This is a genomic window from Qipengyuania marincola, from assembly GCF_029688625.1.
GTDB lineage: Bacteria > Pseudomonadota > Alphaproteobacteria > Sphingomonadales > Sphingomonadaceae > Qipengyuania.
The window spans coordinates 386,488-440,610 of sequence record NZ_JARULC010000003.1; the positions used below are offsets into that span (position 1 = coordinate 386,488).

Annotated in this window: 58 protein-coding genes and 1 tRNA gene (1 of these 59 only partly in view); 35 read left to right on the top strand and 24 right to left on the bottom strand. The window is 64.2% G+C overall.

The genetic code is table 11. The features are described from left to right. Nucleotides 1-271 precede the first annotated feature (271 nt). Together P8Q88_RS11810 and P8Q88_RS11815 are read left to right on the top strand one after the other, a co-directional pair. Complete coding sequence (locus tag P8Q88_RS11810) at nt 272-484, top strand: cold-shock protein (protein WP_278324033.1); 213 nt, start codon at nt 272-274, stop codon at nt 482-484. A gap of 78 nt (nt 485-562) precedes the next feature. Beyond that, a complete protein-coding gene (locus P8Q88_RS11815) occupies nt 563-778 on the top strand; it encodes a hypothetical protein (protein ID WP_278324034.1) in 216 nt (71 codons plus the stop codon). Between the two features lie 24 nt (nt 779-802). Here P8Q88_RS11815 and P8Q88_RS11820 read toward each other — a convergent pair whose 3' ends face one another. After that, nucleotides 803-1,951 carry a site-specific DNA-methyltransferase gene (locus tag P8Q88_RS11820; protein ID WP_278324035.1) on the bottom strand — a complete coding sequence of 383 codons (1,149 nt, stop codon included), beginning with the start codon at nt 1,949-1,951 and terminating at the stop codon, nt 803-805. A 278-nt stretch (nt 1,952-2,229) separates the two neighbouring features. Between P8Q88_RS11820 and P8Q88_RS11825 the strand changes: the two genes are divergently transcribed. Continuing rightward, nucleotides 2,230-3,210, top strand: a complete 981-nt coding sequence (locus tag P8Q88_RS11825; protein WP_278324036.1) for a PAS domain-containing protein — start codon at nt 2,230-2,232, stop codon at nt 3,208-3,210. A 6-nt stretch (nt 3,211-3,216) separates the two neighbouring features. Here P8Q88_RS11825 and P8Q88_RS11830 read toward each other — a convergent pair whose 3' ends face one another. Together P8Q88_RS11830 and rnhB are read right to left on the bottom strand one after the other, a co-directional pair. Then, nucleotides 3,217-4,137 (bottom strand): oxidoreductase, encoded by a 921-nt coding sequence (locus tag P8Q88_RS11830; RefSeq protein WP_278324037.1) that lies wholly within the window; start codon nt 4,135-4,137, stop codon nt 3,217-3,219. After that, nucleotides 4,134-4,787, bottom strand: a complete 654-nt coding sequence (rnhB, locus tag P8Q88_RS11835; RefSeq protein ID WP_278324038.1) for a ribonuclease HII — start codon at nt 4,785-4,787, stop codon at nt 4,134-4,136. Before rnhB ends, P8Q88_RS11830 begins: the two co-directional genes overlap by 4 nt. On the opposite strand from rnhB, the gene P8Q88_RS11840 reads away from it, so the two are divergent. From P8Q88_RS11840 to P8Q88_RS11865, 6 genes are all read left to right on the top strand, one after another. Further along, entirely contained in the window at nt 4,786-5,970 is a 1,185-nt protein-coding gene (locus P8Q88_RS11840) for a PQQ-dependent sugar dehydrogenase (protein ID WP_278324039.1), read from the top strand. The genes rnhB and P8Q88_RS11840 overlap by 2 nt on opposite strands. A 64-nt stretch (nt 5,971-6,034) precedes the next feature. Next, nucleotides 6,035-6,556 carry a GNAT family N-acetyltransferase gene (locus tag P8Q88_RS11845; protein WP_278324040.1) on the top strand — a complete coding sequence of 174 codons (522 nt, stop codon included), beginning with the start codon at nt 6,035-6,037 and terminating at the stop codon, nt 6,554-6,556. Between the two features lie 204 nt (nt 6,557-6,760). Next, entirely contained in the window at nt 6,761-7,309 is a 549-nt protein-coding gene (locus P8Q88_RS11850; RefSeq protein ID WP_278324041.1) for a DUF1285 domain-containing protein, read from the top strand. After that, on the top strand, nt 7,306-7,911 hold the full coding sequence (locus P8Q88_RS11855) for a CoA pyrophosphatase (RefSeq protein WP_278324042.1): 606 nt from the start codon (nt 7,306-7,308) through the stop codon (nt 7,909-7,911). Before P8Q88_RS11850 ends, P8Q88_RS11855 begins: the two co-directional genes overlap by 4 nt. Next, nucleotides 7,904-9,109 carry a CCA tRNA nucleotidyltransferase gene (locus tag P8Q88_RS11860; RefSeq protein ID WP_278324043.1) on the top strand — a complete coding sequence of 402 codons (1,206 nt, stop codon included), beginning with the start codon at nt 7,904-7,906 and terminating at the stop codon, nt 9,107-9,109. Before P8Q88_RS11855 ends, P8Q88_RS11860 begins: the two co-directional genes overlap by 8 nt. Before the next feature lie 200 nt (nt 9,110-9,309). Further along, nucleotides 9,310-9,843 (top strand): hypothetical protein, encoded by a 534-nt coding sequence (locus tag P8Q88_RS11865; protein WP_278324044.1) that lies wholly within the window; start codon nt 9,310-9,312, stop codon nt 9,841-9,843. 69 nt (nt 9,844-9,912) lie between these two features. On the opposite strand, the gene P8Q88_RS11870 is transcribed toward P8Q88_RS11865, so the two are convergent. After that, the gene (locus P8Q88_RS11870; protein WP_278324045.1) at nt 9,913-10,695 is read right to left on the bottom strand and encodes a hypothetical protein; all 783 of its coding nucleotides are present in this window, start codon (nt 10,693-10,695) and stop codon (nt 9,913-9,915) included. A 39-nt stretch (nt 10,696-10,734) separates the two neighbouring features. Then, nucleotides 10,735-13,023 carry a DNA topoisomerase IV subunit A gene (gene parC, locus P8Q88_RS11875; RefSeq protein ID WP_278324046.1) on the bottom strand — a complete coding sequence of 763 codons (2,289 nt, stop codon included), beginning with the start codon at nt 13,021-13,023 and terminating at the stop codon, nt 10,735-10,737. 98 nt (nt 13,024-13,121) lie between these two features. Here parC and P8Q88_RS11880 point away from each other — a divergent pair, with 98 nt between their 5' ends. Together P8Q88_RS11880 and P8Q88_RS11885 are read left to right on the top strand one after the other, a co-directional pair. Beyond that, nucleotides 13,122-13,679 carry a type 1 glutamine amidotransferase domain-containing protein gene (locus P8Q88_RS11880; RefSeq protein ID WP_278324047.1) on the top strand — a complete coding sequence of 186 codons (558 nt, stop codon included), beginning with the start codon at nt 13,122-13,124 and terminating at the stop codon, nt 13,677-13,679. A 146-nt stretch (nt 13,680-13,825) separates the two neighbouring features. Then, on the top strand, nt 13,826-15,520 hold the full coding sequence (locus P8Q88_RS11885; RefSeq protein WP_278324048.1) for a mechanosensitive ion channel family protein: 1,695 nt from the start codon (nt 13,826-13,828) through the stop codon (nt 15,518-15,520). Here P8Q88_RS11885 and P8Q88_RS11890 read toward each other — a convergent pair. Genes P8Q88_RS11890 through P8Q88_RS11900 form a run of 3 tightly spaced genes read right to left on the bottom strand, consistent with a single transcriptional unit; the run spans nt 15,517 to nt 17,965 of the window. Further along, a complete protein-coding gene (locus P8Q88_RS11890) occupies nt 15,517-15,846 on the bottom strand; it encodes a 2Fe-2S iron-sulfur cluster-binding protein (protein ID WP_278324049.1) in 330 nt (109 codons plus the stop codon). The two genes, P8Q88_RS11885 and P8Q88_RS11890, sit on opposite strands and share 4 nt — an antisense overlap. Continuing rightward, a complete protein-coding gene (locus P8Q88_RS11895; RefSeq protein WP_278324050.1) occupies nt 15,843-16,937 on the bottom strand; it encodes a cysteine desulfurase family protein in 1,095 nt (364 codons plus the stop codon). The genes P8Q88_RS11890 and P8Q88_RS11895 overlap by 4 nt, the downstream gene beginning before the upstream one ends. Then, nucleotides 16,934-17,965: a cysteine desulfurase family protein gene (locus P8Q88_RS11900; RefSeq protein WP_278324486.1), complete on the bottom strand. Its 1,032-nt coding sequence runs from the start codon at nt 17,963-17,965 to the stop codon at nt 16,934-16,936. The genes P8Q88_RS11895 and P8Q88_RS11900 overlap by 4 nt, the downstream gene beginning before the upstream one ends. Before the next feature lie 110 nt (nt 17,966-18,075). Here P8Q88_RS11900 and P8Q88_RS11905 point away from each other — a divergent pair, with 110 nt between their 5' ends. Together P8Q88_RS11905 and P8Q88_RS11910 are read left to right on the top strand one after the other, a co-directional pair. Then, a complete protein-coding gene (locus P8Q88_RS11905; RefSeq protein WP_278324051.1) occupies nt 18,076-18,732 on the top strand; it encodes an alpha/beta hydrolase in 657 nt (218 codons plus the stop codon). A gap of 185 nt (nt 18,733-18,917) precedes the next feature. After that, nucleotides 18,918-19,598: an energy transducer TonB gene (locus tag P8Q88_RS11910; RefSeq protein WP_278324052.1), complete on the top strand. Its 681-nt coding sequence runs from the start codon at nt 18,918-18,920 to the stop codon at nt 19,596-19,598. A gap of 6 nt (nt 19,599-19,604) precedes the next feature. Here P8Q88_RS11910 and P8Q88_RS11915 read toward each other — a convergent pair whose 3' ends face one another. After that, nucleotides 19,605-19,814, bottom strand: coding sequence for a hypothetical protein (locus P8Q88_RS11915; protein WP_278324053.1), 210 nt, complete (start codon nt 19,812-19,814; stop codon nt 19,605-19,607). Nucleotides 19,815-19,906: 92 nt separating this feature from the next. Between P8Q88_RS11915 and P8Q88_RS11920 the strand changes: the two genes are divergently transcribed. From P8Q88_RS11920 to P8Q88_RS11930, 3 genes are all read left to right on the top strand, one after another. After that, a complete protein-coding gene (locus P8Q88_RS11920; RefSeq protein WP_278324054.1) occupies nt 19,907-20,308 on the top strand; it encodes a DUF3597 domain-containing protein in 402 nt (133 codons plus the stop codon). Between the two features lie 67 nt (nt 20,309-20,375). Next, a complete protein-coding gene (locus P8Q88_RS11925) occupies nt 20,376-22,223 on the top strand; it encodes a DUF885 domain-containing protein (RefSeq protein ID WP_278324055.1) in 1,848 nt (615 codons plus the stop codon). Between the two features lie 80 nt (nt 22,224-22,303). After that, nucleotides 22,304-23,845: a DUF1570 domain-containing protein gene (locus tag P8Q88_RS11930; RefSeq protein ID WP_278324056.1), complete on the top strand. Its 1,542-nt coding sequence runs from the start codon at nt 22,304-22,306 to the stop codon at nt 23,843-23,845. Nucleotides 23,846-23,916: 71 nt separating this feature from the next. On the opposite strand, the gene P8Q88_RS11935 is transcribed toward P8Q88_RS11930, so the two are convergent. The 3 genes from P8Q88_RS11935 to P8Q88_RS11945 form a co-directional block, all read right to left on the bottom strand. Continuing rightward, entirely contained in the window at nt 23,917-24,747 is an 831-nt protein-coding gene (locus P8Q88_RS11935; RefSeq protein WP_278324057.1) for a glutaminyl-peptide cyclotransferase, read from the bottom strand. 49 nt (nt 24,748-24,796) lie between these two features. Beyond that, entirely contained in the window at nt 24,797-25,117 is a 321-nt protein-coding gene (locus P8Q88_RS11940) for a hypothetical protein (protein WP_278324058.1), read from the bottom strand. A gap of 157 nt (nt 25,118-25,274) precedes the next feature. Then, nucleotides 25,275-26,864 carry a phosphoenolpyruvate carboxykinase gene (locus P8Q88_RS11945; RefSeq protein ID WP_278324059.1) on the bottom strand — a complete coding sequence of 530 codons (1,590 nt, stop codon included), beginning with the start codon at nt 26,862-26,864 and terminating at the stop codon, nt 25,275-25,277. A gap of 183 nt (nt 26,865-27,047) precedes the next feature. Between P8Q88_RS11945 and P8Q88_RS11950 the strand changes: the two genes are divergently transcribed. The 7 genes from P8Q88_RS11950 to P8Q88_RS11980 all read left to right on the top strand — a co-directional run bounded on the left by P8Q88_RS11950 (nt 27,048) and on the right by P8Q88_RS11980 (nt 32,341). Further along, nucleotides 27,048-27,803 (top strand): response regulator transcription factor, encoded by a 756-nt coding sequence (locus P8Q88_RS11950; RefSeq protein WP_278324061.1) that lies wholly within the window; start codon nt 27,048-27,050, stop codon nt 27,801-27,803. Further along, the gene (locus tag P8Q88_RS11955; protein ID WP_278324062.1) at nt 27,796-29,379 is read left to right on the top strand and encodes a sensor histidine kinase; all 1,584 of its coding nucleotides are present in this window, start codon (nt 27,796-27,798) and stop codon (nt 29,377-29,379) included. The genes P8Q88_RS11950 and P8Q88_RS11955 overlap by 8 nt, the downstream gene beginning before the upstream one ends. Then, nucleotides 29,376-29,837: an HPr kinase/phosphorylase gene (locus P8Q88_RS11960; protein ID WP_278324063.1), complete on the top strand. Its 462-nt coding sequence runs from the start codon at nt 29,376-29,378 to the stop codon at nt 29,835-29,837. The genes P8Q88_RS11955 and P8Q88_RS11960 overlap by 4 nt, the downstream gene beginning before the upstream one ends. Next, nucleotides 29,834-30,736: an RNase adapter RapZ gene (rapZ, locus tag P8Q88_RS11965; protein WP_278324064.1), complete on the top strand. Its 903-nt coding sequence runs from the start codon at nt 29,834-29,836 to the stop codon at nt 30,734-30,736. Before P8Q88_RS11960 ends, rapZ begins: the two co-directional genes overlap by 4 nt. A gap of 74 nt (nt 30,737-30,810) precedes the next feature. Then, nucleotides 30,811-31,236, top strand: coding sequence for a PTS sugar transporter subunit IIA (locus P8Q88_RS11970; RefSeq protein WP_278324065.1), 426 nt, complete (start codon nt 30,811-30,813; stop codon nt 31,234-31,236). After that, a complete protein-coding gene (locus P8Q88_RS11975) occupies nt 31,233-31,511 on the top strand; it encodes an HPr family phosphocarrier protein (RefSeq protein WP_278324066.1) in 279 nt (92 codons plus the stop codon). Before P8Q88_RS11970 ends, P8Q88_RS11975 begins: the two co-directional genes overlap by 4 nt. Before the next feature lie 2 nt (nt 31,512-31,513). Beyond that, on the top strand, nt 31,514-32,341 hold the full coding sequence (locus P8Q88_RS11980) for a TrmH family RNA methyltransferase (RefSeq protein WP_278324067.1): 828 nt from the start codon (nt 31,514-31,516) through the stop codon (nt 32,339-32,341). Between the two features lie 16 nt (nt 32,342-32,357). On the opposite strand, the gene P8Q88_RS11985 is transcribed toward P8Q88_RS11980, so the two are convergent. Further along, complete coding sequence (locus tag P8Q88_RS11985; protein WP_278324068.1) at nt 32,358-33,773, bottom strand: PAS domain-containing HWE histidine kinase family protein; 1,416 nt, start codon at nt 33,771-33,773, stop codon at nt 32,358-32,360. A gap of 81 nt (nt 33,774-33,854) precedes the next feature. Beyond that, the gene (locus P8Q88_RS11990; RefSeq protein ID WP_278324069.1) at nt 33,855-35,306 is read right to left on the bottom strand and encodes a DNA recombination protein RmuC; all 1,452 of its coding nucleotides are present in this window, start codon (nt 35,304-35,306) and stop codon (nt 33,855-33,857) included. A 100-nt stretch (nt 35,307-35,406) separates the two neighbouring features. Here P8Q88_RS11990 and P8Q88_RS11995 point away from each other — a divergent pair, with 100 nt between their 5' ends. Then, nucleotides 35,407-35,805: a four-helix bundle copper-binding protein gene (locus tag P8Q88_RS11995; protein WP_278324070.1), complete on the top strand. Its 399-nt coding sequence runs from the start codon at nt 35,407-35,409 to the stop codon at nt 35,803-35,805. Between the two features lie 277 nt (nt 35,806-36,082). Here the strand turns inward: P8Q88_RS11995 and P8Q88_RS12000 are convergent, their stop codons facing one another. Together P8Q88_RS12000 and recR are read right to left on the bottom strand one after the other, a co-directional pair. Further along, nucleotides 36,083-36,649, bottom strand: a complete 567-nt coding sequence (locus tag P8Q88_RS12000) for a peptide deformylase (protein WP_278324071.1) — start codon at nt 36,647-36,649, stop codon at nt 36,083-36,085. Nucleotides 36,650-36,736: 87 nt separating this feature from the next. Beyond that, nucleotides 36,737-37,330 carry a recombination mediator RecR gene (gene recR, locus P8Q88_RS12005; protein ID WP_278324487.1) on the bottom strand — a complete coding sequence of 198 codons (594 nt, stop codon included), beginning with the start codon at nt 37,328-37,330 and terminating at the stop codon, nt 36,737-36,739. Nucleotides 37,331-37,382: 52 nt separating this feature from the next. Between recR and fmt the strand changes: the two genes are divergently transcribed. The 3 genes from fmt to P8Q88_RS12020 all read left to right on the top strand — a co-directional run bounded on the left by fmt (nt 37,383) and on the right by P8Q88_RS12020 (nt 40,231). Further along, nucleotides 37,383-38,291: a methionyl-tRNA formyltransferase gene (gene fmt, locus P8Q88_RS12010; RefSeq protein ID WP_278324072.1), complete on the top strand. Its 909-nt coding sequence runs from the start codon at nt 37,383-37,385 to the stop codon at nt 38,289-38,291. After that, complete coding sequence (gene truA, locus P8Q88_RS12015; protein ID WP_278324073.1) at nt 38,288-39,037, top strand: tRNA pseudouridine(38-40) synthase TruA; 750 nt, start codon at nt 38,288-38,290, stop codon at nt 39,035-39,037. Before fmt ends, truA begins: the two co-directional genes overlap by 4 nt. 81 nt (nt 39,038-39,118) lie before the next feature. Then, nucleotides 39,119-40,231 (top strand): zinc-binding dehydrogenase, encoded by a 1,113-nt coding sequence (locus P8Q88_RS12020; protein WP_278324074.1) that lies wholly within the window; start codon nt 39,119-39,121, stop codon nt 40,229-40,231. Nucleotides 40,232-40,361: 130 nt separating this feature from the next. Here the strand turns inward: P8Q88_RS12020 and P8Q88_RS12025 are convergent, their stop codons facing one another. Further along, on the bottom strand, nt 40,362-41,339 hold the full coding sequence (locus P8Q88_RS12025) for an asparaginase (RefSeq protein ID WP_278324075.1): 978 nt from the start codon (nt 41,337-41,339) through the stop codon (nt 40,362-40,364). A gap of 98 nt (nt 41,340-41,437) precedes the next feature. Between P8Q88_RS12025 and P8Q88_RS12030 the strand changes: the two genes are divergently transcribed. Next, nucleotides 41,438-41,513: transfer RNA gene (locus tag P8Q88_RS12030), tRNA-Val, on the top strand. A 22-nt stretch (nt 41,514-41,535) separates the two neighbouring features. Here P8Q88_RS12030 and P8Q88_RS12035 read toward each other — a convergent pair. Then, nucleotides 41,536-41,949 (bottom strand): TlpA family protein disulfide reductase, encoded by a 414-nt coding sequence (locus P8Q88_RS12035; protein ID WP_347569013.1) that lies wholly within the window; start codon nt 41,947-41,949, stop codon nt 41,536-41,538. A gap of 160 nt (nt 41,950-42,109) precedes the next feature. Here P8Q88_RS12035 and argH point away from each other — a divergent pair, with 160 nt between their 5' ends. The 4 genes from argH to P8Q88_RS12055 all read left to right on the top strand — a co-directional run bounded on the left by argH (nt 42,110) and on the right by P8Q88_RS12055 (nt 45,816). Continuing rightward, nucleotides 42,110-43,486 carry an argininosuccinate lyase gene (argH, locus tag P8Q88_RS12040; protein WP_278324488.1) on the top strand — a complete coding sequence of 459 codons (1,377 nt, stop codon included), beginning with the start codon at nt 42,110-42,112 and terminating at the stop codon, nt 43,484-43,486. Further along, nucleotides 43,487-43,723, top strand: coding sequence for a lipoprotein (locus P8Q88_RS12045; RefSeq protein ID WP_278324077.1), 237 nt, complete (start codon nt 43,487-43,489; stop codon nt 43,721-43,723). A gap of 63 nt (nt 43,724-43,786) precedes the next feature. Continuing rightward, nucleotides 43,787-45,049 (top strand): diaminopimelate decarboxylase, encoded by a 1,263-nt coding sequence (gene lysA, locus P8Q88_RS12050; protein ID WP_278324078.1) that lies wholly within the window; start codon nt 43,787-43,789, stop codon nt 45,047-45,049. After that, entirely contained in the window at nt 45,049-45,816 is a 768-nt protein-coding gene (locus P8Q88_RS12055) for a precorrin-2 dehydrogenase/sirohydrochlorin ferrochelatase family protein (RefSeq protein ID WP_278324079.1), read from the top strand. The genes lysA and P8Q88_RS12055 overlap by 1 nt, the downstream gene beginning before the upstream one ends. On the opposite strand, the gene P8Q88_RS12060 is transcribed toward P8Q88_RS12055, so the two are convergent. The 3 genes from P8Q88_RS12060 to P8Q88_RS12070 form a co-directional block, all read right to left on the bottom strand. After that, nucleotides 45,813-46,790 (bottom strand): helix-turn-helix domain-containing protein, encoded by a 978-nt coding sequence (locus tag P8Q88_RS12060; RefSeq protein WP_278324080.1) that lies wholly within the window; start codon nt 46,788-46,790, stop codon nt 45,813-45,815. The genes P8Q88_RS12055 and P8Q88_RS12060 overlap by 4 nt on opposite strands. 62 nt (nt 46,791-46,852) lie before the next feature. Next, entirely contained in the window at nt 46,853-47,356 is a 504-nt protein-coding gene (locus P8Q88_RS12065) for a L,D-transpeptidase family protein (RefSeq protein ID WP_278324081.1), read from the bottom strand. A 39-nt stretch (nt 47,357-47,395) separates the two neighbouring features. Next, complete coding sequence (locus P8Q88_RS12070) at nt 47,396-48,685, bottom strand: adenylosuccinate synthase (protein ID WP_278324082.1); 1,290 nt, start codon at nt 48,683-48,685, stop codon at nt 47,396-47,398. A 125-nt stretch (nt 48,686-48,810) separates the two neighbouring features. Here P8Q88_RS12070 and P8Q88_RS12075 point away from each other — a divergent pair, with 125 nt between their 5' ends. The 3 genes from P8Q88_RS12075 to P8Q88_RS12085 are packed head-to-tail and all read left to right on the top strand — an operon-like array spanning nt 48,811 to nt 51,237. Beyond that, the gene (locus P8Q88_RS12075; protein WP_278324083.1) at nt 48,811-49,629 is read left to right on the top strand and encodes an aldo/keto reductase; all 819 of its coding nucleotides are present in this window, start codon (nt 48,811-48,813) and stop codon (nt 49,627-49,629) included. Nucleotides 49,630-49,685: 56 nt separating this feature from the next. Continuing rightward, a complete protein-coding gene (trhO, locus tag P8Q88_RS12080) occupies nt 49,686-50,633 on the top strand; it encodes an oxygen-dependent tRNA uridine(34) hydroxylase TrhO (RefSeq protein ID WP_278324084.1) in 948 nt (315 codons plus the stop codon). Further along, nucleotides 50,626-51,237: a glutathione S-transferase gene (locus tag P8Q88_RS12085; protein WP_278324085.1), complete on the top strand. Its 612-nt coding sequence runs from the start codon at nt 50,626-50,628 to the stop codon at nt 51,235-51,237. The genes trhO and P8Q88_RS12085 overlap by 8 nt, the downstream gene beginning before the upstream one ends. Here the strand turns inward: P8Q88_RS12085 and P8Q88_RS12090 are convergent. From P8Q88_RS12090 to P8Q88_RS12100, 3 genes are all read right to left on the bottom strand, one after another. Beyond that, nucleotides 51,234-52,346, bottom strand: a complete 1,113-nt coding sequence (locus P8Q88_RS12090) for an ATP phosphoribosyltransferase regulatory subunit (protein ID WP_278324086.1) — start codon at nt 52,344-52,346, stop codon at nt 51,234-51,236. The two genes, P8Q88_RS12085 and P8Q88_RS12090, sit on opposite strands and share 4 nt — an antisense overlap. A 27-nt stretch (nt 52,347-52,373) precedes the next feature. Then, nucleotides 52,374-53,969: a phosphoglycerate dehydrogenase gene (serA, locus tag P8Q88_RS12095; RefSeq protein WP_278324087.1), complete on the bottom strand. Its 1,596-nt coding sequence runs from the start codon at nt 53,967-53,969 to the stop codon at nt 52,374-52,376. A gap of 139 nt (nt 53,970-54,108) precedes the next feature. Continuing rightward, on the bottom strand, nt 54,109-54,123 hold the end of the coding sequence (locus P8Q88_RS12100) for a phosphoserine transaminase (protein ID WP_278324088.1). The gene runs 1,143 nt beyond the window's last position; the window shows 15 of its 1,158 coding nt (coding positions 1,144-1,158); its start codon lies off the right edge, out of view; the stop codon is at nt 54,109-54,111.

A 54,123-nucleotide genomic window follows, 5' to 3' on the forward strand; every position in this document is an offset into this window, starting at 1 on the left:
TGGTACGCTGCAATGGCCGGCTGGTAGCAGACCAGCGCCAATCTGTCCCGAATTCTTTTCCTGAAGGATCGTTAGGTGTTTGCCACCAGGCATGGTAGGAGGCCTTGCTGACGTCGAAATTTGCGACGGACTTCGGATTTTGACGACCGCCGCTTGCCTTCACTGGCCCCGGCGCAAACCAGACAACGACTTCCTTTCATCGGACGATTTGATGCACGACCGCACCGCATGTCGCGGCGCGGCAACCCATGCGTTCTCGAAAGGAACACACATGAGCAAGACCGGAACCGTAAAATTCTTCAACGCCGACAAGGGCTATGGCTTCATCCAGCCCGACGATGGCTCGGATGACAGCTTCGTCCACATCAGCGCAGTGCAGGCCGCCGGCATGCAGACGCTCGATAAGGAACAGCGTCTCAACTACGAAGTCGAGACCGGTCGCAATGGCAAGGCCAGCGCGGTCAACCTGTCGGCAGCAGACTAAACCAGCCCAGAACCCCTGCGCGCCGGTTGATGCCGGCGCGCAGGATCCCTCCCCTGTTTGTCAGAGAGCATCGACCCCATGAAGCAGACCTTTGAATTCTACGATGCTCGCGCACGCGAAGCTGCAACGCATGCGGAGGAGGCTACGCTCGACAATGTGAAGGCACTCAATCTCCGGGCGGAAAAGACATGGCGCCTATTGGCCGAGCAAGCCAAGCAAGTCGTCATCCATCGCGCGAAGGTGCTGAAGGAGCGCGAGGCCAGGGAGGCAGGAGAAGCCAGCGACCTGCGCTGACGCAAGTCCCTCGCTCCTCGCGAATTAATCCTCCACTGCCAGCAGGTACAGCTGCCGCGCGGCGTCGATCGGTTTCACCTCGCCGCCGTTTTCATAGTGCCAGAAGGTCCAGCCATTGCAGCTCGGCGCGCCCTGCAGGTCCTTGCCGAGGCCGTGAATGCTGCCGGTCTGCTTGCCGCACGCCAGCGATCCGTCCGCGCGGACCGTTGCCGTCCAGCGACGCTTCTTGTCGAACACTTCGGTGCCCGGCTTGAGATAGCCGTTCTCGACCAGCGCGCCGAAGGCAACCTTGGGTGCGCTGCGGCCCGCCTGCATGGTGGTGAGCGCGCTTTCGTCCAGCGGAAGTTCCTTGGCGATCCGCTTCAGCGCAGCATCGCGGTAGACGCCTTCGCGCTCGCAGCCGATCCACTGGCGGCCGAGCCGCTTGGCGACCGCGCCGGTGGTTCCGGTGCCGAAGAAGGGATCGAGCACCACGTCGCCTTTCTCCGTGGTGGAGAGGAGCACGCGATAGAGCAGGCTTTCGGGCTTCTGCGTCGGGTGAACCTTGTGGCCGCCCTCCTTCAGCCGCTCCGCCCCGTTGCAGATCGGAAGCACCCAGTCGCTGCGCATCTGGAGTTCGTCATTGAGCGTCTTCATCGCGCGGTAGTTGAAGTGGTATTTCGCCTTCTCGCCTTGCGAACACCACAGCAGCGTCTCATGCGCATTGGTGAAGCGGGTGCCGCGGAAGTTGGGCATGGGGTTGGACTTGCGCCAGACGATGTCGTTGAGGATCCAGAAGCCCAGATCCTGTAGGATCGCGCCAACGCGGTAGATGTTGTGATAGCTGCCGATCACCCACAGCCCGCCATCGGGCTTGAGGATGCGCTTAGCCTCCACCAGCCACGCCCGCGTGAAATCGTCATAGGCCTTGAAGGTATCGAACTTGTCCCAGTCGTCGGTCACAGCATCGACATGGCTGCCATCGGGCCGGTTGAGGTCGCCGCCGAGCTGGAGATTGTAGGGCGGATCGGCGAATATGAGATCGATCGAAGCCGTCGGCAGGCGACGCATCGCCTCCACGCAGTCGCCATCGAGGATCTGGCCGAGCGGCAATTCCCCCGGCGTCTCCAGTGGCAGTTTCACCGCATTTTCGATGCGCTCGGCGCGCAATTTCGCGGTCTCGATGACCCCCATTCGTCCGTCCCCTATGCGTAGTTATCCACAGGGTGAGTCCAAACCGATTCCGCGTCAAGCAGCTTAAAGGTTGCCTATCGGAACCTGCCCATCGAACAGGCAGAAGAACGAAAGGGGACCAACACAAGATGTTGAGTCCCCCGGTTCATGCGGGACTCGACATGAAGGGGTGTGTCGCAAAGGACTCGCTCCATCGGAGAACGGCGAAATTTGCTTGTGGTGCGGTAACGGGTTAGGAACAGTCTGGACTTCGTAAGGGGCGCACCTTGCTACAAACTATGGAAAAGCGGGGCAGCGTCTCCGAGCACTTGCGGATGGCGGTCGCCGTCGGCAACATCGGCTTGTGGGAGCTGGACACGAAGACCGGCGATGCCTGGCGCAATGCCAAGCATGACGAATTGTTCGGCTACGCCCAGCCCCTGCCAAGCTGGACCTATGACGATTTTCTCCGCCACGTGGTGGCGGAAGATCGCGAAGAGGTCGACGAAGCCTATGGCAAGGCCTTGAAAGAACAGCGCGAATGGGCGTTCGAGTGTCGCATCCAGCGCACCGACGGCATGATCCGTCGGATTGCCGCGCATGGTCGCCCGCTTCCGGCAACGGATGGCCAGAACGAACGGCTGATCGGGCATGTCATCGACATCACCGAAACCAAACGCGGTGAAGAACACCTGCGACTGGTGACGGCCGAACTCAATCACCGGTTGATGAATATCATCAGCACGATGCACGGTCTGATCGGAATGGCGGGCCGCGGCGGAGGTGATCCCCGGGATATTGCGGAAAGCTTGCAGCAGCGTCTCGCCGCGCTCGGGCGCAGTCACAATCTCACCTTCCGGGACCGGCGAGCCATGGTGCCGATCCGGCAGGCGCTGCGCGTTGAACGCGATGCAATGCCGGGTGTCGCCAGCCAGGTCATCCTGGAAATCGACGAACGCATGCGCATCGCCGCCCCGCTCGCCGAGAGGCTCATCCTCGTGATCCACGAGCTGGGAACCAACGCGCTGAAATATGGCGCGCTGACTGTCCCCGAAGGCCGCGTCTGCCTCGAGAGCCGCGTCAACGAGGAGGGTGATGTCGAGATAATCTGGCGCGAGGTGAACGGGCCGCAAGCGCACGAGCCCGATAGCGAGGGTTTCGGCAGCAAGCTTATCCGCACCGCTCTCAGCGCCGACGCCAAGGTGGAGCAGACGTTCCCTGAGACAGGCGCGGTCTGCCGAATTATCTTTCCGGCAAAGGCCGTTCAGACCACCGAATGAGGAACCTCAGGCTGCCGCGGGCTTGAGTTCCGGATCGACGCCCGTCAGCTCGATCGATTTCGCCCACAGGCGCGCCGCCAGCAGCGGATCGCGCGCGGTCTTGGTTGCATAGGCCTTGCCCGACGTGCGGCCGCTCATCTCCCTGAGACCCCATGAGCCGTAATAGTCCCCGCCTTCTGCTTGCGGATCGGTCGCTGCCTGCAATGCCGGAACGGCTCCGTTTTCAGCGGTGTTAAGCAGGAAGCCGATCACCGGCGAGAAGATCGAGCCGACCATGCCGAGGTGGCGCTGGATTTCGGTCTGGGCGACGCCCGGATGGCAGGCGAGCGAGGCAACCGGCGAGCTTGCAGCACGCAGCCGCCGGTCGAGCTCGAAGGCGAACAGCAGGTTCGCGAGCTTGCTCTGGGCATAGAACTGGAAGCGCGAATAGCCTTTCGAAGCGTCAAGATTGTCGAAGTCGAGCTTCGCGCCCTTATGCGCGATCGAGGCCTGGCTGACGACGCGCGCGCCGCCGTCTTCCGCCAGCTTGTCGAGCAACAGGCTGGTCAGCGCAAAATGGCCGAGATGGTTGACCGCAAACTGTTGCTCCGCCCCGCCGATCGCATGGCCCAGCGGCGGAATCATTATGCCGGCATTGTTGATCAGCAGGTCGATCTTCGGTTCCTTCTTCGCGAGGTTGGCCGCCTCGCGGATCGAAGCCATGTTCGAGAGGTCGAGCGGGAGAAAATCGAGGTCGGCCTGTTCCGGCCCGCTGGCGATGTCCTTGATCGCGGCGGTCGCCTTGTCGGCATCGCGACAAGCGAGGATCACGCGTGCACCCTTGCGCGCCAGCCCGCGGGCGATCTCAAGCCCGATACCGGTGTTGGCGCCGGTGACGATGGCGGTCTTGCCGCTCTGGTCGGGTACGTCGGAATAGGCAAAGCTCACGCGAACATCTCCATCTGCGATACTGGGGCGAAGCTGCGGCGGTGCAGCGGCGTAGGCCCATATGTTCGCAATGCTTCGAGATGCTCGGCCGTTCCGTAGCCCATGTTGCGCTCCCACCCGTAATGCGGGTGCGCCGTGGCCGCATCGCGCATGATCCGATCGCGATGTTCCTTGGCGATGATGGAGGCGGCGGAGATGCAGGCCTGCTTGCCGTCGCCGCCCACGATCGCGCGCACCTGCGGCCAGCGCCACTCTTCGCGCCGACCATGGGGAGTCATATTGCCGTCGATGAGGATCTCGAGCGGCTCTGCCTTCAGCGCCTCGACCAGCCGCGCTGTGGCGAGTGCCATCGCGAGCATGGTGGCCTGAAAGATATTGAGCCGGTCGATCTCGGCAGGCTCGATCACCGCAATACCCCAGGCGCAATTCGCGAGGATATCCGGCTCCAGCATCGCGCGGCGCCTGGCCGACAGCTTCTTGGAATCGTCGAGACCGGATGGCGGATCGCAGCACAGCACACAGGCGGCTGCAACGACCGGCCCCGCAAGCGGGCCGCGCCCCGCCTCGTCAACGCCAATCACCAGCGGCGCGGCACCAAGTCTGCGTTCGGGTGTTGCACTCAAGACAGAAACGGGAGTTTTGCCGATCATGAAGACGCCTTCGATCCTTTTCGCCACCCTATCGCCCCTCGCCCTGCTCGCAAGCTGCGGCAACGCCTATTCCACCGATGGCGGCGAAACGGCGTCGACCCCGTCACCGACCACGGCGGGCGAATTCGACGGTGATTTCGCCATTACCGAGCATGGGGAATTTAACGAACCCTGGGCGTCGGCATTCATCCCTGGCACGTCGATGCTGTTCATTACCGAGAAGCCGGGCACGGCGAAGATTTACGACACGAACGCCGATCGCCTCATCACAGTCAGCGGTCTGCCTGAGGTCGATTACGGCGGACAGGGCGGCCTTGGCGATGTGGCTTTCCTCCCCTCCGAAAGCGCCGGAACTGTCGGCACGCGCACGATCTATCTCAGTTGGGCTGAGGCTGGCGAAGGCGACACGCGCGGCGCGGTGGTCGGGCGTGGCCAGCTTAATTGCGCCAATGCGACCACGTGCTCTGTCAGCAATCTCGATGTCATCTGGCGCCAGGCCCCCAAAGTGACCGGTCGCGGCCACTATTCCCACCGGATCGTCTTCAGCCCGGACGAGCGATACATGTTCGTTTCCAGTGGCGAGCGGCAAAAGCAGGACCCTGCCCAGAATACCGAGAACACGCTGGGCACCATCGTGCGCCTCAATCTCGACGGCACGGCAGCGGCCGGCAATCCCTTCGCCGACCAGGGCAGCCCGACCGACCAGATCTGGACCTACGGCAATCGCAACATCCTGAGCCTGGATTTCGACAGCGCGGGCCGCTTGTGGGAGATCGAACACGGTCCCGCCGGTGGCGACGAACTCAACCTCGTCCAGCGCGGGGCGAATTACGGTTGGCCGACACGCTCGAACGGTGACAATTACGATGGATCGGATATCCCCGACCACACGCCGGATGACGGCTTCACCAAGCCCGTGATCAGCTGGACGCCCGTGATCGCACCGGGCAACATGGTATTCTACGATGGCGACCTGTTCGAAGGTATGGACGGTGACCTGATCGTGGCCGGCCTGAAGACGCAGGCGCTGATCCGAATCGCCTTCGATGGCGAGCAGGCGCGCGAAGTCGCCCGCTATGACATGGGCAACCGTATTCGCCAGGTCGTCTACGGACCCGATGGCGCGCTGTGGGTGCTTGAAGATGGCGAAGGCGGTCGCCTGCTCGAACTGCGTCCTTCCTGACTTCTGTGGTCCTAAGCCAAACTTGATCGACTTGGGAGCAAGGCACGCCTAAGCGCCGCGCCCCATGGCGACTCTCCTTCCCCTGTCCGCGATCGACCAGGCTTTGGTCGAAGATCTGCTCGACGCTGCTTTCGGCGAGGGCCGCCACGCGCGCACTGCCTACCGTATCCGTGAGGGTGTCGACTGGCTCGACGGCCTGAGCTTCGCAGCGCTCGACGACGAGGACTATCTCGCCGGCACGATCCAGTTGTGGCCGGTCGCGCTGACCGACCCGCAGGGCCGCCCACATCCGCTGATCATGGTCGGCCCTGTGGCCGTCATGCCGGGGCGTCAGGGCGAGGGTTTCGGGAAGGCATTGATGGCGGCGAGCCTCGGTGCCATCGATGCCGGGTTCGAGGACGGTGCCGCCCCGCTCCCGCAAGTGATGATCGGCGATCCGGACTATTACGATCGCTGGGGCTTCGTGGCGGATCACACCGGCGGCTGGCACTGCCCCGGCCCTTACGAGCCGCACCGGTTGTTGGCGAGGACCGGTAATCCCGCAATCCTGCCGGACAAGGGCATGCTTGGGCCGTGGGGCGGGTAGTTTTTGTTTGGTGCGCTATCGACATCCGTCGATAGCTTGCGGCTGTGCCATCCCGCTCCCCCACCTGGCCACCCATAGAATACCGTGCCGTGGGTGGCCAGGTGGGGGAGCGGGATGGCACAGAACGGTCAGGACGGACGTCCTGACCGCACGCAACCAAAACCTACATTGAGTCCCGCGTCACCTTCTGCCACGACATCGCCAATGCCCTACACCCCGCCACCCGAAATCGCCGGAATGTCGCTTGCCGAAATCGCGCAGGCAATGGCGGATCGCAGGCTGCCGCCGGTCGAGCAATGGTCGCCCGAAAATACCGATGACAGCCGCATGCGCATCGCTGCCGACGGAACTTGGTATTACGATGGATCGCCAGTCAGACGCCCCGGCATGGTGCGCGCCTTCGCCGGGCTGCTGAACCGCGAGGATGACGGCAGCTACTGGTTGGTCGTGCCGTATCAGAAATTGTCGATCGAGGTCGAAGACGCGTGCTTCATCGCCACCGACGTTTCGCGCAAGGATGGCGATCTGGTGTTTCGCACGAATACCGACGACATCGTCGTGGCAGGGCCCGACAATCCCATTCGCGCGGCCGGCGACGCGGACAAGCCCGCGCTTTATGTCCATGTGCGGCGCGGCTGCGAGGCGCGGCTTAATCGCTCGACCTACGAGCAGCTGGCACAGATTGCGCTCGAAGAAGGCGAGGATTTTACCGTGACCAGCGGCGGCCGGACATTTTCGCTCATTCCAGCATGAGCGGCATCTTCGATCGATTGAAACAGCTGTTCGACCACGGGCATGCCCGCGACGTCGGCGAACTGATGTCCGATGCGCGCTTTGCCGATCTGGACCGCACCGCCGATGCCGCCGTGCTGATTGCCGTGACCGAGCGCGCAAACCCCACCGTGCTGCTCACCCAGCGACCGCGAACCATGCGCGACCATCCCGGGCAGGTCGCCTTTCCCGGCGGCAAGCTGGACGACGGGGAGGACGCGGTCGAGGCTGCCTTGCGCGAGGCATGGGAGGAACTCGCCATCCCGCGCGAGCACGTGCGCCTGATCGGTACGACCGACCGCTACCAGACCGGCACCGGCTTCGACATCACCCCCGTGCTTGCAACGGTGCCGCACGATCTGCCCATCCGTCCCGATCCGCGCGAAGTCGAAAGCTGGTTCGAATGCCCGCTCGACAAGCTGATGGATGCCTCGCAATGGGAGCGCAACGAAGTATTCTGGAAAGGCGCGATGCGCGAATATCTCGAGATGGATCACGAGGGCTATCGCATCTGGGGCGTGACTGCGGCGATATGCTGGAACCTGTCGCGCCGGATCGCGTGGCTGGACAGGCATGATGGCTGACCAGCTGCCCGCCAGCGAATGGACGCAGCGCGAAGACCTGGCGCTTCTCGTCGCGGCTCTCGGCGCCGACGACATGCGCTGGGTCGGCGGCTGCGTGCGCGATACGCTGTTGGGGATCGAGCCGGCGGACATCGACTGCGCAACCGTCCATCGCCCCGGCACGGTTATCGACAAATGCCGCGCGGCGGGAATCCGCACCGTACCGACCGGCATCGACCATGGCACGATCACCGCGCTTCTCGATGGCGGCCCGGTAGAGGTCACCACCCTGCGGCGCGACGTATCCACCGATGGGCGCCGCGCGACCGTGGCCTTCGCCGACGAATGGCGCGAGGATGCGGCACGGCGCGACTTCACCATCAACGCGCTCTATGCCCATCCCGAAACGCTGGAGCTGGAGGATTATTTCGGCGGGCTCGCCGATCTGGAAGCGCGGCGGGTGCGCTTCATCGGCGATGCGCGGGAGCGTATTCGCGAGGATCATTTGCGCATCCTGCGCTATTTCCGCTTCCAGGCCCGCTTCGGAGATGCGCTCGACGATGAAGCGATTGCGGCCTGCCAGGAGCTCGCCGGGACGCTGAAAGGGCTCAGTCGCGAACGTGTGGCGATGGAATTGCTCGCGATCCTTGCCCTCCCCGACCCCGTGCCGACCGTGCAACTGATGGAGCGGCTCGGCGTGCTCGCGGTGATCCTGCCGGAAGCGCGCCGTAACGAGATGGTCTGCCTCATTGCCCTCGTCGCATCGGAAAAGGCGCAGGGCCATTCACCGGACGCGATCAGGCGGCTCGCCGCCCTGCTGCCGCCGATCCCCACAATTGCCGAAGCCGTGGCGGCGCGGCTTCGGCTATCGAAGATGCAGCGCGCGCGGCTGGTCTGCGCGGCCGAGCGCAAGCCGGCAGATTGCGACGCCCCGCACGCCCTCGCCTATCGCGAAGGCAGCGAATGCGCCATCGATCGCCTGCTTCTCGCTGGTGCCGAGACGGCCGCGGTGCGGGAGTGGGCCATTCCCGAACTCCCGCTCAAGGGCGGAGAGATCGTGGCGCGAGGCGTTGGCAAGGGGCCCGAGGTCGCGCGCATCCTGCGCGCCGTGGAAAGCCGCTGGATCGACGAGCACTTCCCCGATCGCGCGCGAGTGGAAACACTGCTCGCCGAAGAACTCGGCCAGCGTTCCGCGAGTGACGACGAGGCTTCAGCTTAGCTTAAGCTGCACTGCAACATAAAGGGCCTACATTTGCCTCTTCGGGCATGATGTGCCAAAGCGTGACCGCGCTCCACTGGGGCCCAGCGAATTGTGCACCCGCGAAGGGTTGCTCTCGCTTTTCCATTATTAGCGGTTCCCCTGTGCTTATGCGCCTGGGAAACTGCATCTGTCGAAGAACAAGTCTTGGAGTTCAATTTATGAAGTTTGCGAAGCTGGCCGTTGCTGCCGTCGCTCTTGCCGCCACCCCCGCCCTCGCCAACGACCAGGTCGTTGCCGGTGCCACCGTCTATGGCCCGCAGGGCGGCGAAGTCGGGACCATCGTGGCCGTCGAAAACGGCCAGGCCGTGCTCGACACCGGCAAGCACAAGGTTCCGCTGGCAGTCAACATGTACGGCCAGGGCGAAACCGGCCCGACCATCACTGTGACCAAGGACCAGATCAACGGCATGATCGACGCTCAGCTGGCGGAAGCCGCCGCGAAGCGTGACGCCGCGCTGGTCGTCGGTGCCGAAGCCATGGCCGCAGACCACGCGCCGCTCGGCACCATCCTCGAAGTCGAAGGCGACAATGTCGTCATCGCTCGCGGTGGCGACGAGGCCGACAAGGTCACGCTGCTGCGCACGCACTTCGACGCGACCGATCACGGCCTGATGGCCCGCCTGACCAATGCGCAGATCGACGCGGCCATGTCGCAGGCTGCTGCACCGACCACCGGCGACGCCGGCGAGTAAGCCCCTTTCGGGATCGAAAAGCGGAAGGCCGGGAGCGCGACGGGCGCTCCCGGCCTTTTTCGTGCGCGATCAAATAATCGTGGTTCTCAGCATGGACAGCTTCAGGGGCGCACCGTCGCGGGCTTCCCATTCGAGCTTCCAGGTCTGGGCGCTGTCACGGTCGGGGAAGCGCGCCTCGATCAGAAAGGGCTCGCCCTCGCCAACCGGGCGGATGCTGCACAGTCGGGTGCGGCCTTCGATCGGCCCGCAATCTTTCCCTAGACCCCGGACGTTCAGCATCGTCAGATCCTGCGGGTCGAAGGCCGCGAGCGTTCCCAGCGCGTCGTCGCATGCCCCCGCGTCGGTTCGGCACTCGAGCTGGTCCGGGCCGATGCCGCCGAACTTCGCGGTATCGATAATTTCGGCAAGCGTGCGAAGGCCGTAAAGCTGCCGGTCGGGGTAGCGCTCGTTGCGCGGCACCATGCCGGTCGCCGCGACACAGCGATCGCCGCCCACCACGGCGCGTGGCGCGACAAGGTCCTGTGCCGGCCTGCGTTCGGCAATCCGGCTTTTGCCGCCTGGAAGGTCTTCCAGCAGGAAGCGATAGGTCGCGCGCCGACAGGTTCCATCGTTCCCGTCGCGAACCGGGCCCGTGTACACCGCATCGAACGTGCCTGGTAGCGCGAGGTGGCCGGTCCAGATCCTGCCGCTTTCGATGGTTCGCGCCACGTCCGCCGGAAGGAACAGGCCAACCTGATCGAGGGGGTCGCTCGCAATGAGCACATCCCTTGAAGGCAAAGGCTGCTCTGCCTCGCCAGCTTGCGCTGGTGCAGGCATGATTGCGACGCCAAGGGCAGCAAGTAACAGGCGCATGGCGCAAGCCTCTACCGCCGCGATCGACAAATCAAGCCCTTAGCCGAAACGATTGTCGCGCGGGAAACCCTGTGGCGGCAATCGCCCTGCCCCGCCGCGGGCGACCTTCCACTGCCACATCTCCGGCTCGGTCCGCGTGCGGCCTTCCTTGCCGCCCATCGTCCAGCTCAGGCCGTCCTCCAGCTTGAAGGTCGTCGCGTCGGACAAGCCGCCATCACGATAGTTTTGCAGCTTGACGCCCTGGCCCTTGGCGAGATCGGGCAGTTCTTCGAGGTTGAATACGACGAGTTTGCGATTGTCGCCGACCACGGCGACGTGATCGTGCTCCGCGGCGATCGGCCGCGCGACGGCGAGTTTCGCATCGCCCTTGAGATTGACGACCTGCCGCCCTTTTCGCGTTTCGGCGAGCAGATCGTCAGTGGTGGCCGCAAAGCCCTTGCCCGTGGTCGCCGCCAGCAGCAGTCGCTGCTTCGGCTTGTGGACGACCACCGCGATGATGTTCGCGCTGGTATCGATGTCGAGCGTGTTGCGCACAGGTTCGCCGAAACCGCGTGCGCCCGGCAATTTGTCAGCACCCAGCGTGAAGAAGCGGCCATCATCCGCCGCCAGCAACAGCTTGTCGGTCGTCTGCGCATGCAGAACGAAGGCCGGCCCGTCGCCTTCCTTGAACTTGAAATCCTGCTCCAGATCGACATGGCCCTTGGCGGCGCGGATCCAGCCCTTTTGCGAGAGGATGACCGTCACCGGCTCCTTTTCGATCATGGCATCCATGCTGAATTCGACTGCTGGTGCCGCTTCCGCGATGGTCGTGCGGCGGCGGCCGAGATCGGTGTCCTCCGCATATTCCTTGCGCAGCGCATTGAGGTCGCGCTTCAAGCGCGTGCGCTGGCGGGCGGGCGAACCGAGGAGCTTTTCCAGTTCCTCCTGCTCTTTCAGCAACTCGTCGCGCTCTTCGCGCAGCTGCATTTCCTCCAGCTTGCGCAAGGACCGCAGGCGCATGTTGAGGATCGCCTCGGCCTGCCGGTCGGTGAGCTTGAACTCCTCCATCATCACGGCCTTGGGCTCATCCTCGGTGCGGATGATCTCGATCACGCGGTCGAGATTGAGGAAGGCGATGATATAGCCTTCGACCAGCTCCAGCCGCTTGGCAATCTGGTCGAGCCGGTGGCGGCTGCGGCGCTGAAGGATGTCGATCTGGCTGGCGATCCAGTTGTCCAGCAGCTCCTTCAGCCCCATCACCATCGGCGTACGCGTGCGGTCGAGCACGTTGAGGTTTAGGCCGAAGCGCGTCTCCAGATCGGTCAGCTTGTAAAGGCTTTCCTTGAGCAGCTCGGGATCGACATTGCGGCTGCGCGGCACGAGCACGAGGCGGATGTTCTCGTCGCTTTCGTCGCGCACGTCCTCAAGGATCGGCAGCTTCTTGTCGGCGATCAATTGCGCGATCTGCTCGATCAGCTTGCCCTTCTGCACCTGGTAGGGGATCTCGCTGACGACCAGCTGCCATTGCCCGCCGCCGAGCCGCTCTATGCCCGCGTCCCGATCCTCGGCCTTGTCCGCTTCGGCTGAATGGAACCGCCCGCGCACCCTGAAGGACCCGCGACCGGTCTCATAGGCGTGGCTGATCGTCTCGGCGCTCTCCGGCACGACGCCGCCGGTGGCGAAATCCGGCCCCTTGAACAGCTCCATGAGCCGCGCATGCTCGACATGCGGATTGTCGATCACCTCCAGCGTCGCATCGACGATCTCGGCAACGTTATGTGACGGGATGTTGGTCGCCATGCCGACTGCGATCCCGCTGGCGCCATTGGCGAGCAGATTGGGGAAAAGGCCCGGCATGATCTCCGGCTCTTCTTCTTCGTTATTGTAGGTCGGGATGAAGTCGACCGTGCCTGCGTCGAGGCCTTCCATCAGGCGCATCGCCGTCTTGGTCAGGCGCGCTTCGGTATAGCGATAGGCCGCGGCGTTATCGCCGTCGATATTGCCGAAGTTTCCCTGTCCTTCGACCAACGGATAGCGCAGGGCGAAATCCTGCGCGAGGCGGACCATCGCATCGTAAGCCGCGGTGTCGCCGTGCGGGTGGTATTTGCCGATCACCTCGCCGACCACGCGGGCCGATTTCTTGAAGCCGCTTGCCGGGTCGAGCTTCAATTGCCGCATGGTCCACAGCAAGCGCCGGTGAACCGGCTTCAACCCGTCGCGCAGATCGGGCAGCGAGCGCGCGGTGATCGTGCTCAGCGCATAGACGAGATAGCGTTCCGACAGCGCGGAATCGAACGGCGCGTCGACGATTGCGTCGAAAGGGTCTTTTTCGTCTTCGAGAGTGGCCATGTCGCTCGCCCTACCACTGCCACGGCTCGCCTGTCACCGCGGAACGATGGGTCATCCCCATACGTTGCACGAGCAATAGCAAATCAAGGAGAACTGCCATGACCAAGCGCGTTATGATCCTCGCCACCGACGGTTTCGAACAGTCGGAACTCATGAAGCCGAAAGCCAATCTCGAGAAGGCCGGGATAGAGACCACGATCGTCAGCCTCGAAAGCGGCGAGATCAAGGGCTGGGACCAGAAGGATTGGGGCGAAAGCGTCAAGGTCGACAAGACTGTCGATGAGGTCTCGGACTGTTCGGGCTTCGATGCCCTGCTGCTACCGGGTGGCCAGATGAACCCCGACATTCTGCGCATGAACGACCGCGCCATCGCCATCGTTCGTGAATTCGGGATGGCCGACAAGCCCATCGCTGCAATCTGCCACGCGCCGTGGTTGCTGGCCGAAGCGGATCTTATCAAGGGCAAGACCGTGACGGGTTGGCCGTCGATCCGCACCGACTTGAAGAATGCCGGTGCGAGCGTCGTCGACCAGGAAGTGGCCGTTGACGGCAATCTCATCACCAGCCGCAATCCCGACGATATTCCCGCGTTCAGCCAGGCACTGATGGAAATGCTCGGTGAGCACGTGAAGCAGGAAGAGCTCGAAACAGCCTGATCCGATTACTCAGGAGTGAAACAGGCCTCGCCGCGTCATCGCGGTGGGGCCTTTTGTTTATGCAAATATAACCGAAACAAGGCGAAAGCGCCTGCCAACAGGCAGCTTGTCGGACCCATCGCGTTTGCTCGCGCATTGGGTGAGGCATGGGACCAGCACTCGGATTTCTCGTCGCCCGCATCCTTTTCGTCGTCGCGCTAATCGCCATGGTGCCTCCGGCGCTGGCGCAGGGGCGCAGCGTGGCAGAGGACAGCGAACCCTACGTCTATGAAGTCGAGAGCCTGCAGAATGCGACCGGCGCCGAAACGCCGCTCGACCTCGATACGCCGATGGGGCTCATGGAAAGCTTTCTCGCGGCCGGTGAAGCGGGCGACTGGGAGAGCGCATCCGCTGCGCTCGACCTTGCCAATGTCGACGGCGGGGACCCGGACAGGCTTTCCGCCCAGCTCTACGATCTTGTCCACCGCTCGATCCCGATCAGCTGGACCAGCCTGCCCGATCGGCCCGACGCGGTCGACACCGCCACCACGAGCGAAGATCCCATGGCAGGAGTCGCGCGCCGGTCCATCACCATCGGGCGACTGGCACTACCGGACCGACTGATCCCGATCCGCATCGCGCGCGTCCAGGCCCCCGATGGCGAACCGGTCTGGGTGTTCAGCCGCCAGACCGTCGCCAATGTGCCCGCGCTTTACGAGGTCTACGGCCCGACTGCTTTCGAAAAGGCCCTGCCCGCATCGCTGCGCAAACAGGCGTTCTGGACGCTCGCCTGGTGGGAAGTGATTGCCCTGCCCCTGATCCTGCTGGCAGGTGTCCTGGCCGCCGCGCTGACCTATCTGGCCATCCGCCGCTGGCGCGCCTCGATCGAGGACGGAACCAAGTTGCACGGGGTCGTCACCGCAATCCACATGCCGGCCACACTGCTCGCCTTTGCCGGAACGATCGCGCTGGTCCGGGCGACCTTCTTCAAGCTGTCGGGGCCGGTGCGCGACCTGCTCGACCCGCTGCAGCTCACGTTGATCGTGGCGGCGATCATTGGGATCGCCCTCTCGGTCATCGAGGCTCTGTTCGACTTCGTGACGAGCGAGCGTACCGAGGAATTGGAAGCGCCCGACAATCACGAGGACCGCAATTTCTACACCAAGCTCAGCGCGATGCGAAGGATCGTCACCGTCCTGCTGCTGCTCGGAGGGATCGGGTTCCTGCTGGTCGCCAGCAATCTGTCGAGCACGCTCGGTTTCTCGATCATGGCATCCGCGGGCGTGCTGGGCCTGGTATTGGTCTTCGCCGCGCGAAAGGCGCTGGGCGACATCATGGCGAGCGTGCAGATCGCCTTCGCGCAGACCGCACGGATCGGCGATGCGGTGCATTATGATGGCCAATGGTGCTATGTCGAAAAGATCGGCTTCACCCATTTGCGCCTGCGCACCTGGGACGAACGCCGCGTCATCGCTCCGGTCAGCGACTTCACCAGCAACAGCTTCGAAAACTGGACCAAGCAGGATTCCAGCCTGATGATGCATGTAGATCTGGAATTCGACAATCGCGCCGATATCGACCGCCTGCGCGGCCCATTCCGCGAGTTCGTCGATCGCGACGAGGGCGTGATCGATGGCGAGGATGCGGCCTGCAATGTCATCGACCAGAACGCCAAGGCTATGGTCGTGCGGTTCTTGGTGCGGGCGCGCGATCCCAAGTCAGGGTGGCGCATGCATTGCCGGTTGCGCGAGCACATGCTGGCCGCTGCGACGAAACTCGATGCCGCGACCGGCGACGAGCCGATGCCGGTCTATTTCGCCCGGGAGCGCGAAGTTCAGGTGACCGAGGGCGCGGCTGCCTAGAACCGCCGCATGTCGTGGCTCTCGGCGGGAATCGAGACCGCCAACCCGTCGAGCGCTTCGGTCAGGTCGATCTGGCAGGAGAGGCGGCTGGTGCGTGCAACACCCGCCGCGAGGTCGAGCATGTCCTCTTCCTCCTCGCTCGCTTCCTCGAGCCGGTCGAACCATTCGGGCGCGACGATCACATGGCAGGTGGAGCAGGCCATCTGGCCTTCGCACGTCCCTTCCAGGGGCAGTCCGGCGGCCTGCGCGACACGTAAGAGATTGTCTCCGGACTCGCATTCGGCGGAAACGGTATCGCCCGCGGAAGTCGTGAATTCGACCCTCACAGGGCGCCCTGCGCTTTCGCCGCGGCGTTGATCTTTTCTGCCGCCTGCTCGATCTCGTCCATGGTGGTGTAGCGCCCGAAGCCGAGGCGGATGGACGCCTTCGCGAGCTTTTTCGGGAGGCCGATCGCTTCGAGCACATGACTGGTGCGCCCCGAGCCACTGGCGCAGGCGGAGCCGGCGGAGAACATCACGTCGCGCACGTCGCTCATCAACCGGTTTACATCCAGCCCGCCGCCATTCGGCCCGCGCGGGCGAATGTTGAGATTGCCGTGCCAGCGCGCCTCTGCGCTGCCGTTCAGCTCCCAATTCTCGAACAGTTCGCTGGCACGCTTCCAGAGCTTCTGCACATGCTCGGCGTCCTGCTCCATCCGGTCCTTTGCCTCCTGCGCCGCGGCGCCCATGCCTGCGATCAGCGCCGCGCTGAGTGTGCCAGACCGCATGCCGAATTCCTGCCCGCCACCCGTCTGCACCTCGTCCAGTGACAGCCCCTCGCGCACCCACAGCGCGCCGACGCCCTTCGGACCGTGAAATTTGTGCGCGCTAATGGCGATCATGTCCGCGCCGGTTAGCTCGATCCGGCCATAGGCTTGCACTGCGTCGCAGAAATAGAGCGCGTTGTTCTCCTTCGCCTTGCGGTGCCATTCGATGGTCGGTTGGATCGTGCCGATCTCGTTGTTCACCTGCATCAGACAAACTAGCCGAGTGTCGCTCGGCAAATCCTGCTTGGTGTTGCACTGCCCGTTCCTGGCGACATTGAGTACATGGCACTTGCCCGCATCCTGTGCGGTGTCGAGCACGGCGGCATGTTCGATCGCGGAAACCGATACGGCTCCACCCTTGCCGCTTCCGCGAATGGCGAGATTGATCGCCTCGGTCGCGCCGCCGGTGAAGATCACCTTGCCGCCGGCCGGGAACAGCGCCGCCACCTGCTCGCGCGCGAATTCGACGGCGGCTTTTGCCTGCCGCCCCATGCGGTGCGGGCTGTGCGGATTGCCGAAGCCGGTCCCGCCCGGCCCGTCGAGCCAGCGCAGCATCGCGTCGCGCGCCTCGGGCGCGAGCGGGGTGGTGGCCTGGTAATCGAGATAGATCATGCGTTTGCCATCTCAAGCCACACCTCGCAGAAGCGTTCCACCTCGGCGCGCGTCGTGTTCCAGCCGAGCGACACGCGGATCGTATTTGCGGCGATCTCCGGCTCGACCTGCATCGCCTCCAGCACGCGGCTGGTTTTCATCGTGCCGCTGGAGCAGGCGCTGCCCTGCGAGACCGCAATGCCCGCCATGTCGAAGCGCATGACCTGCGCGGTCGCGCTTATTTTCGGCATGGCGATGGCGCGAATGTAGGGCGTGGGGTCGGAGAGTGGGAGGGTATGGCCGAGGCTATTGAGCGGTTCGAACACGGCCGGACCGACATAAGGATCGGTAGCTGCCTCCAGCGCAGCCGCCATCCCCAGCGCGCCGGGCACGTTCTCAGTCCCACGCCGGTAGCCGCGCTCGTGGCCGCCGCTCGGCTCCAGCATTGCGTAGTCCCGCAGGAGCAGCGCGCCGATCCCGATCGGGCCACCGAACTTGTGCGCCGAGATGATCGCCATGTCGCAGCGCGGAAGTTCGAATTTACCGGCGCTCTGGGCGCAATCGGCGAGCAACAGGCCATTCGCGGACTGCACGATCCCGCCAATCGCGTCGAGATCCTGCCGGTTGCCTGTTTCGGAATTGACATGCTGCACAGCGACAAGCGGTCGCTCACGCTGGACGGCCTCCATCAGGACTTCGAGATCGAGCGCCCCCTCGGCTCTTACCGGCAGGCGCTCCGCATCGGGCGCGGCCTGCAGGATGCAGTCGTGTTCGACAGCCGAAACCAGCCGCGCGCCCGCCTTCGCCTCGCGCAGCGCCAGCGCTGCCGCCTCGCTCGCGCCGCTGGTGAAGATCACCTCCCCGTCCCAGTCGAGCGCCGTCTTGATCCGCTCTCGCGCGTCCTCAAGCAGGCTCCGCGCCTTGCGCCCTTCCGCATGCGGCGAACTCGGATTGGCCCATAGCCGCAAGCCCTCCTCCATCGCTACTTGCGCTTCGGGGCGCAGCGGCGAGGTGGCGGCATGATCGAGGTAGATGCGTTCGGGAATGATACGGGCTCGAAATTATTGCGAAATCGGTGGCAGACCCTATATAGCCCGCGACCTCGCATGCGCCACCCGTGGCCGCGCGATACAGCACTAGTCCGACAGGTACCTCTTCCATGCCGACCGTCATCTTCCCCGGCCCCGAAGGCCGTCTCGAAGGCCGTTTCTCGCCCGCCCCGCGCCCGCGTGCGCCGGTGGCGATGATCCTGCATCCGCACCCGCAGGGCGGCGGCACGATGAACGAGCAGATGACGCAGCGGCTTTACAAGACCTTCGTCAATCGCGGCTTCGCCACGCTGCGCTTCAATTTCCGCGGCGTCGGCCGCAGCCAGGGCAGCTTCGACAACGGGATCGGAGAGCTCTCTGATGCCGCGAGCGCGCTCGACTGGGTGCAGCAGGTCCATCCCGAAGCTCAGGTAACCTGGGTCGCCGGCGTCAGCTTCGGTGCGCTGATCGGCATGCAGTTGCTGATGCGCCGCCCCGAGATCCGCGGCTGGATCAGCATTGGCGCGCCTGCCAGCATGTACGATTTCTCCTTCCTCGCTCCGTGCCCTGCCAGTGGGATCTTCATCCACGGCGCGCAGGATACGGTGGTGCAGCCGCAGGCGGTAACCAAGCTGGTCGAGAAGCTGCGTACGCAAAAGCACATCACTGTGCATCACGAGGAAATTCCGCGCGCCAACCACTTCTTCGAAAACGAGCAGGAAGAGCTGATGAAGTCGGTCGACAACTACCTCGACTTCCGCCTCGACCCCGCCTGCCCGATCAAGTGACGTCCTGAAATTGCACGCCGATCCAACTCGGCGCGCAGGTCATCTCCCATAGATTTCGTCGGTCTGGCGGCATGCAGATTCGCGTCAGCTATCTGCGAGAATTTGACAATGTTTTGTTATGTTGTAACATTGCGCATACGAGGAGTCGCAAACTGAGCCTCCCGCTTTTGGAAGAGGAGCAACCCATGTCCTACGTCTCGCAATCGAGTGGCCCGAATTACGGCAGTATCGCCGCGGTGGTCGGCATTCATGCAGCGATCGGTGCGCTGCTGGTCACGGGCCTGACCGTCAGTGGGGCACTACCGGATATCATCAACAAGATCGACGCGCGCAACATTCCCGACACGCCGCCGCCACCGCCCCCTCCCCCGCCGCCAGAAAACACGGAAACACCCAAGGAGAGCACCAGCCTGCCAGTCTTCACGCCGGTGCCCAAACTCGACATCAAGCCGACCCCACCGGTGATCGACACGACCGATCTGATCCCGCCGCCAATACCAAGTCCGCGGCCCGGCCGGGGCGACATCGTGCTGCCCAAGCCGGCACCGCCGTCGCCGCAGCCAAGCTTCGATCCGGTCGCCGCGCAACCGAAGAACAATCCGGCCAGCTGGCTCTCGAACAACGATTATCGGCCCAGCTGGACCCGCAAGGAACTGACAGGCCTCGCAAGGTTCCGGCTCGAGATCGCGAGCAACGGGCGCGTTACCGGCTGCACCATCACCGGCTCCACCGGGCATCCCGAACTGGACGAGGCGACCTGCAAGCTGGTCACGCGCCGCGCCCGCTTCGAACCGGCGCGCGGTGGCAATGGCGATGCGGTGGCCGGCAGCTACACCGGCTCGGTCCTGTGGCAATTGCCGGAGTAGCGGCTGTTAGCGAGCGCCCTGTTCGAGCTTGTCGAGCGGGGCCTCGCCACCGGCATCTGGCAAGGTCCAGATCGCGACGTTGGCCAGCGCAACGACGGCCAGCAACACCATCAGCAGGGCGTTCTTCGCATTGCCCGTGCGGCGCCAGAGAAACCAGGCACCGATGACCAACAGGATCGCGGCGAGAACGGTCAGCGAAAGCACGGCATCGAGCATTCCGCCTCAATAGCCACTCCGCCTGCCGCTGCAAGCCTGCCCGCCGGAACACCGGACTTCCGGCTCCGTTGCGAAAGGGAAGGAGACGGTAGATGAGCATTTTCGGCAAGATCAAGGACGCCATTTTCGGCGACAAGGACGAGAAGGCCACCGCGCCCAAGTCGACACCTGCGAACCGTCCCGCCACGCAGGCACCGCGCCCCACGGCCCAGAACGCACCGCCGGCCAAGCCACAGGCAAGGCCGGTGGTCGATGTCGAGAACCATCTCGACGCCATGCCAGGCGCCGATCGCCTGAATTGGCGCACTTCGATCGTCGACCTGATGAAGTTGCTGGGCATCGATTCCGATTACGAAAGCCGCAAGGCGCTGGCGCAGGAAATGGGGCGCAACGACTATTCCGGTTCGGCAGAGGACAACGTCTGGCTGCATCGCCGCGTGATGAGCGAGGTCGCTGCCAATGGCGGCAAGGTGCCCGCCGACATGCGCGACTAGGCATGAAGGGGATGCCGGGCATTTCAGGCATTTGACACGCGCGGGCGCGCGGCGCACACCGCCGCGCATGAACGCACCTAGCTTTGACATCACCCGTCGCCAGGCCCTCGCCGGGCTTGGCGCGACCACCGCCCTTACTCTTGCCGGCTGCGCGTCGATCCCGCGTGAGGAGGGCCTGGTCCAGGCCAAGCAGATCGGCGCAGACACGCTGCTCGAAGTCGTGGCCTACAACCTGCTCGAACACGAACCGGAGCGCGCGACCGGGCTCGGCGTGGATACGGCACGCTATGCCTATCTTCGCAGCCGGCTGGAAGACCAGTCGCCCGAGGGACAACAGGCCTTCGCCGCAACGCTGAAGCAGGACCTCGAGCGCGTTCGAGCCGTGCCGCGCGAAGGTCTCGACAGCGATACGGTGACCAATCTCGACGTCGTTCAAAGTGCCTATGAGCTTGCGCTTGACGGCTTTGCCCTGCCCTATGGCGATACGCCGGTCGGCAATTGGCGGACCGCGCCCTATGTGGTGATCCAGAATGTAGGCGAATATCTCGCCCTGCCGCGCTTCATGCAGTCGTCCCACAATGTGAGCGATGGCGATGATGCTGACGCCTATATCGAGCGGATGGAGCAGATGCCGGCCGTTTTCGCCGGCGAGCTGGAGCGGATCCGCATGGCCCGTGGCATGGGCGTGGTGCCGCCGTCTTTCCTGCTCGACAAGGCCATCGGCCAGATGCGGCAGACACTGCAGAGCGCGTCGAAGGGAGAGTTGTTCGCCGACGATCTGCGCGCGAAACTCAATTCCAAGGGCATGCCGGAAAGCCACGCCAACCGCGCCCTCAACCTCGAGACCACGGTCATCGCAGAAGCGCTCGAGCGCCAGCTGGCAGAGCTGATCGCAGAGCGCGCGGTTGCCAGCGACGCGCCCGGTATTTCCGCCCGTCCGCGCGGTGAGGAATTCTACGACTGGGCCCTGCGATCGAGCACGACGACGCGCCTTTCCCCCGACGAGGTTCACCGGCAGGGCCTCGACGAACTGGAGGCGCTGCACGCCCGCATGGATCCGATCCTGCGCGATATCGGATACACTTCCGGTTCGGTGGGCGAGCGGATGCAGAAACTGAGCCGGGATCCGCGCTACAAGTTCGCCGAGGGCGATGCAGGGCGCGAGGAAATCATGGCCTTCATCTGGGACCGGATCGAATGGATCAAGGACCAGATGCCGCGCGCCTTCAACACGCTGGTCGACCCGAACCTTGAGGTGAAGCGCATCCCACCGGCGGAGGAAGTCGGCGCGCCGGGTGCCTATGGCGGGGCCGGCAGCAAGGATGGCAGCATTCCCGGCCGCTTCTGGATCAATTTGCGCAGCACCGACCTGCACCGCAAATACGATCTAGCCGATCTCACCTATCACGAGACCATCCCGGGCCATGTGTGGGAGGGCGAATATTCGAATCGCCTCCCGCTGATCCGCTCGATCCTGGCGTTCAATCCCTTCAGCGAAGGCTGGGCGCTGTATGGCGAGCAGCTGGCGGACGAGCTTGGCGCCTATGACGAGTTCAAGGTCGGACGTCTCGGCTATTTGCAAAGCCTCGCCTTCCGCGCCTGCCGCATGGTCGTCGACACGGGCCTGCACGCCAAGGGCTGGAGCCGCGACCAGGCGGTGCGGTTCTTCGTCGAACGCAACGGCAGCAAGCGCGACGAGGTGGAGAGCGAGGTCGACCGCTATTGCAGCTGGCCCGGCCAGGCGACCGGCTACAAGCTCGGCCACAGCCGCATCGTCGACCAGCGCGAGCGGGCTCGCGCAGCACTTGGCAGCCGGTTTGACGTGAAAGGGTTCAACGACGCTGTGATCCTGGGCGGCAATGTGCCGATGGACGTGCTGGAGAAGAATGTGGGTCGTTATCTTGCTGGAGCGTGATTGAAAGGCCGCAAGAGCTTTTACTTTCTTCACCCTTACTTCCGTGCGATAGATGTTCCGGTAAAATGGGGGTCGCATTCATGCGCTATCTAACGGGACTTCTTGCCGCCGCGCTCTTCGTCACACCGGCGCAGGCAGACTGGCATGTCGCGCAGTCGGATAATTTTGTCGTCTATGCCGACGATCGCTGGCAGGATGTTCAGGAGTTTGCCGAAGCGCTGGAACGCTATCATTCGGCGATGAGCCTGCTCCAGAACCGCGAGAGAACAGCACCAAGTCCTTCCAATCGGGTGACGATCTACGTAGTCGGTAACGAGAGCAAGATCCGCAAGCTGGTGGGCGAGGATGCCAGAAACATCGCCGGCTTCTATATTCCGCGCGCGGGCAGTTCGGTAGCCTTTGTGCCGGTTATCAGCATGCGCGGCCGGGAAACGGATTTCTCGGTCACGGTCCTGCTGCACGAGTATGCACATCACTTCCTCATTTCGAACTCGCCATTCGCAATGCCGCGCTGGGTGAACGAGGGAGGTGCGGAATTCTATGCGTCCGCCAAGTTCGAAAAGGATGGCGGTATCGCGATCGGACGCCCGGCCTATCACCGTGCGGCGGAGCTTGCCTATGCCAAGGACGTCAGCGTTGAAGAGCTGATCGATCCTGATCTCTACGAGAAGAACAAGGGAAAGCGCTTCGATGCCTTTTATGGCCGGGCATGGGCGCTCTATCATTACCTGTTTTTCTCCGACGAGCGGAGGGGGCAGTTTTCCGCCTATCTCAATGCAATCGTGAACGGCAGCGAACCGCGGCAGGCTGCCATCGACGCTTTCGGCGATCTTGCTGTCCTGCAAAAGGACCTCGACAGATATATCGACCAGCGGCGCATGTCCGTGTTCGAACTTCCTGTCGATCTGGTGCCCATCGGCGCGGTCGAAGTCCGCAAGCTATCCGAAGGCGAGGCGGCGGCAATGCCGCTGCGTATCCGCTCAAGACGCGGCGTTACGCAAGAGCAGGCTGCAGAATTGCTTCCTGACATGCGGGAGATTGCTCAGCAATATCCCAATGATGCAGCAGTGCTTGCCGCTCTGGCAGTGGCCGAATTCGATGCCGGGAACGATGATGCCGCGATTATCGCAGCCGATCGGGCGCTCGCGATTGATCCCGCGACGAAGGACGCCCTGGTGCAGAAAGGCTTCGCCCTGTTTCGAAAGGCGGAAGAGGCGGAGGATCGCGATGCGGCCTACGCTGACGCAATGGTGCCCTTCTCCGCGCTCAATCGGCTGGAAACCGATCACCCCCTGCCGCTGATGTATTATTACCGTAGCTTCGTCGAGCGGGGTAAAGAGCCGAATGAGACCGCGCGTCATGCGTTGGAACGGGCTTCTCAGCTTGCGCCCTTCGACAAATCGCTTCGCTTCAATACCGCCCTGATGCAGGCCGCCGAGGGCAAGATCGCGGCTGCACGCTATACCATGGCGCCGCTGGCCAGCGACCCGCATGGCGGCGGCATGGCCGGGCTGGCGCAGCGCTATCGGCTGGAACTGGCCGAGGCTGAGGAAGGCGAGCCCTGGTTCCCCCAGATTGACATCGCGGTGGATGATGCGGTCGAGGCCGCGACGGCTGAGTAGCCGACAAGCCGTGCACCAATCGCATTAATGTGCCTGATCACGGGCGCATCTGTCGGCCGAGAAAATAATGCTCAGCGTAGCTCCGCATCCGTGGGCACGAGCCGGATTTCGTAGAGCTCGGGCCACAGCTTGCCGGTCACGAACAGTCGCCTGTTTTCCTCGTCCCAGGCGATGCCGTTGAGCACGGCGTCCGTTTCCGACACGGGGACCGTCGCCACTAGTGTCGAAAGATCGACAATACGCTGCACAATGCCAGTGGACGGGTCTATCGCGACGATAAACGGTGACATCCAGACATTGGCAAAGACGAGGCCGTCGATCATCTCGAGCTCGTTAAGCCGCGCGAGCGGACGGCCGTTCACCGTCACTTCGATGCTTCTCAGCACAGCAAATGTCTCGGGATCAAGGACCCGCAGCGTCGCGCTGCCATCGGAATGGATCAGTCCCTCCGCCGATGCCGTCAGCCCCCAGCCGTGCAGCGGATAATCCTCTCGCGTTGCCTCCAGCGCCAAGGTCTCGGCATCCCAGCGGTGGATCGCACCGTCGCGCCAGGTCAGGCTGATCAGCTGGTCGTTCCACGCCGCCAGTCCCTCGCCGAACTGGTCCGGAGGCAAGGCGCTTTCGCGCACCACTCGCCCGGTTTCGAGCTCGACTTCGCGGATCACCGACTGCCCCACGCGGCCCGTGCTTTCGAACAGGGCGCCGTTGCGCCACAGCAACCCTTGCGTGAAAGCCGCCGTATCGTGCGGGTAGCGCCCGACAATCTCCGCGCGATAGATTGTGGGACCCACCGTGCTTTCCGCGACAGCCGGAGCGGTACTGGACTGCTCGCCCTGAGCGGCCACCGGGCCGGCACAGATGCCTGCAAGCAGGGCCGCCCAGGCTAGCAGGAAGCGTTTCATGTCGAAGTGATGTTCTCGCGAAGCCGAACGCGACATGAAGCGCGCGGTCCTATTTCTTGCCGAACAGGCCGCCTGCCATGCTAGCAATGTCGTTGAGTGGGTTTCCGTCGCCATCGCGGTCCAGCATGCTGGCGAATTTGGCGAGCGAGCCCTCGCCACCGATGGCGTCGCGAATTTGCTCGAGCATCTGTGCATCAATGCCGGTCTTGCCGGCTGCGACTTCGATAGTGTCGCCGGGGTCCTGATGCGCCTCTCCCAGCGCGGCAACTGCCTTTGCCGCCATGTCCGGGTCGATCCCGAACTTTTCCGCCATATTGGTGACAGTCGGATTCCCGCCTACCTGGCCAAGGATTTGATCGAACAGTCCCATCGTCGAATCTCCCGAGTATCGATGCGCCCCGCGGGCAGTCTGGCCCAGAAAGGGCGCAAGAAAAAGCCCCGGTCCGGTTTCCCGGCCGGGGCTTCTCTTTGAGGTCCGCGCAAGACCGTGTCCTGCGCAGGTCCCTCCTCTCCAACTGTGAGCCCTGTCAGGCGGCCTCGGGCGCCGCGTCGCGCACGCCCTGATCGACATGCGCAGCAAAGGGTTCGAAATTGTCGACGAACAGCTGCACCAGCTTGTGCGCGGTGCGGTCGTATTCATCCTTGTCCGCCCAGGTCGAGCGGGGATCGAGAATGCCGTCGTCCACGCCCTCGACGCTCACCGGCACCTCGAAACCGAAGTTCGGGTCCTTGCGGAATTCGGCATTGTTGAGCGTGCCGTCGAGCGCAGCATTCAAAAGCGCCCGGGTTGCCATGATCGGCATGCGATTGCCAACGCCGTACTTGCCACCGGTCCAGCCGGTGTTGACCAGCCAGCAATGTACTTCGCCCTTGGCGATGCGCTCTTTGAGAAGATTGCCATAGACGCTGGGGTGGCGGGGCATGAATGGCGCGCCGAAACAGGTGCTGAAGGTCGCCTGCGGTTCGGTGACGCCGATCTCGGTGCCGGCGACCTTGGCGGTGTAGCCCGACAGGAAGTGATACATTGCCTGGTCCGGCGTCAGTCGCGCGATCGGCGGCAGCACGCCGAATGCATCGGCGGTCAGCATGATGACGTTCGAGGGCGGCGGCCCCATGTTCTTTTCGGAAGTGTTCGGGATCGACGACAGCGGATAGGCGCCGCGCGTATTCTCGGCGAGGCTGTTGTCGTCGAGATCGATCTCGCCGTTATCGTCCATCACCACATTTTCAAGGACGGTGTCCTTCATCTTGGTGGTGGCGAAGATTTCCGGTTCGGCCTCGGGATCGAGGCGGATCATCTTGGCATAGCAGCCGCCTTCGAAATTGAAGACCGCCGTATCCGACCAGCCGTGCTCGTCATCGCCGATCAGCGTGCGGCTGGCATCGGCGCTGAGCGTGGTCTTGCCGGTACCCGAAAGGCCGAAGAACACTGCGCTTTTCCCGTCCGGGCCGATGTTGGCGGAGCAATGCATCGGCATCACGCCCTTGGCCGGTAGCAGGTAGTTGAGGATGCCGAACACGCTCTTCTTCATCTCGCCGGCATATTTGGTGCCGCCGATCAGCACGAGCTTCTCCGACAGGTTCACCGCGATCACGGTTTCGCTCCGCGTGCCATGGCGTTCCGGATCGGCCTGGAATGTCGGCAGGTCGATAATCGTGTATTCCGGCTCGAAGCCGTCAAGCTCGGCCTCGGTCGGACGGACCAGCAGAGTGCGGATGAACTGGTTGTGCCACGCAAGCTCGTTGATGACGCGCACGTTGACGCGATATTCGGGCTGCGAGCCGCCGAACAGGTCGGCCACGTAGAGGTCGGACTTGTCCTTGAGCGCCGCCATGAAGTCGGCCTTCAGGGCGGCGAAATGCGCCGGGGTCATGGAGGCATTGTTGTCCCACCACACCGTGTCTTCCGTCTCTGCATCGCGCACGATGAACTTGTCGTTGGCGCTGCGCCCGGTGTGCTTGCCGGTTTCGACGACCAGTGGGCCGTCCTTCGCCCGGCGCCCTTCGCCATTGGCAAGCGCGGCTTCGGTCAGCTGCTCGGCCGACAGGTTGGGATGGATCTTGGCATCGGTTTCGATACCCTGGGCGGCAAGCGATTGTGAAAGCGGGACAGTCACCGAAAATCTCCAGTGCGCAAAAGGGGTTCTGGGCTGAAGCCGTCTACGCATACGAATGCGCAAACCTCGCTTCAGCGCATAGTCCCCACCCTGCATAAGGTCAAACTCTCAAAAGGATAGATTCCCACGAATGGGGTATAGGCTGCGTTGTTTTGCACGATCAAACGCACTAGGCACCGTCGCATGACGACCGACGCCATTCAGGGTGCCAACCCGCAGGACCCGGACCAACGTGTGATCGCGCTGGTCGACGATGATCGCAACATCCTGACGACCGTTTCGATCGCCCTGCAGGCGGAGGGGTTTGCAACGCGCCTCTATTCGGATGGGGAGGCCGCGCTGGGCGCCTTGCTCAACAATCCGCCGGACCTCGCCATTTTCGACATCAAGATGCCCAAGATGGACGGCATGGAATTGCTGCGCCGGTTACGCGACGAATCCTCGCTTCCGGTCATCTTCCTGACCAGCAAGGACGACGAGGCGGACGAGGCCGCCGGTCTGCAGATGGGGGCGGACGATTATATCGCCAAGCCGTTCAGCCTGCGCCTCTTGCTCGCGCGCATCCACGCCATCCTGCGCCGCAGCGACGCGCGGCGGCCGCTGGTGATGAGCGATGCCGTACCACCCGACACGTCCGAGGATATCAACCGCGGGCGGCTGCACATGGACCCCGCCCGTCACCACGTCACCTGGGACGAGAAGCCTGTGTCGTTGACCGTGACGGAGTTCCTGCTGCTCGAGGCACTCGCCGTGCGCCCCGGCGTAATCAAGAGCCGCAACCAGCTGATGGATGCAGCCTATCCCGACGATGTCTTCGTCGACGATCGGACAGTCGACAGCCATATCAAGCGGATGCGCCGCAAGTTCCGCAGCGTCGACCCGGACTTCTCCGCCATCGAGACTCTTTATGGTGCAGGCTACAGCTTCAGCGATGGCTGACCAGCGGCCCGGCTCAGCAGAGCGGGGAAGCGCCCTGCGCAGCGACCGGTTCGGCCAGTTGCGCTGGTCGCATCGCCTATCGCTTACCAGTCGCATCCTGTTCGTGAACGTCCTGCCGCTCGTCCTCTTGGGCGGCGGCGTTCTTTATCTTGACGCCTATCGCAAGCAATTGCTCGACGAACGCTTCAAGCTGGCGCTGGTCGAGGCGCAGATCATTGCCGAGGCGCTGGCCGGTGCGACGGTGCAGCGGCAAGAGGCGCTGTTGATCCAGATCGGCAAGGAGCAGCGGTTGCGCCTGCGGGTCTACGGTCCCGAAGGCGAGCTCGAATCCGACAGTTTCGCCCTCGCGCCGCCCAGCTTCGATCTGCCCGAACCGGCCGAGGTCAATCAGAACGATTTCGCCCTGCGGCTTGACCGCTGGTTCGACCGTATCGTCGGTGCGCCGGCCCTGCCCGATTATGTCGAGCCCGCCAGCGATGCCGCTTCCGGCTGGCCCGAGCTCGTTCGCGCGCGAGAGGAGAGTCTGACGCAGATCGTCCTGCGCGATGCGCCCGACGGCACGCATGTGATCAACGCAGCCGCGCCCGTCGGTCTCGACGGCGATACGCTGCTGCTGACCCGCAATCCGGTCGACATCACCGACAGCGTGCGCGCGGCCCGCTCTACCGTGCTGGTCGTCGTCCTGATGGCCTTGCTCGTTTCAACCCTGCTTTCACTGTTCCTTGCGCGGACGATCGTGCGCCCCTTGCGCGAACTGGTCCAGGCGGCGGTTCGTGTACGTCAGGGCCGCGACCGGCAGGTGGAGGTACCGCGCCTGCCCGAACGCCGCGACGAGATCGGCATGCTTGCGCGCGCCTTTTCCGACATGACCGGCGCGCTGCGCCATCGCATCGATGCGGTCGAGAGCTTCGCCGCGGACGTCGCGCACGAAATCAAGAACCCCCTCGCATCGCTACGCAGCGCAACCGAGTCGCTCGCCAAGGTAGATGACCCGCAGCTGCGCGCGCAATTGCTCGACATCGCGACGCATGACGTGCAGCGGATCGATCGGCTGGTAACGGAAATTTCGGACGCCAGCCGCATCGATGCCGAAATGTCGCGCGCGGAATTCGAACCGGTCGACCTCGGCGAACTGCTCACGAATATCGTGGCTGCGCGCGAGGAGCGTGAGGAGAACGACGGTCGTACGATCGTCCGCGAATTCGTCGGCGAGCCGCTGGTCGTGTCGGGTGTGCCGGTGCGGCTCGAACGCGTGATCGACAATCTGCTCGACAATGCCGTGTCCTTCTCTCCGCCCGACGGCCGGATCGAGGCGCGGCTGGAGCGCGCAAACGGCTGGATCTCGCTCTCCGTCTCCGACGAGGGGCCGGGCATACCCGAGGAAAAGCGCGAAAAGGTTTTCCAGCGCTTCCATTCCGACCGCCCCGAAGGCGAGGATTTCGGCAAGCATTCGGGCCTGGGCCTCGCAATCGCGCGCACGATCGCAGAAGCGCATGACGGCACGCTGATCGCAACCTCACGGACAGATGGGGCAGCTGGGGCCTGTCTCATCCTCGGCTTGCCGGCGCGGCGATGAACGAGCGCATTCTCGCCAATGTCAGCTGCGTGGCGATCGATGGCCGTGCGATTATCATCGAAGGACCGCCGGGAAGCGGCAAGACTTCGCTCGCGCTCGCACTGATCGACCGCGGAGCCGCACTGGTGGGCGACGACGCAATAACGCTGTTGGTCGAAGCCGACGCTTTGCGAGCTGCGCCCCCGCCCAACACTGCCGGCATGCTGGAGGTGAGAAATGTGGGTCTAATCGAACGGCCGGCTTGTGAAGCAGCGGTCGCCCTGATCCTGAGCCTGGACCCGGATGCCCCACGCTATCCGCAAGACGTCGCCGTGAGGCAGCTGGGAGGTCACTCGGTGCCCGTCCTCCCGTTTGCAACCGGCGATGCCATCCAAGCTCTGCGCGCGGAAACTGCGCTGGAAAAGCACGGCCTGGACTGGCCAAACGCCGCACGAGCCGCAACAAGGCGCAAGCGATGAGCGACGACCCCTCTCCGAACCAGCACCAGCGCGTGCTCCTCGTCACCGGCCTGTCCGGCGCGGGCAAGTCGACCGCACTGCAAGTGCTGGAGGATATCGGGTGGGAGGCGATCGACAATTTCCCCGTACGGCTGCTAGGCAATCTCCTCGCCGGAGAAAGCGAGGCGGGCCAGCTCGCCATCGGGTTCGACTCGCGCACGCGTGGTTTCGTGCCTAGCGAAATCATCGACATGTGCAAGCAGCTCGCCGAACGCGGCGATATCGAGGTGACGACGCTGTTCATCGACTGTTCCACGAGCGAGCTCGAGCGGCGCTACAACGAGACGCGCCGCCCGCATCCGATGGCGCGCGGGCGCCCGGTGCACGACGGGATCAAGGCCGAACGCGAATTGCTCGAACCGCTGCGCCGTTGGGCGGATGTCGTCATCGACACCAGCAGTTTCGCGACCAACCAGCTGCAACAGGAGGTGCGCGAGCAGTTTGCTGGCAGCACCGAGCGCGAGATGACGATCACCATCTCCAGCTTCGGCTTCGCCCGCGGCATGCCGCCGCTTGCCGACCTGCTGTTCGACATGCGCTTTGTCGACAATCCCCATTGGGTCGAAGGTCTGCGTGAGAAGACCGGCCTCGATCGCGAGGTCGGCGAGCATATCGAAGGCGATCCGGCCTTCGCCCCTGCTTTCGCACATATTGCGGAGCTCCTGCGCGAGCTGCTGCCCCGCTACGCCGCGCAGGATCGCAGCTATCTCAACATCGCCTTCGGGTGTACCGGAGGGAGACACCGGTCGGTCTACAGCGCCGAACGGGCGGCCGAGGTCTTGCGCGAGGCCGGCTTTTCGCCCACGGTCATCCACCGGAATCTGGGCAGTCGGCCCGCCGATCCGCTGGAACGCCGTTGATTCCCGCACCGGATGATGATTGAGAGCCCGGCACACGATCCTGACAGGGAACAGTTCGGAAAATTGCTTCGCACATGATTGGCATGATTCTCGTCACCCACGGCAAGCTCGCCGAACATTTCATCGATGCGATGGAGCATGTGGTGGGCAAGCAGGACGGCGTTGCGACCATCTGCATAGGTCCCAATGACGATATGGAGCGTCGCCGCGCCGATATCGCCGATGCGATCGCCGCGGTCGACACGGGCGACGGGGCGATCATCCTGACAGACCTGTTCGGCGGTACGCCGTCGAATCTTGCCATATCCCTGCTCGATACCGGTCGGATCGAGGTCATCGCCGGCATCAACCTGCCCATGCTCATCCGACTGGCCGGTGCGCGCAAAAGCATGAACGTGGTGGATGCGGTCCACGCCGCGCAGACCGCCGGGCGCAACTACATCACGGTGGCGAGCGAATTTCTGGGGCAGGACATCGACAGCGCGAGGGAAGCCTCTTGAGCGAACTGCGCCGGACCCTGACCGTCGTCAACCAGCGCGGCCTGCATGCGCGCGCGAGCGCGAAGTTCGTCGGCGCCGTCGCCGAGCTGCCCGAGGGATGCCAGGTCCGCGTCGCCAAGGGCGATAACGAAGCCGCTGGCGGCTCGATCCTTGGCCTGATGATGCTCGGCGCGGCGAAGGGCGACACGATCGACATCATCGTGACCGGCAACGGCAGCGAAGAGGCGCTGAACAACCTGTGCGCGATGGTCGAGGACGGCTTCGGGGAACCGTGAGCGTGGCGTCCGACCGCGCAGCCCCGCGCCGACTCATCACCGGCTTTTCCAATCCCACGGTCAAAGCGCTGCGCAGCTTGCGCGAGAAGAAGCACCGCAAGGCCGCAGGCAGGTTCCTCGCCGAGGGGCTGCGCCTGCTGACCGATGCGCGGGAGTGCGGGCATATCCCCGAGACGCTGGTGCTCGCGACTGGCCGCGACCCGCATCCGCTGCTGACCTCGCTCGAAGAGGCCGTCGAGAACAGTGGCGGAGAGGTGATCGAGACCTCGCCCGACATCCTCTCCAAGATCACCGGCAAGGATAATCCGCAAGCCGTTGCGGGCGTGTTTGCGGAGTTCGACACCTCGCTGGCTAGCCTCGACCGCAGCAGCGCGGACATCTGGCTGGTTGCCCAGGCGCTGCGCGATCCGGGCAACCTCGGCACCATGCTGCGCACCGGCGACGCGATCGGTGCGGGCGGGCTGATCCTGATCGACGACTGCGCCGATCCCTTCAGCGTCGAGGCCGTGCGCGCCAGCATGGGCGCAGTTTTCACGCAGGCCGTCGCGCGTGCCGAGTGGAGCGAATTCGAGAGCTGGCTGCGCGGCGGAGCAGGCCAGCTGGTTGCCGCGAGCCTGCGCGATGCCCAGCCCTATCGCGGCGCGCCCTATGCGGCGCCGTGCTTCGTTATGGTCGGCAACGAGAGCCGCGGCTTGCCGGAGCAGTACGAGATGGCCTGCGACCTGCGCGTGACCATGCCGATGAAAGGCCGCGCCGACAGCCTCAACGCGGCGGTCGCGGCCGCGGTGCTGGGGTATGAGGTGCTTGCGGGGCTGGAAGAGCAGATCTGAGGCGGGCCCTGCATAGCTAGATGAGTAGATAGTCTTGCGTCGCGACCCGTTCGATCCGCTCGACGAGCAGCTTTCGGGCCGGCGCTTCCACCTGCCAGCTCAGACCACCCGGTGCGAAGTCCAGCTTAACTTTGGCAGCGAGAACTTGTTCGACATTTCGCACGATCAGCATTGAGCCGAACCCGGTGCGAGAAGGCTCGGACACCTGCGGACCATTGCGCTCGGTCCAGCCCATGCGAAAAACGGGCTCTCCCGCAGGTTCGCTGGCAATTTCCCATTCGATTTCGACTCTGCCGCGATCATTGCTGAGAGCGCCGTATTTTTCGGCGTTCGTTGCAAGCTCATGGATCGCCAATCCGATGGCTTCGGCAGCATCCGTCCTGACAATCACCTGGCTTGGGATTGTAATATCTATTCGTTGTCGCATACATTCGCCAAGGTGGCGAAGTTGCGAATGCACGATATCGGCCACGCGTGCTCCCGACCAATCTCCGCCGTCGAGGATCTCCTGATTGGACGCCAGCGCATTGATCCGCCGGTCTAGCGACTGAACAAGTTCGTCTTTCGGTAGGCCGGAGGAACGCCGCAGGATCGCCCTGATCGTCGCGAGCATATTGCGAGAGCGGTGGTTCACCTCCCGCATCAGCAGCTTGATGTGGTTCTGCGCTTCCAGCTGGTCGGTGATGTCGGTGTTCGTGCCGCACCAGAGAACGACGTTCCCTTCGTCATCCCTTAACGGGTTCGCACGACTGAGGAACCATCGGAACTCGCCATCCGCACTCCGCAGCGGGAAAGTGTCGTCCCATGGCTCTCCGCTATCCCAAGCTTCCTGAATGCGGGTGGTGACTCGCTCGACATGATCCGGATGATGAACTTTCTGCCACCCCCAACCCTGCATTTCCTCCAGATCGGTGCCGGTGAAATCGTACCACCGCTGATTGAACCAGTAGATCCAGCCATCCTTGTCGGCGAGCCAGGCCAGCTGCGGAATGTTGTTGGCGAGCGCGGTGAATTGGTCGGTCTTCTCGCGCAAACCGGACTGCAGCTCGATCTGCTCGCGCAAGTCGTTGGCGATCTTAGACGCGCCGACGATCCGGCCGGACGCATCGCGCACCGGCGAGACTGTTACCGCGATAGGCACGGTCTCGCCGCTTTTCGTGAGACGTTCGGTAGAAAACTTCGGAACGGTCTGCCCCGCACGAATTCGCGCGAGAATCCGATCCTCTTCCTCAGCGCGATCTTCGGGCACGATGCGGCGGATGGACTGCCCGACCATTTCCGCAGCGGACCAGCCGAAAAGCGCTTCTGCCGCCGGGTTCCATGTCTGAACGGTGCCGTCGAGCGACTTCGAAATTATCGCGTCCGAAGAGCTTGCGATGATGGCAGCAAAACGGGCTGCGTCTATGTCGGGATCCGGTTCGTTTTCGGCCATGCGATGCGTTTGCTCACACCAAATTCGATCAGCGAGCCCGCTCTCATCTAACCGCTTCGTAGAGCTACCACAACCGCAGGGTCACTCCGCCGCCTCGCGCCCTTCGCCCGTGCCATCCTCGATCTGCGCCGCGTCTTCCGCATTGTAGCGCGGGGTCGCCTCCACCTTCGGCACTTCCTCGATTTCGCGCTTGCCGATTTCGATGCCGCGTTCCGCGAGGCGACGGCCGGAAGTCAGCACGTTGCGTTCGAAGCTGCCGACGAACTTGTTGTAATTGTTGACCGCTGTCTCAAGCCCGCCGCCCACGCGCTTCATGTGTTCGGCGGCGACGGCGAGGCGGTCGTAGAGCTCGGCCCCTGCCTTGCCGATCTCCACTGCTTCCTGCGCGATCGTGTCCTGCCGCCAGACCTGCGCCACAGTGCGCGCGATGGCAACGAGGTTGGTCGGCGTCGCCAGCAGCACCTTGTTGCGGAAGGCGAAGTCCCACAGTTCCGGATCGTGCTCCAGCGCGGCGGCGACGAAATGCTCGCCGGGCACGAACATCACGACATAGTCGGGCGTATCGTCGAACTGGCTCTGGTAGCTCTTGCTGCCGAGCGTCTGGACGTGGTTGCGCATGGATTTGGCATGGAGGTCGAGATGCCGACCGCGCTCGTCGTCTTCATCCGCTTCGAACGCGGCCTGATAGGCATTGAGCGAGACCTTGGCATCGATAACCAGCTTCTTCTGCCCCGGCACATGCACCACCGCATCGGGGCGGAGCCAGCCGTCCTCGGTCTCGATCGAATGTTCGAGATTGAAATCGGTATGCTCCGACAGGCCGCATTGCTCGAGCACGTTCTGCAGCGCCCGCTCGCCCCAGCGGCCGCGCGCCTTGGGGGCGTTGGTCAGGCTGTTGCCGAGCCGCTGCGCCTCGCGCCGGACCTCTTCCTGCCCGCGCTGCATCTCGGTGATCTGCTGGTAGAGCCGCCCGAAGGCATCGGTGCGCTTCTCCTCCAGCGCGGCGACCTGCTTCTCGTAAGCCTCCAGCCGCTTCCCCACCGGATCGAGCAGCGCGCGCAGCTTTTCCTCGCTGGTCTTTTCCGAATGGCCGAAACGCTCGTTCGCGCGCTTGAGGAAATCTTCCTGCGCCTTCGACAGCACGGCGGAGCCGGTGTTCTGGAACTCTTTGAGCAATTCCTCGCGCGCCTCGACCAGCAGGCGCTTCTGCTCGTCGAAATTGGCGGTCTTTTCCTTCAGTGTGGCTAGTTCCGATCCGAGCGCGGCATTGTCGCGCCGCAGGGTATCGAGCGCCGTTTCATGGGCGGCGCGGGTTTCGCGTAACTCGCCATCGAGCGCATCGGCGCGGGCCGCGCGCACAGTCGCATTCTCCAGTTCCACAATGGCGCGGCGGAACTTCTCGTCCAACTCTCGCGCCTCGGCATCGCGCTCGCCATGGCGCGCTTTCCAGTCGGCTGCCGGTCGCGATCCGGCGAACCAGCCGAGCGCTACCCCGATCAGGAGAGCGACGACGGCGACGATGAGAACGGTCATATCCATGCGCCGGAACATAGCTGGAACGGGGCCTGCGGAAAAGTCCCGGTCGGAACTATCCCCACAGCCGCGCGCTCCTCATGCAAAGAGGAGATATTCTATGTCGATCAAGGAAATGATCCAGGACCACCCGCAAGTCGGAGACGACTACACCGAGGAACTGGGCGAGGCGGTCAAGCACGCGATGTATTGCGCGGCGATCGCCAGCAGCTGTGTCGATGCCTGCAATGCGGAAGAGGGCGACATGTCCGAATGCATTCGCAAGTGCTCCGACGCGTCGGACATCTGCCAGGCGGTGAGCACGGTTGCCGCGCGGCGCACGCATGGCAATACGGCGGTGATCAAGTCGCTGCTCGAAGCCTGCATCCTCGCCTGCAAGGTCTGCGCCGAGGAATGTGCCAAGCATGACAACCCGCACTGCCAACGCTGCGCGCGGATGTGTCGCGAAGTGGTCGAGGACTGCGTGAAGGCGCGCGATACGATGCTCGAGGCGGCGTAATTTGTTTAGCCTCAAGCGCCGGCGGCCGCGTCCGCGGCCTTAGGCTATCCTCGCTTACGTGACCTGACGGTCGCGTCGCTGCGGGCGGCCGGTCGGCCTCGCCTCGGCTTCGTCTCGGTTCTCTAGGTGGCGACAGGTAGCGCATTGCGACGGGCTTGTCTCTCCTAGAGCACCGGGCCGGCGGAGGCCCGGCAAGCACGACCGTGCGCCCGCAGCCGTTGCGGCTTGCTGCACTTATAGCGAGGACGAACCCGCGGATGCGGGTTCGAAAAGCAAACTACGCCGCTTCGCGCAGCTTTTTCAGCTTTTTGAGTGCCATGTTGCGCTTGAGACGGCTCAGGTGGTCGATGAACAGGATCCCCTCGAGGTGATCCATCTCGTGCTGGAGGCACGTGGCCATCAGCCCGTCGAGGTCTTCCTCGTGGGTTTCGCCCTCGAGATCCTGGTAGCGCACGCGGCAGGTGGCGGGGCGATCGACATCGGCGAAGATGTCGGGGACCGAAAGGCAGCCTTCCTGATAGGTCGCCAGTTCCTCTGCCGGATCGAGAATTTCCGGGTTGATGAAGACCCGCGGTTCCTTCTTCGTCGGGTAATGCACGTGCTCATGGCCGCCGTGATTGCAGACCTCGCCCTCGGCTTCGGTGTCCTCGGGCTGGAGGTCGATCACCAGCACGCGCTTGGGCACGCCGACCTGGATCGCGGCAAGCCCGATCCCGGGCGCGTCGTACATGGTTTCGAACATGTCGGAGACGAGCGTCTTCAACTCGTCGTCGAACTCGGTGACGGGCTCGGACACGACCTTGAGCCGGGGGTCCGGCACTTCGAGAATTTCACGGATAGCCATGGGGGGGAGATAGGCTGGTGGAGTGAAATGTTCAATATTTGTTGGGTGCGTGCCGGGACATCCGTCCGGCCCTTGTGGCGGCACCAATCAAACAGGTCGCCGCGCCCTCAGCGCCTGCGCCAGCGTGCCCTCATCGAGATAATCCAGCTCGCCCCCCACCGGCAGGCCGTGCGCCAGCTGCGTGATACGCACCGGGAATTCCTCCAGCCGCTCGGACAGGTAATGCGCCGTCGTCTGGCCCTCGAGCGTGGCATTCATGGCGAGGACGACTTCATCCACCCCGCCCTGCTCCACGCGCGTCATCAGGCTGGCGATGTTGAGGTCCTCGGGCCGTATGCCGTCGAGCGCCGACAGCTTGCCGCCAAGCACGTGGTATCGCCCGGTGAACAATTTCGCGCGGTCCAGTGCCCAGAGGTCGGAGACATCCTCTACCACGCACAAGCTCTTGTCGTCGCGGCGCGGGTCGGCGCAGATACCGCATGGATTGGTGGTGTCGACATTGCCGCAAGTGTCGCATTCGACCAGTGCCTCGCCCACATTCGCCAGCGCCTCAAGCAGCGCCGGCAAGGCGGTCTCGCGCCGCTTGACCAGCCACAATACGGCGCGCCGCGCGCTGCGCGGACCAAGCCCGGGCAGGCGCGCCAGGGCCTGGCTGAGTATCTCGATCTCTTGCGATGCCATGGGGTGACAGATAGGGGCACCATCGCGACTGAGAAAGGCCACACGAGATGTCATGCGCATAATCTTCATGGGGAGCCCGGATTTTGCCGTGCCGACGCTGCAGGCGCTGGTCGATGCGGCGCATGAGGTGGTCTGCGTCTACAACCAGCCGCCGCGTCCTGGCGGCAGGCGCGGCAAGGAACTGACGCCGACGCCGGTACACCAGCGGGCCAGCGATCTCGGCATCGAGGTGCGCCACCCGAAATCGCTCAAATCGGTCGAGGAGCAGCAAGCCTTTGCAAGTCTCGATGCCGATGTCGCGGTGGTTGCGGCCTATGGCCTGATCCTGCCGCAACCGATACTCGACGCGCCGAGGCATGGCTGTCTCAACGTTCACGCATCCATCCTGCCGCGCTGGCGCGGGGCCGCGCCGATCCACCGGGCGGTGATGGCGGGCGACCCGGTGACGGGCGTCACGATCATGCAGATGGAGGCAGGGCTCGACACCGGCCCCATGCTGACGATGGCGCGCACTCCGATCGAGGACAAGACCACCGGCGAACTGACCGAGGAACTGGCCGAGATCGGCGCGCAATTGATGGTCGGCACTTTGATCGACCTCACGATGCTTCACCCGCTGCAGCAGGATGAGGCAGATGCGACTTACGCTGCGAAGATCGACAAGGCCGAGGCGCGGATCGATTGGGCGAAGCCGGCGGAGGAAGTGGTGCGCCATGTGCACGGCCTCTCGCCCTTTCCCGGCGCATGGTGCGAAGTCGACGGACAACGGGTCAAGCTCCTGCGGGCGCAACTCGCAGAGGGTTCTGGACGACCGGGCGAAGTGCTCGACGATCGTCTGGCCATAGCGTGCAACGCAGGCGCGATCCGTCCGGTGGAACTGCAACGGGCAGGCAAGCCCAAGATGGATCTCGACACTTTCCTGCGCGGCAATACGGTCGAAAAGGGCACCGTCCTCGCGTGAACCGTTTCGCGCTCACCCTGGAATTCGACGGCACGCCCTTCTTCGGCCTCCAGCGCCAAAAGGACGGACCCAGCGTCCAGCAGGCGGTGGAAGAAGCCGCTTTCCGTATCGTGGGCGAGGAGGTCCGGCTCCATAGCGCCGGCCGCACCGATACTGGCGTGCACGCGCTCGCCATGCGCAGCCATATGGATATCGCCAAGGACATCGCGCCGTTCCGCCTGATGGAAGCGCTCAACGCGCACCTGCGGCCCGACCCGATCGCCGTGACCCATTGCGAGATCGTGCCCGACGACTGGCACGCGCGTTTTTCCTGCACCGGGCGCAGCTATGTCTATCGTATCGCCAATCGCCGCGCGCCGCTGACGCTGGAGAAGGACCGCATGTGGCAGGTCGGCACGCCGCTCGACCACGAGGCCATGCACCGCGCGGCGCAAGCGCTCGTCGGCCTGCACGATTTCACCACCTTTCGCTCGGTGCATTGCCAGTCGGACAGTCCGGTCAAGACGCTCGACCGGCTGGATGTGGAGCGAGAGGGCGAGGAGGTCCGCATCCACGCCGCCGCACGCAGTTTCCTGCATCACCAGGTGCGCAGCATGGTCGGCTGCCTCGCGCTCGTCGGCATGGGCCGGTGGCGGGAGGAGCAGGTGGGCAAGGCGCTGGACGCGAAAGACCGCCAGGCGCTCGGCCTCAATGCCCCGCCGCACGGGCTCTACTTCGTCGAGGCGACCTATCCCGACGATGCTTGACGTTGCGGCACCCTAGCCAAGCCGGATTGGTAAGCGTAGCGGGTCGGAGACACGTTTCACAATGCAACGAAAGGGATAAGGATGGCCTATACTGGCAAGCAGCTTTTCACCACGCTGACGAGCGACGGCACGCTCACCCTCGAGCTTGAGGAATTGACCTTCCCCGAACCCACCGAGAACCAGGTCTTGGTCAAGATGGAGGCCGCGCCGATCAACCCGTCGGACCTCGCCATCCTGACCGGGGCCGCCGATTTCGAGAATGCCGACTATTCGCCGGGCAAGGTCGTCGCCAAGATGCCTGAACCGTTCAACAGCGGCCAGAAGGCGCGCCACGGACAGCGCCTGCCTGCCGGCAACGAGGGCGCGGGCACGGTCGTCGCCACGGGCGATAGCGACATGGCGAAAGCACTGATGGGCCAGCGCGTCGCCTGCGTTCCCGGCAGCGCCTATTCCGAATATGCCATCGCCGATGCCGCCATGTGCCTGCCGCTGGGCGACCACAGCGCGGAGGACGGCGCATCGAGCTTCGTCAATCCGATGACCGCGCTGGGCTTTGCCGAGAACGCAAAGATGGACGGCGCGAAGTCGATCCTCCACACGGTCGGCGCATCGAACCTCGGCCAGATGCTGGTGAAGATCTGCCAGGAAGATGGCCTCGGCCTCGTCAACATCGTGCGCAAGGACGACCAGGTCGAGTTGCTGAAGAGCATCGGCGCGAGCCATGTCGTCAATTCGTCGGACGACGATTTCATGCAGCAGCTCAAGTCCGCCATCGACGAGACCGACGCCTTCTACGGCTTCGATCCGATCGGCGGCGGCAAGATGGTCGATCATTGCTTCAAGGCGATGGAGCAGGTCGCGGTCGGCAAGATGACCGAATATTCGCGCTATGGCTCCAACCAGCAGAAGCGCATGTTCATCTATGGCCGCCTCGACTTCGGACCGACCACGCTGACGCCCAGCTACGGTTTCGGCTGGACGCTGTCGGGCTGGCTGCTGACGCCGTTCCTGCAACAGGCGGGGATGGAAACCGTCGGCCGCATGCGCAAACGCGTCCTCGACAACCTCACGACCACATTTGCCAGCAACTACAAGACCAAGGTTGACCTCGAGGGCATGCTGACCAAGGACGCGATCCTCGACTATCGCCAGATGAAGACCGGCGAGAAGTATCTGGTCACGCCGGCCGGGTAGGGAACCAGAATATCAATCCGTTCGCCCTGAGCCTGTCGAAGGGCTGTCCTTCACTTCCGGCTCAGCACTCGTAGAGAAATACGGGGCTTCGACAAGCTCAGCCCGAACGGAATTGGGGTGTCGCGCGAAGCTACCGCCCGTCGAAAGCGCGCTGGAGGGCGGCGGGATCGGTCTCGCCGCCCGCCAGCAGCAATTGCAGCAGGATGCGCGCCTTCTGCGGGTTGAGTGCTCGGGCGGCGACGAAGCCGTTGGCATCATCTTCGGGCTCACGGTCGACGAGGCCCTCATCGGCCCGGCTCGCGCGGACCACGGCGATGCCATCCGCGGCGCATTGTGCAAGAACAGTGCGAACGTCTTCGGGCATGTTGCCCTCGCCCACCCCGGCAACGACGACACCGCGTGTCCCCTCGCCCAGCTGTCGCGTCACGGCATCAGCTTCCAGTGCGGCATGGACATAGACGATCTCGACCGGCGGCAGGTCATCGCTCCAAGCGAAGCGCGCTGCGTCGCGGTCGTTCCATGGGGCGCCGAACCATTCGAGCGTACTGGGCGTGACCAGCGCGATCGATTCGCGCGGAAAACCGCGAAACGCCTCTGCCCCGCGCGTACGGACCTTGCGCACGTCGCGCGCGGAAAACACGCGGTCGCCCATGACTACCAGCACGCCGCGCCCAGCCGCATTGGCATCGCAGCCAACGCGCACGGCATTGGCGAAATTCCTCAGCCCGTCGTAACCAACCGCATCGGCGGGGCGCATCGCGCCGACCACCACCACCGGCTTGGTCGAGGGCAGCGTAAGGTCGAGCAGGAAGGCCGTCTCCTCCAGCGTATCGGTGCCGTGGGTCACGATCACGCCCGAGCATTCCTGATCCTGCAGCGCCTCCACGATCGCCCGGTGAAGCGAATTCCAGACCTGCGGGCCGATGTCCGCCGAATCGATATTGGCGATCTGGCGGCCCGACAGCTCCGCTTCCAGCCCCAGCCCGCCGACGCGTTCAAGATAGTCCTCGATGCCGATCTCGCCTGCGCGGTAATCCTGCGCGATCGCATTGCCCGCAATCCCGGCGATGGTGCCGCCGGTGGCGAGAACGGTGAGCCTGGTCGTCATGCGCGCCGCCTAGCTGCCGATTGGCGATCTCGGCAATTGATTTTAAGATTTGCGGCGCTATGTGCAGCAGACCGCCACACCGGCGGCACCCGTGGTTGGGGCGATTAGCTCAGTTGGTAGAGCATCTCGTTTACACCGAGAGGGTCGGCAGTTCGAGCCTGTCATCGCCCACCACCACTCCTGACAAAGCCTGACCCTATCCGCCGATCGCCTCTTCGATGGCCGCGCGCGCGTCTTCGCTCGACCAGTTGTAATCGCCCGACACGCGCCAGATTTCCTGCCCCATCGCATCGTAGAGCACGGTCGTCGGCATGACTCCGCCGCCGATGGCGAAGCCCAGCTCGCCTTCCGGGTCCATCCAAGAGCCCAGCATGGCAAAATCCCGCTCGGCAAAGAACGGACCGACGGCCTCCTCCCCTTGCATGTCCTGGCTGACGGTCAGCACGCGCAACTTGCCATCGTAATCGACGGCAAGGTCGTCGAGCAGGGGCATCTCTTTCACACAGGGCGCGCACCAGGTCGCCCACAAATTCACCAGCACCGGTGTGCCTTGCAAGGCGCCCATGTTGAGCACGTCACCCTGCAAGTCGCGCACATTGGTCGCCGGCATAAATGCGCCAGCATTGCCGCGGTCGATCTCGCCGGTTGGCGCGGGCGTAGCGCTGCTTTCTTGCGCGGCCTCCGGCTCCCCCCTATCGCAGGCGCCAAGCGCAAGACCGAGGGCAGCAAGAATAGTGAGCGACAAGCGGGACAAGGGCGACTCCAATGCCATGTGGGGCGGCAGGTTTGCCGAAGGGCCTAGCGCGATCATGCGCGAAATCAACGCCTCGATCCCGTTCGACAAGGCGCTGTGGCGCCACGATATCGAGGCGAGCAAGGCGCATGTCGCCATGCTCGGCGCGCAGGGTATTGTCACGGCAGAGGACATGGCGACGATTACCGAGGGCCTCGACAAGGTCGCCGCCGAATATGCGCGCGAGGGTGTGCCGGAGGACTGGGACCTCGAGGACATCCACATGACCACCGAGAGCCGGCTGGCCGAACTGATCGGCTCGGCTGCTGGCCGTCTTCACACCGCGCGCAGCCGCAACGACCAGGTGGCGACCGATTTTCGCCTCTGGGTGCGCGACGCGCTCGACCAGATCGATGCAGGATTGCTGGCGCTGCAACAGGCGCTGGTGACCCGCGCGAGCGAGCATGCCGCCAGCATCATGCCCGGTTTCACGCATCTGCAGACCGCGCAGCCGGTGACGCTCGGCCATCACCTCATGGCCTATTACGAAATGATCGCGCGCGACCGCAGCCGGTTTGCGGATGCGCGGACGCGGATGAACGAAAGCCCCCTCGGCAGCGCGGCGCTCGCGGGCACCGGCTTTCCAATCGATCGCGAAGCGACCGCGCAGGCGCTCGGCTTCGACCGGCCGACGCGCAACAGCCTCGATGCCGTATCCGACCGCGATTTCGCGCTCGATTACCTGATGGCAGCGAGCCAGTGCGCGCTGCACCTGAGCCGCCTCGCCGAAGAGTTCATCATCTGGGCCAGCCAGCCCTTCGGCTTCGTGCGCATGCCCGATACGCTGTCCACCGGCAGCTCCATCATGCCGCAGAAGAAGAACCCCGACGCCGCCGAGCTGGTGCGTGGGCATGCGGGCCGCGTGATCGGCTGCGCCACCGCGCTGATGGTGACGATGAAGGGGCTCCCCCTCGCCTATTCCAAGGACATGCAGGACGACAAGCCGCCGGTGTTCGAAGCGCACGGCCTAATGGCGCTGAGCATTGCGGCGATGACCGGCATGGTGGCGGACAGCGACTTCAAGACAGCGCGCATGCGCGAGGCGGCCGAGCTCGGCTATGCCACCGCGACCGATCTTGCGGACTGGCTCGTGCGCGAGGCGGACATTCCCTTCCGCGAGGCGCACCACATCACCGGCGCGGCGGTTAAGCGGGCAGAAGCGGACGGCGTCGCGCTCGACCAATTGCCGCTGGATGTGCTCAAGGCGATCGACGAACGGATCGACGAACGGGTTTACAAGGCCCTGTCGGTCGATGCGTCGGTCGCCTCGCGCAGCTCCTATGGCGGTACCGCGCCGGAACAGGTAGAAGCGCGGGTCGCGGAAGCGCGCAAGGCCCTTGGAATGGATGCGTAAATGAAGAAGTCGCTCGTCATCGTCGCAGCCCTTGCCATCGCCGCCTGCGGGCAGAAGGCCGACCTCGTGCCGCTCGAAGGTCAGGCGCTGCCACCCGCGCCCTATGGTGCCGAAGCGCAACCCAGCGCCGACGAGCTGCTGGCGCTCGACCCGCAGGCCGCGCCGGATCGCTCGGTCGAACTGCGCACCCGTTCCGAAGAACGGGAAGACGATCCCTTCGACCTGCCGCCCGAGTAGGTTCTCAGCCGAGAAGCACAGCTTGCTCGACTCGCCCACGCGAATTCGGCAGAGGCGCTGGCCATGGACCATTTCCAGCTCCGTGACGGCGTGCTCCATGCCGAAGACGTGCCCCTGCCGCGCATTGCCGAAGAAGTCGGCACGCCGGTCTATGTCTATTCGCGCGCCACGCTGACCCGCCATGCCCGCGTGTTTCGCGATGCGCTGGGCGAGCTCGACAATCCGCACATCGCCTTTGCGGTTAAATCCAACCCCAATCTCGCCGTGCTGAAAGTGCTGGCGAACGAGGGCTATGGCGCGGACGTGGTCTCCGGCGGCGAGCTGACGCGCGCGCTGAAGGCGGGGATGAAGCCCGAAGACATCGTGTTTTCGGGCGTCGGCAAGACCCATGCCGAGCTGTTGCAGGGCCTTGAGGCGGGCATCGGCCAATTCAATATCGAGAGCGAGGAAGAGGGCTACGAACTTGCCGCCATCGCCGCACGGCACGGCAAACGCGCCGCCTGCGCGCTGCGGGTGAACCCCGATGTCGATGCGCGCACGCATGAGAAGATCTCCACCGGCAAGCGCGAGAACAAGTTCGGTGTGCCGCTCGACCGGGCGGCCGAGATCTACGCGCGGCTGGCCGGTGAGGACAGCCTCGATATGCGCGGCGTCGCGGTGCACATCGGCAGCCAGCTGGGCGATCTCGAGCCGCTGGAAACTGCTTTCGGCAAGGTCGGCGCGCTGATCGCGGAGCTGCGCGAAGCGGGCTGCGAAGTCACGCATGCCGATCTGGGTGGTGGCCTTGGCGTGCCTTACAAGGCGGGCGAGGAACTGCCTTCGCCGCAGGAATACGGGGCAATGGTCGCACGGGTGACGAAGGGTTGGGACGTGCGCCTGATGTTCGAACCGGGCCGTGTAATCGCAGGCAATGCAGGCGTGCTGCTGACCCGCGTCATCCGCTCCAAGCGCAGCGGCAACGGCCCGCCCTTCGTGGTCGTCGATGCGGCGATGAACGACCTCGCGCGGCCCGCCATGTACGGCGCCTGGCACGATTTCGATGCAGTCGCGCCGAGCGGCGACAGGATGACTGCGCATATCGTGGGCCCGATCTGCGAGACCGGCGACACCTTCGCCATGGACCGCGACTGCGATGCGCTGGTCGCGGGCGATCTCGCGGTGTTCCGCACGGCGGGCGCCTATGGCGCAACCATGGCGAGCAGCTACAATTCACGCGGCTTCGTGGCCGAAGTGCTGGTCGACGGCGATAAATACGCGGTGGTTGCAGACCGGATCGCGGCGAGCGCCATCATGGATGCCGAGCGCGTGCCGGAGTGGCTGGGCTGATGCATTCCTTGCCGCTCTTCCACCGCATCGCGGGCACGCGCGTGGTGGTCGTCGGAACCGGTGACATGGCAGAAGCGAAGGCGCGACTGGTCCGGCGTGCGGGCGGCATCCCCTGCGCGGAAACCGAGGCGCATCATGCCAGGATCGGCTTCGTGGCGCTGGAAGATGAACGCGAGGCCGAGGCAGCGGCTCTGCGGCTCAAGCGGCTGGGGCTATTGGTCAATGTGGCCGACCGGCCGGACCTGTGCGATTTCACCCTGCCGAGCGTGCTCGATCGCGATCCGGTGCTGGTTGCAGTGAGCACGGGCGGGGCGTCCGCCGGGCTCGCCAAGCATTTGCGGTTGCGCCTGGAGGCCTTGCTGCCACAGAGTCTTGGCAGCCTTGCGCGAGCGCTGGAGGCTGCGCGCGAGAGGATTCGCGCCCGCTTTCCCCACGGCGATGCGCGGCGGCGCGCGCTCGATAGCGCGCTTGGTGAGGGCGGCGCCCTCGATCCCTTCGAGGTCGAGAATGATAGCGCGGTAGAGGCGTGGCTCGCGGCGACGGGAAGCGAAACCGCCAGCGAAATCCTCGAATTCAGCCTTTCAAGTGACGATCCCGAAGACCTGACCCTGCGCCAGGCGCGTGCACTTGGCCGGGCCGACACTGTGCTCCACGATCCGCATCTGCCTGAGGCAATCCTGGTCCGCGCCCGCGCAGATGCGGTACGGATCGCCTTGCCAGCGGACCCGCCGGCCGAAGGACTGAGCGTGATCCTGCGCCGGGATTAGGCCGCGACCAGCTCGGGAGCGAGCGCGCCGGTATCGGCGAAGTAGCGCGCCATGGCATCGGCGGTGTCGTCGGTCAGCGCGATATAGGCGCGGCGGCGATCGTCGGGATCGGCCACGCGGACCAGCAGGCCGCTATCGACCATCTGGCCGATCCAGCGAAGCGCGGTGGTGGCGGGCACGCCCGAAGCGATGCAGAGCGAGGTCACTGAAACGCGCGCACCTTCCGCTCGTGCGGCGGCAAGGTCCAGCAGCATGTCCCACGCGGGATCGGCGAACAGGTCGCCATCGAAATAGCGCGCCCGGGCCTGACGGTGCTTGATGATTTGCCGTAAATGCTCCGCCTTGGGCAGCCGTGGCCGGTCCTTGCTCGCGCGCCGGCTGACGTAGCTTGCATCCTCCCCGCGCCAGCCCGGTTGCGGAGATTCGAAGCGGAAGGCACCGCCGGCAGCGCGCTGGCCGGTCGAGCTTTTCTCCAGCCGTTCCGCCATCCGACCGACCTGCTCGGTCAGGCGCAACAGCATCAGCCGGTCTTCCTCGCCCAGTTCGCGCAAGCGCAGATTCGGGACATGCGCCAGAACGCGCCCGATCGCGATCACCCGCTCCGACCGACAGGGGTCGACGAGGATCTGCGGCGCAGAGGAGGAGAAGCACCCGAAGATCGCATCGAGCGCGCCCATGGTGGTGGACACGACCATCTGCGTGCCCGCCTTGCCAGCTCGCATGTCCAGCCGCGCGAGCAGCGCCAGCGCCTCCGCCGAATCCTGCGCACAATCGATCAGCAGCACATCGCCGAGCGCGGTGATGGCGCCGTTCGCGTATTCCTCCAGCGACATGGAATGCAGCACGCGGAAGCCCGCGGCCTCCGCATCATCGCGCAATTCACCGCGAATATGCGCGCGATCAGCCAGGACGGTCACCCCTAACTGACAACCTGCCGCATCGCAAACCGGTTCGTAGGTGAAGTTCGCCTGCATCGAATCGCGCTCCTGTTCTGTCTTGCGAACAGGATGAGAACAAATATGGATCAGGTCAAGACTCAGGGTCGGATTTCGATCGGCGTTCCATCGGGCACGAGGCTCCACAGTTCGGCGATTTCAGAATTGCTCAGCGCGATGCAGCCGTCGGTCCAGTCTCCGGCGATACGCTGGTCATCGGGGAGCCCGTTGGGTTGGCCGTGAATGAAGATCAGCCCGCCCGGCGAACGCCCGCGTGCCTCGGCATAGGCACGGTCCGCGGCGTTCGGATAATCGATGAACAGCGACAGGAAATAGCTCGACTGGGGATTGCCATAGGCGATGGTGTAGCGCCCCTCCGGCGTGCGCTCATCGCCCTCGAACTGCTTGTGCCCGAGTGGCTGATCGCCGAACTGCAGCCCGCGATAGGTACGAATGACATTCGCACCCTGATAGACCCACAGCATGCGGTCCGACTTGTCGATCAGGATGAAGTCCGCAACCTCCCCCTGCCGCGCCTGCTGAGCAGAGGCGGGCGCCAGCGCGGCGGTTATCGCGATGAGCAGGAAGGTCAGGAAACCGCGCATGACGTCATGATGCCACTGCCGTCCCGATCAGTCCATTGATCAGTCCATGAACGGGTCGCGCATAAGGATCGTATCGTCGCGCTCGGGACTGGTCGAAACCAGGGCTACGGGCGTTTCGATCAGCTCCTGGATCCGCTGGATATATTTGACCGCGTTGGCCGGCAAATCGGCAAAGCTGCGCGCGCCGGCGGTGCTTTCGCTCCAGCCGTCCATGGTTTCGTATATCGGCTCGACCGCCACCTGGTCGGCTGCATGGCTCGGGAAGTAATCGTAAACGTTGTTGCGGAGCCGGTAACCGGTACAGATCTTCACCTCCTCCAGCCCGTCCAGCACGTCGATCTTGGTGAGCGCGATGCCGGTCACACCGCTGATCGCGCAGCTCTGGCGCACAATTACCGCGTCGAACCAGCCGACGCGGCGCTGGCGACCGGTGACAGTGCCGAATTCATGGCCGCGCTCGCCCAGCCCCTTGCCGATCTCGTCGTCCAGCTCGGTCGGGAACGGGCCGCTACCGACACGCGTGGTGTAGGCCTTGACTATGCCGAGCACATAGCCGGTCGCATTGGGGCCGAGACCGCTGCCAGCAGCTGCGGTGCCGCTGACGGTGTTGGAGCTGGTGACGAAGGGATAGGTGCCGTGATCGATGTCGAGGAGCACGCCCTGCGCGCCTTCGAACAGGATTTTCGCGCCCGCCTTGCGCACCTTCTTCAGGCGCTTCCACACCGGCTGCGCATAGCCGAGCACGAAGGGCGCAATCTCGCGCAAGTCGGCGAGCAGTGCCTCGCGGTCAACCGGCGGCTGGTCGAAGCCGGCACGCAACGCATCATGGTGCGCGCAGAGCCGATCGAGCTGCGGCCCCAGATCGTCGAGATAGGCGAGATCGCACACGCGGATCGCGCGGCGGCCCACCTTGTCTTCATAGGCGGGGCCGATACCGCGCCCGGTCGTGCCGATCTTGCCGGAACCGGCGGCTGCTTCACGCAGGCCGTCGAGGTCGCGGTGGATCGGCAGGATCAGCGGGCAATTGTCGGCAATGGCGAGATTGTCGTCGGTAATCGTGACGCCCTGCCCCTCCAGCTTCTCGACCTCGTCCTTAAGCGCCCATGGGTCCAGCACCACGCCATTGCCGATCACGCTGAGCGTGCCCGAGACGATGCCGCTGGGCAGCAGGGAGAGCTTGTAGGTCGTGCCATCGATCACCAGCGTGTGTCCGGCATTGTGCCCGCCCTGGAAGCGCACGACGGCATCGGCGCGGCTGGCCAGCCAGTCTACGATCTTGCCCTTGCCTTCATCGCCCCACTGGGCACCGATCACGGTTACGTTGGCCATGTTGGGTAAGCTTTCCTGCAATGCTGCACAAACGCGCCGGGCGTTAGGCGCTAGAGAAAGGTGGAGCAAGGCATTTGCCCGGAAACTTGCGGCCAGTTCTCCATTGTTAAGACAAAGGAGACCCTATGACCGATTATCCCACCCTCACCCTCAATGACGATCGCCAAATTCCCCAACTGGGTTTTGGCACATACCAGATCGACGAGGAGGATGCGCCGCAAGCGGTGAAGACCGCCATCGAAACCGGCTACTGGCTGATCGACACGGCGGCGATCTACCAGAACGAACGCGGCGTTGGTAAGGGCATCGGCGACTGGTCGGACATCTTCCTCCAGACCAAGATCTGGAACGAAAGCCAGGGCTACGACCGCACGCTCAAGGCGGCAGACAAATGCCTCGACCGGCTTGGCCGCGAACATGTCGACATGTTGCTCATCCACTGGCCCTGCCCGGACAAGGGGCTTTACGTCGAAACGTGGAAGGCGCTGATCGAGCTGCGCGACCAGGGCAAGGCGAAAAGCATCGGCGTGTCGAACTTCCGCGAGGAAGATCTGAAACGCATCGTCGATGAAACCGGGGTCGTCCCCGCGCTCAACCAGATCGAACTGCATCCCAGTTTCCAGCAGCGCGCCATGCGCAAGGTACATGAAGAGATGGGCATCGTGACGCAGAGCTGGTCCCCGCTCGGCCAGGGTGGCGGCATGGACAGCGACGCGGTGAAGGCGGTAGCTGACGAGACCGGGAAGGATCCAAGCGCCGTGGTGCTACGCTGGCATATCCAGCACGGGCTTTGCCCGATCCCGAAATCGACCAATCCCGACCACATCAAGGCGAATTTTACCGCGCTCGACTTCGCCTTGTCGGACGATCAGATGACGAAACTGGATGCGCTGGACGATCCCGATGGCCGGATGGGGCCGGAGCCGGGCAACTTCAACGACTGACCCCCGGAAACGGAGGGGATGCGCATAGGCCGCCGGAATGCTATCGGCGCGCCACCATGTCGCATCCCGTCCGCATTGCCGCGCTCTACCATTTCACGCGCCTCGAGGATCCCGCCGCGATCCGCCCGGAGCTCCTCGCCCTGTGCGAGGCGCAGGGCATTCGCGGCACTCTTCTGCTGGCGCGCGAGGGTATCAACGGGACCATCGCCGGGCCGCCCGATGGCGTCGCCGCGGTGCTTGAACTCATCCGGCAACTCCCCGGTTGCGCGAGCCTGGAAGCGAAGTTCTCGCAAGCTGATGCGATGCCCTTCAACCGGATGAAGGTCCGGCTGAAGAAGGAGATCGTTACCATGGGCCAGCCCGACCTCGATCCCCTCGAGGGCGTGGGCACTTACGTCGATCCGCAGGACTGGAACGCGCTGATTTCCGATCCGGACACGATCGTCATCGACACGCGCAACGATTACGAAGTGCAGATTGGCAGTTTCGCCGGCGCGATCGATCCGCGGACGAAATCGTTTCGGGAATTTCCCGACTGGTTTCGCGCAAAGCGCGCCGAACTTGAAGCCGAGGGTCGTACGCCGAAGATCGCCATGTTCTGTACCGGCGGGATCCGCTGCGAAAAGTCGACCGCCTTCGCCCGCGCCGAGGGTGTGGAGGAGGTGTTCCATCTCAAGGGCGGCATCCTGAAATATCTCGAGGAAGTGCCCGCCGATGACAGCCTGTGGCAAGGCGAGTGTTTCGTCTTCGATGAACGCGTCAGCGTCGGCCATGGCCTCGTGCAGGGAACCCATGCGCTGTGCCGCGCTTGTCGTCGCCCGCTTAGCCCGCCCGACCAGGCCGACGCCCGTTACGAAGAAGGCGTAAGCTGCCCGCGCTGCTTCGATGAGCGCAGCGACGAGCAGCGCGCGCGCTATGCCGAACGCCAGCGGCAGGAGCGCCTCGCAGCCAGCCGGGGCGAGGACCATGTCGGGCGGCGTGAAGATGCGGGGAAAGATGGCTGACGCGATCCTCTACAGCTTTCGCCGCTGCCCCTACGCCATGCGGGCGCGCATGGCCCTGCACGTGAGTGGCGCGCAATACGAGCATCGCGAGGTTGTCTTGCGGGACAAGCCGGAGGCCATGCTGGAGGTGTCGCCAAAAGGGACGGTCCCGGTCTTTCTGACCGATGAGAGCGAGGTGCTGGAGGAAAGCCTCGATATCATGCACTGGGTCCTTGCGCGCAGCGATCCAGAAGGCTGGCTCGACCGCCAGGACGCCGGTTTGCTATCTGCGATCGATGGCCCGTTCAAGCACCATCTCGACCGCTACAAATATCATACCCGGTACGACGATGTGGACCCCGGCATGCATCGGCGCGAGGCCCTGAACATTCTGGAACAGCTGGAAGAACGGCTGGGGGATTCTGCCTGTCTTTGCGGTGACAGGCGAGGTTTCGCGGACATCGCGATCTTCCCCTTCGTCCGGCAGTTCGCCAACCATGATCGCGACGCATTCGACGAGGCGGGCCTGCCGCGCCTCGGCAGATGGCTCGAGACGCTGGTGACGTCCGAGCTGTTCGCAGCGATAATGGAAAAGCACCCGCAGTGGAGTGCGGACGCAGGCTAGAGCGCGCGCGCCTCGTCACCGTCGAGCATATGCGTGCACCCCAGAGCATGCGGATCTTCCTCGCCCGAAATGGCGGCTATCGTCCGCCAGCCAATCGCGCGCAGGCGTGCGGCCGTATCGCCCTCGTGGCCCAATGGCAGGAATAACGTCTTGCGAACCTGCGCTTCGCCATTGCCCAACGCATCGAGCAGCGGGGCGACATAGAGTGAAAAGCCGGTCGCGGCCTCGTCGCTGCCTTTGATCGTATAGGTCCCGCCGCGGCCGAGCGCGCCGCGCGCGCCCTCGCCATAGAGGGTGAAGCCGAACCAGCTCTGATATTCAAACCCGTGGCGTTCGGTCGGGTCCAGTGTCAGGCGAGCGCGATCGCCGACCGAAGCGGCAATCTCGCGCAGGCCCGCAATCCGGCTCGCAAGGGCGCCTCCGGCATCGATCGCAGCCAGTTTCCCGACCGCTTCGTCGAACTGGCCGGTTGCATAGAGCAGCGGGAGGTAATCCCTGCCGCCTGCCGCCGCGAGACCGCCCGCATCCTTGGTATCGAGCTCGCGCCGCACTGCCTCTCGCATGTCGGGATCCAGCGGCAGCGCATTTTCGGCCAGCGTATCGACAAGGTCCGGCAGGGTGAAATCAAGCGAGATATTCGCCACCCCCGCCGCCGTTAGCGCATCGATGGCGATACGCACGATTTCGCTTGCCGCCGCGACGCTGTCGCTACCGATCAGCTCGGCCCCAAGTTGCAGCCGCTGGCGCGCCGGATCGAGCTGGTCCGCCTTCAGAAAAGCGACGTCGCCCCCATAGCACAGGCGCAACGGACGCGGAGCCTCGGCAAGACTTGTTGCCGCGATCCTGCCGACCTGGACCGTCATGTCGCTGCGCAGGGCCAGCGTGCGGAGGCTGTCCGGATCGGTGAACCGCACCATCCGACGGGTCGCCACGCCTTCCATGCGGCCTGCCAGGGATCGTTCGAACTCCACCAGAGGCGGGCGCACCCGGTCATAGCCGTGGCCGTCCATCGTATCGAGCACGGCGCGCATCGCATCGGTCATCGCCCGCGCGCGGACGGGCAGCGCATCTTCGAGGCCGACAGGCAGGAGGTCGTCTTGACTGGTCATCGCGGCGGCCCCCTGCCCCAATCTCGATCAGAACGCCAGAGGCATCACGGTCTTCACGCCTTCGAGCGCGCAGGCCTTGTCGACGACGCTTTGCGGGATCGGCTGATCGACGCTCAACAGCAGCAGCGCCTCGCCCCCGGTCCCGCGGCGGCCGAGGTTGAAGGTGCCGATATTGATGCCGTTCTCGCCCAGCAACGACCCGATCCGACCGATGAAGCCCGGCGCATCCTCGTTGACGATGTAGAGCATGTGGCCATTCAGCTCGGCTTCGATCCGCACACCGAACATCTCGACGAGGCGCGGCGCATCGGCCCCGAACAGCGTGCCCGCGACGGAGCGGTCGCCCTGCTCCGTCCCGACCGTCACGCGGATCAGCGTGTTGTAGGCACCTTCCTTCTCATGCCGGATCGAGCGGATATCGAGGCCGCGCTCCTTCGCCAGATAGGGCGCGTTCACCATGTTCACCGTGTCCGAATACTGGCGCATCAGCCCGGCGAGGACAGCGCCCTCGATCGGCTTGCCCGACAATTCGGCGGCTGCGCCTTCGCGCTCGATGCTGATCTTGGTGAGATTGCCATGCGCGAGCTGGCCGACGAGGCTGCCGAGATTTTCGGCGAGGCCCATGTAGGGCTTGAGCTTCGGGGCTTCCTCGGCGCTGAGGCTCGGCATGTTGAGCGCATTGGTGACACCGCCGTTGACGAGGTAGTCGGCCATCTGCTCAGCCACCTGCAGGGCCACATTGACCTGCGCTTCGGTGGTCGACGCACCAAGATGCGGCGTGCAGATGAAATTGGGCTTGCCGAACAGCGGCGACTCCTTGGCCGGTTCGGTCTGGAATACGTCGAGCGCAGCGCCCGCGACCTGCCCGCTGTCGAGCGCTTCGGCCAGTGCCGCCTCGTCGATCAGCCCGCCGCGCGCGCAGTTGACGATACGCACGCCCTGCTTCGTCTTGGCGATATTCTCGGCCGAGAGAATGTTGCGCGTTTCGTCGGTCAGCGGGGTGTGCAGCGTAATGAAGTCAGCACGCCCCAGCAGCGTGTCGAGATCGACCTTCTCCACCCCGATTTCGACCGCACGTTCCTCGGTCAGGAAGGGATCGAAGGCAATCACTTTCATGCGCAGGCCTTGCGCGCGGGCGGCGACGATGGAGCCGATGTTGCCTGCGCCGATCAGGCCGAGCGTCTTGCCGGTCAGCTCGACACCCATGAAGTCGTTTTTGGGCCATTCCCCGGCCTGTGTGCGCGCATTGGCCTGCGGAATCTGACGCGCAAGCGCGAACATCATCGCGACCGCGTGTTCGGCAGTGGTGATCGAATTGCCGAAGGGCGTGTTCATCACCACGACGCCCTTGGAGCTGGCATAGGGGATATCGACATTGTCGACCCCGATCCCTGCACGCCCGATGACCTTGAGGTTGGTTGCCGCGTCGAGGATTTCGGGCGTCACCTTGGTCGAGGAGCGGATGGCGAGGCCATCGTATTCGCCGATGCGGGCTTTCAGGTCTTCGAGCGTCTCGCCGGTGATGACATCGACGTCGCAGCCGCGCTCTTCGAAAATCTTCGCGGCGTTCGGGTCCATCTTGTCGCTGATGAGGACCCGGGGCTTCTTTGGGGGTTTGGTCATTGGATTACTCCGAAATTCTGAATTCCGTTCGCCCTGAGCCTGTCGAAGGGCCGTCCTTCACTTTTCGCTCTGCGCTTGAAGAAAAATGCGATGCTTCGACAAGCTCAGCACGAACGGGAATTGGGATTTGCGTGGCGTGTCAGCCGTTTTTGAC

What these genes read in the sequence shown, in the direction of transcription:
- P8Q88_RS12060 (WP_278324080.1), bottom strand. Translation starts at nt 46,790, where the DNA reads ATGCAGGCGAACTTCACCTACGAACCGGTTTGCGATGCGGCAGGTTGT.
- P8Q88_RS11855 (WP_278324042.1), top strand. Translation starts at nt 7,306, where the DNA reads ATGAGCGGCATCTTCGATCGATTGAAACAGCTGTTCGACCACGGGCAT.
- rnhB (WP_278324038.1), bottom strand. Translation starts at nt 4,787, where the DNA reads ATGATCGGCAAAACTCCCGTTTCTGTCTTGAGTGCAACACCCGAACGC.
- P8Q88_RS11825 (WP_278324036.1), top strand. Translation starts at nt 2,230, where the DNA reads ATGGAAAAGCGGGGCAGCGTCTCCGAGCACTTGCGGATGGCGGTCGCC.
- P8Q88_RS11895 (WP_278324050.1), bottom strand. Translation starts at nt 16,937, where the DNA reads ATGATCTATCTCGATTACCAGGCCACCACCCCGCTCGCGCCCGAGGCG.
- P8Q88_RS11910 (WP_278324052.1), top strand. Translation starts at nt 18,918, where the DNA reads ATGTCCTACGTCTCGCAATCGAGTGGCCCGAATTACGGCAGTATCGCC.
- lysA (WP_278324078.1), top strand. Translation starts at nt 43,787, where the DNA reads ATGGACCATTTCCAGCTCCGTGACGGCGTGCTCCATGCCGAAGACGTG.
- P8Q88_RS11815 (WP_278324034.1), top strand. Translation starts at nt 563, where the DNA reads ATGAAGCAGACCTTTGAATTCTACGATGCTCGCGCACGCGAAGCTGCA.
- P8Q88_RS11925 (WP_278324055.1), top strand. Translation starts at nt 20,376, where the DNA reads ATGAACGCACCTAGCTTTGACATCACCCGTCGCCAGGCCCTCGCCGGG.
- P8Q88_RS11955 (WP_278324062.1), top strand. Translation starts at nt 27,796, where the DNA reads ATGGCTGACCAGCGGCCCGGCTCAGCAGAGCGGGGAAGCGCCCTGCGC.
- P8Q88_RS12090 (WP_278324086.1), bottom strand. Translation starts at nt 52,346, where the DNA reads ATGACCAGTCAAGACGACCTCCTGCCTGTCGGCCTCGAAGATGCGCTG.
- P8Q88_RS11885 (WP_278324048.1), top strand. Translation starts at nt 13,826, where the DNA reads ATGGGACCAGCACTCGGATTTCTCGTCGCCCGCATCCTTTTCGTCGTC.
- P8Q88_RS12085 (WP_278324085.1), top strand. Translation starts at nt 50,626, where the DNA reads ATGGCTGACGCGATCCTCTACAGCTTTCGCCGCTGCCCCTACGCCATG.
- P8Q88_RS11820 (WP_278324035.1), bottom strand. Translation starts at nt 1,951, where the DNA reads ATGGGGGTCATCGAGACCGCGAAATTGCGCGCCGAGCGCATCGAAAAT.
- P8Q88_RS11920 (WP_278324054.1), top strand. Translation starts at nt 19,907, where the DNA reads ATGAGCATTTTCGGCAAGATCAAGGACGCCATTTTCGGCGACAAGGAC.
- P8Q88_RS12000 (WP_278324071.1), bottom strand. Translation starts at nt 36,649, where the DNA reads ATGGCTATCCGTGAAATTCTCGAAGTGCCGGACCCCCGGCTCAAGGTC.
- P8Q88_RS11985 (WP_278324068.1), bottom strand. Translation starts at nt 33,773, where the DNA reads ATGGCCGAAAACGAACCGGATCCCGACATAGACGCAGCCCGTTTTGCT.
- P8Q88_RS12045 (WP_278324077.1), top strand. Translation starts at nt 43,487, where the DNA reads ATGAAGAAGTCGCTCGTCATCGTCGCAGCCCTTGCCATCGCCGCCTGC.
- P8Q88_RS11990 (WP_278324069.1), bottom strand. Translation starts at nt 35,306, where the DNA reads ATGACCGTTCTCATCGTCGCCGTCGTCGCTCTCCTGATCGGGGTAGCG.
- P8Q88_RS11860 (WP_278324043.1), top strand. Translation starts at nt 7,904, where the DNA reads ATGGCTGACCAGCTGCCCGCCAGCGAATGGACGCAGCGCGAAGACCTG.
- P8Q88_RS11950 (WP_278324061.1), top strand. Translation starts at nt 27,048, where the DNA reads ATGACGACCGACGCCATTCAGGGTGCCAACCCGCAGGACCCGGACCAA.
- P8Q88_RS12070 (WP_278324082.1), bottom strand. Translation starts at nt 48,685, where the DNA reads ATGGCCAACGTAACCGTGATCGGTGCCCAGTGGGGCGATGAAGGCAAG.
- P8Q88_RS12025 (WP_278324075.1), bottom strand. Translation starts at nt 41,339, where the DNA reads ATGACGACCAGGCTCACCGTTCTCGCCACCGGCGGCACCATCGCCGGG.
- recR (WP_278324487.1), bottom strand. Translation starts at nt 37,330, where the DNA reads ATGGCATCGCAAGAGATCGAGATACTCAGCCAGGCCCTGGCGCGCCTG.
- P8Q88_RS11935 (WP_278324057.1), bottom strand. Translation starts at nt 24,747, where the DNA reads ATGAAACGCTTCCTGCTAGCCTGGGCGGCCCTGCTTGCAGGCATCTGT.
- P8Q88_RS11880 (WP_278324047.1), top strand. Translation starts at nt 13,122, where the DNA reads ATGACCAAGCGCGTTATGATCCTCGCCACCGACGGTTTCGAACAGTCG.
- P8Q88_RS11865 (WP_278324044.1), top strand. Translation starts at nt 9,310, where the DNA reads ATGAAGTTTGCGAAGCTGGCCGTTGCTGCCGTCGCTCTTGCCGCCACC.
- P8Q88_RS11870 (WP_278324045.1), bottom strand. Translation starts at nt 10,695, where the DNA reads ATGCGCCTGTTACTTGCTGCCCTTGGCGTCGCAATCATGCCTGCACCA.
- P8Q88_RS12065 (WP_278324081.1), bottom strand. Translation starts at nt 47,356, where the DNA reads ATGCGCGGTTTCCTGACCTTCCTGCTCATCGCGATAACCGCCGCGCTG.
- rapZ (WP_278324064.1), top strand. Translation starts at nt 29,834, where the DNA reads ATGAGCGACGACCCCTCTCCGAACCAGCACCAGCGCGTGCTCCTCGTC.
- parC (WP_278324046.1), bottom strand. Translation starts at nt 13,023, where the DNA reads ATGGCCACTCTCGAAGACGAAAAAGACCCTTTCGACGCAATCGTCGAC.
- argH (WP_278324488.1), top strand. Translation starts at nt 42,110, where the DNA reads ATGTGGGGCGGCAGGTTTGCCGAAGGGCCTAGCGCGATCATGCGCGAA.
- P8Q88_RS11930 (WP_278324056.1), top strand. Translation starts at nt 22,304, where the DNA reads ATGCGCTATCTAACGGGACTTCTTGCCGCCGCGCTCTTCGTCACACCG.
- P8Q88_RS12055 (WP_278324079.1), top strand. Translation starts at nt 45,049, where the DNA reads ATGCATTCCTTGCCGCTCTTCCACCGCATCGCGGGCACGCGCGTGGTG.
- P8Q88_RS12020 (WP_278324074.1), top strand. Translation starts at nt 39,119, where the DNA reads ATGGCCTATACTGGCAAGCAGCTTTTCACCACGCTGACGAGCGACGGC.
- P8Q88_RS12075 (WP_278324083.1), top strand. Translation starts at nt 48,811, where the DNA reads ATGACCGATTATCCCACCCTCACCCTCAATGACGATCGCCAAATTCCC.
- P8Q88_RS11905 (WP_278324051.1), top strand. Translation starts at nt 18,076, where the DNA reads ATGCCGACCGTCATCTTCCCCGGCCCCGAAGGCCGTCTCGAAGGCCGT.
- P8Q88_RS11940 (WP_278324058.1), bottom strand. Translation starts at nt 25,117, where the DNA reads ATGGGACTGTTCGATCAAATCCTTGGCCAGGTAGGCGGGAATCCGACT.
- P8Q88_RS11960 (WP_278324063.1), top strand. Translation starts at nt 29,376, where the DNA reads ATGAACGAGCGCATTCTCGCCAATGTCAGCTGCGTGGCGATCGATGGC.
- P8Q88_RS11810 (WP_278324033.1), top strand. Translation starts at nt 272, where the DNA reads ATGAGCAAGACCGGAACCGTAAAATTCTTCAACGCCGACAAGGGCTAT.
- fmt (WP_278324072.1), top strand. Translation starts at nt 37,383, where the DNA reads ATGCGCATAATCTTCATGGGGAGCCCGGATTTTGCCGTGCCGACGCTG.
- P8Q88_RS11915 (WP_278324053.1), bottom strand. Translation starts at nt 19,814, where the DNA reads ATGCTCGATGCCGTGCTTTCGCTGACCGTTCTCGCCGCGATCCTGTTG.
- trhO (WP_278324084.1), top strand. Translation starts at nt 49,686, where the DNA reads ATGTCGCATCCCGTCCGCATTGCCGCGCTCTACCATTTCACGCGCCTC.
- P8Q88_RS12035 (WP_347569013.1), bottom strand. Translation starts at nt 41,949, where the DNA reads ATGCCGGCGACCAATGTGCGCGACTTGCAGGGTGACGTGCTCAACATG.
- P8Q88_RS11970 (WP_278324065.1), top strand. Translation starts at nt 30,811, where the DNA reads ATGATTGGCATGATTCTCGTCACCCACGGCAAGCTCGCCGAACATTTC.
- P8Q88_RS11995 (WP_278324070.1), top strand. Translation starts at nt 35,407, where the DNA reads ATGTCGATCAAGGAAATGATCCAGGACCACCCGCAAGTCGGAGACGAC.
- serA (WP_278324087.1), bottom strand. Translation starts at nt 53,969, where the DNA reads ATGACCAAACCCCCAAAGAAGCCCCGGGTCCTCATCAGCGACAAGATG.
- P8Q88_RS11850 (WP_278324041.1), top strand. Translation starts at nt 6,761, where the DNA reads ATGCCCTACACCCCGCCACCCGAAATCGCCGGAATGTCGCTTGCCGAA.
- P8Q88_RS11845 (WP_278324040.1), top strand. Translation starts at nt 6,035, where the DNA reads ATGGCGACTCTCCTTCCCCTGTCCGCGATCGACCAGGCTTTGGTCGAA.
- P8Q88_RS11840 (WP_278324039.1), top strand. Translation starts at nt 4,786, where the DNA reads ATGAAGACGCCTTCGATCCTTTTCGCCACCCTATCGCCCCTCGCCCTG.